This is a genomic window from Pseudoalteromonas sp. Of11M-6 (assembly GCF_022347905.1).
Lineage (GTDB): Bacteria > Pseudomonadota > Gammaproteobacteria > Enterobacterales > Alteromonadaceae > Pseudoalteromonas.
This window is the reverse complement of sequence record NZ_JAKRFW010000029.1, coordinates 1-57,671: the sequence shown is the minus strand read 5'-3', so window position 1 is coordinate 57,671 and position 57,671 is coordinate 1. Positions and strand designations below refer to the sequence as shown.

General features: G+C 42.4%; 41 protein-coding genes (1 of these 41 running past the window's edge). 15 read left to right on the top strand and 26 right to left on the bottom strand.

All coding sequences use genetic code 11. The annotated features are described in order from the left end of the window. From MHN32_RS14570 to MHN32_RS14560, 3 genes are all read right to left on the bottom strand, one after another. A protein-coding gene (locus MHN32_RS14570; RefSeq protein ID WP_239422200.1) for a LysE family translocator crosses the window boundary here: on the bottom strand, positions 1-543 show its 5' portion. 78 nt of this gene lie to the left of the window's left edge; 543 of the gene's 621 nt are visible here — the first part of the coding sequence; its start codon is at positions 541-543; its stop codon lies off the left edge, out of view. 104 nt (positions 544-647) lie between these two features. Continuing rightward, positions 648-2,261: a PepSY-associated TM helix domain-containing protein gene (locus tag MHN32_RS14565; RefSeq protein ID WP_010605266.1), complete on the bottom strand. Its 1,614-nt coding sequence runs from the start codon at positions 2,259-2,261 to the stop codon at positions 648-650. Beyond that, positions 2,258-2,578: a hypothetical protein gene (locus MHN32_RS14560; RefSeq protein ID WP_102057945.1), complete on the bottom strand. Its 321-nt coding sequence runs from the start codon at positions 2,576-2,578 to the stop codon at positions 2,258-2,260. Before MHN32_RS14560 ends, MHN32_RS14565 begins: the two co-directional genes overlap by 4 nt. 539 nt (positions 2,579-3,117) lie before the next feature. On the opposite strand from MHN32_RS14560, the gene MHN32_RS14555 reads away from it, so the two are divergent. From MHN32_RS14555 to MHN32_RS14545, 3 genes are all read left to right on the top strand, one after another. Continuing rightward, positions 3,118-3,867, top strand: coding sequence for a transporter substrate-binding domain-containing protein (locus MHN32_RS14555; RefSeq protein ID WP_102057944.1), 750 nt, complete (start codon positions 3,118-3,120; stop codon positions 3,865-3,867). A 115-nt stretch (positions 3,868-3,982) separates the two neighbouring features. Further along, complete coding sequence (locus MHN32_RS14550; protein ID WP_239422199.1) at positions 3,983-6,133, top strand: DUF6351 family protein; 2,151 nt, start codon at positions 3,983-3,985, stop codon at positions 6,131-6,133. A 62-nt stretch (positions 6,134-6,195) separates the two neighbouring features. After that, the gene (locus MHN32_RS14545; protein WP_239422198.1) at positions 6,196-6,555 is read left to right on the top strand and encodes a gamma-glutamylcyclotransferase family protein; all 360 of its coding nucleotides are present in this window, start codon (positions 6,196-6,198) and stop codon (positions 6,553-6,555) included. A 47-nt stretch (positions 6,556-6,602) separates the two neighbouring features. Here the strand turns inward: MHN32_RS14545 and MHN32_RS14540 are convergent, their stop codons facing one another. Then, positions 6,603-7,664 (bottom strand): hypothetical protein, encoded by a 1,062-nt coding sequence (locus MHN32_RS14540; protein WP_239422197.1) that lies wholly within the window; start codon positions 7,662-7,664, stop codon positions 6,603-6,605. Positions 7,665-8,037: 373 nt separating this feature from the next. On the opposite strand from MHN32_RS14540, the gene MHN32_RS14535 reads away from it, so the two are divergent. Further along, entirely contained in the window at positions 8,038-8,793 is a 756-nt protein-coding gene (locus tag MHN32_RS14535; RefSeq protein ID WP_239422196.1) for a hypothetical protein, read from the top strand. Positions 8,794-9,080: 287 nt separating this feature from the next. Here the strand turns inward: MHN32_RS14535 and MHN32_RS14530 are convergent, their stop codons facing one another. The 10 genes from MHN32_RS14530 to MHN32_RS14485 form a co-directional block, all read right to left on the bottom strand. Continuing rightward, complete coding sequence (locus tag MHN32_RS14530; RefSeq protein ID WP_239422195.1) at positions 9,081-21,065, bottom strand: Ig-like domain-containing protein; 11,985 nt, start codon at positions 21,063-21,065, stop codon at positions 9,081-9,083. A 93-nt stretch (positions 21,066-21,158) separates the two neighbouring features. Further along, on the bottom strand, positions 21,159-22,490 hold the full coding sequence (locus tag MHN32_RS14525) for a S8 family serine peptidase (RefSeq protein WP_239422194.1): 1,332 nt from the start codon (positions 22,488-22,490) through the stop codon (positions 21,159-21,161). 139 nt (positions 22,491-22,629) lie between these two features. Further along, a complete protein-coding gene (locus MHN32_RS14520; RefSeq protein WP_239422193.1) occupies positions 22,630-23,163 on the bottom strand; it encodes a tail fiber protein in 534 nt (177 codons plus the stop codon). Between the two features lie 11 nt (positions 23,164-23,174). After that, positions 23,175-23,699, bottom strand: coding sequence for a tail fiber protein (locus tag MHN32_RS14515; protein WP_239422192.1), 525 nt, complete (start codon positions 23,697-23,699; stop codon positions 23,175-23,177). An 11-nt stretch (positions 23,700-23,710) separates the two neighbouring features. Continuing rightward, on the bottom strand, positions 23,711-24,235 hold the full coding sequence (locus MHN32_RS14510) for a tail fiber protein (protein WP_239422191.1): 525 nt from the start codon (positions 24,233-24,235) through the stop codon (positions 23,711-23,713). Positions 24,236-24,244: 9 nt separating this feature from the next. After that, positions 24,245-24,538 (bottom strand): hypothetical protein, encoded by a 294-nt coding sequence (locus MHN32_RS14505; RefSeq protein WP_223192109.1) that lies wholly within the window; start codon positions 24,536-24,538, stop codon positions 24,245-24,247. Positions 24,539-24,657: 119 nt separating this feature from the next. Next, positions 24,658-25,167 (bottom strand): GNAT family N-acetyltransferase, encoded by a 510-nt coding sequence (locus MHN32_RS14500; RefSeq protein WP_010605252.1) that lies wholly within the window; start codon positions 25,165-25,167, stop codon positions 24,658-24,660. A gap of 18 nt (positions 25,168-25,185) precedes the next feature. After that, on the bottom strand, positions 25,186-26,493 hold the full coding sequence (locus tag MHN32_RS14495; RefSeq protein ID WP_239422190.1) for a class I SAM-dependent methyltransferase: 1,308 nt from the start codon (positions 26,491-26,493) through the stop codon (positions 25,186-25,188). A 59-nt stretch (positions 26,494-26,552) separates the two neighbouring features. Beyond that, the gene (locus MHN32_RS14490) at positions 26,553-27,170 is read right to left on the bottom strand and encodes an aspartyl/asparaginyl beta-hydroxylase domain-containing protein (protein ID WP_010377783.1); all 618 of its coding nucleotides are present in this window, start codon (positions 27,168-27,170) and stop codon (positions 26,553-26,555) included. Between the two features lie 98 nt (positions 27,171-27,268). Beyond that, the gene (locus MHN32_RS14485) at positions 27,269-28,000 is read right to left on the bottom strand and encodes a hypothetical protein (protein WP_211865754.1); all 732 of its coding nucleotides are present in this window, start codon (positions 27,998-28,000) and stop codon (positions 27,269-27,271) included. 256 nt (positions 28,001-28,256) lie between these two features. Between MHN32_RS14485 and MHN32_RS14480 the strand changes: the two genes are divergently transcribed. The 4 genes from MHN32_RS14480 to MHN32_RS14465 all read left to right on the top strand — a co-directional run bounded on the left by MHN32_RS14480 (position 28,257) and on the right by MHN32_RS14465 (position 35,068). Then, positions 28,257-32,093: a TOMM system kinase/cyclase fusion protein gene (locus MHN32_RS14480; RefSeq protein ID WP_239422189.1), complete on the top strand. Its 3,837-nt coding sequence runs from the start codon at positions 28,257-28,259 to the stop codon at positions 32,091-32,093. Positions 32,094-32,103: 10 nt separating this feature from the next. Then, positions 32,104-32,352 (top strand): hypothetical protein, encoded by a 249-nt coding sequence (locus tag MHN32_RS14475; protein ID WP_010605248.1) that lies wholly within the window; start codon positions 32,104-32,106, stop codon positions 32,350-32,352. Between the two features lie 185 nt (positions 32,353-32,537). After that, a complete protein-coding gene (locus MHN32_RS14470; RefSeq protein ID WP_239422188.1) occupies positions 32,538-33,476 on the top strand; it encodes a hypothetical protein in 939 nt (312 codons plus the stop codon). 2 nt (positions 33,477-33,478) lie between these two features. Then, complete coding sequence (locus MHN32_RS14465; RefSeq protein ID WP_239422187.1) at positions 33,479-35,068, top strand: hypothetical protein; 1,590 nt, start codon at positions 33,479-33,481, stop codon at positions 35,066-35,068. A gap of 131 nt (positions 35,069-35,199) precedes the next feature. On the opposite strand, the gene MHN32_RS14460 is transcribed toward MHN32_RS14465, so the two are convergent. Next, entirely contained in the window at positions 35,200-37,383 is a 2,184-nt protein-coding gene (locus MHN32_RS14460) for an OsmC domain/YcaO domain-containing protein (protein WP_239422186.1), read from the bottom strand. Between the two features lie 262 nt (positions 37,384-37,645). On the opposite strand from MHN32_RS14460, the gene MHN32_RS14455 reads away from it, so the two are divergent. Continuing rightward, positions 37,646-38,548 carry a phytanoyl-CoA dioxygenase family protein gene (locus MHN32_RS14455; RefSeq protein WP_211865762.1) on the top strand — a complete coding sequence of 301 codons (903 nt, stop codon included), beginning with the start codon at positions 37,646-37,648 and terminating at the stop codon, positions 38,546-38,548. A gap of 81 nt (positions 38,549-38,629) precedes the next feature. On the opposite strand, the gene MHN32_RS14450 is transcribed toward MHN32_RS14455, so the two are convergent. The 8 genes from MHN32_RS14450 to MHN32_RS14415 all read right to left on the bottom strand — a co-directional run bounded on the left by MHN32_RS14450 (position 38,630) and on the right by MHN32_RS14415 (position 48,244). Then, positions 38,630-39,238, bottom strand: a complete 609-nt coding sequence (locus MHN32_RS14450; RefSeq protein WP_239422185.1) for a GNAT family N-acetyltransferase — start codon at positions 39,236-39,238, stop codon at positions 38,630-38,632. Between the two features lie 128 nt (positions 39,239-39,366). Further along, positions 39,367-39,960, bottom strand: coding sequence for a sulfotransferase family 2 domain-containing protein (locus tag MHN32_RS14445; protein WP_102057926.1), 594 nt, complete (start codon positions 39,958-39,960; stop codon positions 39,367-39,369). 70 nt (positions 39,961-40,030) lie between these two features. Then, positions 40,031-40,693, bottom strand: a complete 663-nt coding sequence (locus tag MHN32_RS14440) for a hypothetical protein (RefSeq protein ID WP_102057925.1) — start codon at positions 40,691-40,693, stop codon at positions 40,031-40,033. Positions 40,694-41,091: 398 nt separating this feature from the next. Further along, positions 41,092-44,208: a CusA/CzcA family heavy metal efflux RND transporter gene (locus MHN32_RS14435; RefSeq protein WP_239422184.1), complete on the bottom strand. Its 3,117-nt coding sequence runs from the start codon at positions 44,206-44,208 to the stop codon at positions 41,092-41,094. Between the two features lie 12 nt (positions 44,209-44,220). Continuing rightward, on the bottom strand, positions 44,221-45,948 hold the full coding sequence (locus MHN32_RS14430) for an efflux RND transporter periplasmic adaptor subunit (RefSeq protein WP_239422183.1): 1,728 nt from the start codon (positions 45,946-45,948) through the stop codon (positions 44,221-44,223). Continuing rightward, positions 45,941-47,263 (bottom strand): TolC family protein, encoded by a 1,323-nt coding sequence (locus tag MHN32_RS14425; RefSeq protein WP_239422182.1) that lies wholly within the window; start codon positions 47,261-47,263, stop codon positions 45,941-45,943. Before MHN32_RS14425 ends, MHN32_RS14430 begins: the two co-directional genes overlap by 8 nt. After that, complete coding sequence (locus MHN32_RS14420) at positions 47,263-47,736, bottom strand: DUF411 domain-containing protein (RefSeq protein ID WP_239422181.1); 474 nt, start codon at positions 47,734-47,736, stop codon at positions 47,263-47,265. The genes MHN32_RS14425 and MHN32_RS14420 overlap by 1 nt, the downstream gene beginning before the upstream one ends. A gap of 124 nt (positions 47,737-47,860) precedes the next feature. Then, on the bottom strand, positions 47,861-48,244 hold the full coding sequence (locus MHN32_RS14415; RefSeq protein WP_010605236.1) for a hypothetical protein: 384 nt from the start codon (positions 48,242-48,244) through the stop codon (positions 47,861-47,863). Between the two features lie 151 nt (positions 48,245-48,395). Here MHN32_RS14415 and MHN32_RS14410 point away from each other — a divergent pair, with 151 nt between their 5' ends. Continuing rightward, entirely contained in the window at positions 48,396-49,004 is a 609-nt protein-coding gene (locus MHN32_RS14410; protein WP_239422180.1) for an outer membrane beta-barrel protein, read from the top strand. Positions 49,005-49,037: 33 nt separating this feature from the next. Here the strand turns inward: MHN32_RS14410 and MHN32_RS14405 are convergent, their stop codons facing one another. Beyond that, positions 49,038-49,955 carry a LysR family transcriptional regulator gene (locus MHN32_RS14405; protein WP_239422179.1) on the bottom strand — a complete coding sequence of 306 codons (918 nt, stop codon included), beginning with the start codon at positions 49,953-49,955 and terminating at the stop codon, positions 49,038-49,040. Positions 49,956-50,071: 116 nt separating this feature from the next. On the opposite strand from MHN32_RS14405, the gene MHN32_RS14400 reads away from it, so the two are divergent. Further along, positions 50,072-50,701: a LysE family translocator gene (locus tag MHN32_RS14400; RefSeq protein WP_010605233.1), complete on the top strand. Its 630-nt coding sequence runs from the start codon at positions 50,072-50,074 to the stop codon at positions 50,699-50,701. 68 nt (positions 50,702-50,769) lie between these two features. Here the strand turns inward: MHN32_RS14400 and MHN32_RS14395 are convergent, their stop codons facing one another. Further along, complete coding sequence (locus tag MHN32_RS14395; RefSeq protein ID WP_206471889.1) at positions 50,770-51,804, bottom strand: MBL fold metallo-hydrolase; 1,035 nt, start codon at positions 51,802-51,804, stop codon at positions 50,770-50,772. A 197-nt stretch (positions 51,805-52,001) separates the two neighbouring features. Here MHN32_RS14395 and MHN32_RS14390 point away from each other — a divergent pair, with 197 nt between their 5' ends. Then, positions 52,002-52,613, top strand: a complete 612-nt coding sequence (locus MHN32_RS14390; RefSeq protein ID WP_239422178.1) for a TetR/AcrR family transcriptional regulator — start codon at positions 52,002-52,004, stop codon at positions 52,611-52,613. A 120-nt stretch (positions 52,614-52,733) separates the two neighbouring features. Continuing rightward, positions 52,734-53,444 (top strand): DUF4336 domain-containing protein, encoded by a 711-nt coding sequence (locus tag MHN32_RS14385; RefSeq protein WP_239422177.1) that lies wholly within the window; start codon positions 52,734-52,736, stop codon positions 53,442-53,444. A gap of 74 nt (positions 53,445-53,518) precedes the next feature. Here the strand turns inward: MHN32_RS14385 and MHN32_RS14380 are convergent, their stop codons facing one another. Beyond that, entirely contained in the window at positions 53,519-55,075 is a 1,557-nt protein-coding gene (locus MHN32_RS14380; RefSeq protein ID WP_010605229.1) for an AbgT family transporter, read from the bottom strand. A gap of 186 nt (positions 55,076-55,261) precedes the next feature. Here MHN32_RS14380 and MHN32_RS14375 point away from each other — a divergent pair, with 186 nt between their 5' ends. Then, positions 55,262-56,125: an HDOD domain-containing protein gene (locus tag MHN32_RS14375; RefSeq protein ID WP_010605228.1), complete on the top strand. Its 864-nt coding sequence runs from the start codon at positions 55,262-55,264 to the stop codon at positions 56,123-56,125. A 115-nt stretch (positions 56,126-56,240) separates the two neighbouring features. Then, positions 56,241-57,473: a divalent metal cation transporter gene (locus MHN32_RS14370; RefSeq protein WP_010605227.1), complete on the top strand. Its 1,233-nt coding sequence runs from the start codon at positions 56,241-56,243 to the stop codon at positions 57,471-57,473. Positions 57,474-57,671 lie beyond the last annotated feature (198 nt).

Sequence of the window (57,671 nt, the reverse complement as noted above, 5' to 3'; positions counted from 1 at the left end):
AGCCGTTAAATCGAATTTATCTCTTGCTGAAGCACTCAAAATTGAGACAATAAAATACCACAACGCATCTATCGTTAGCACGGTGATACACATGATAAAACCTACCGTTAAAGTCATCTTTTCTGGGTCGATAAACTGCGAAAAGAGCGCAACGAAGAAAATAGCTAATTTCGGATTCAAAAATGCAATTGCAAAACCATCCTGTGCCGCTTTGCCATACGACGTTGCCACTTGAGACTGTGATACCGCTAACCCTTGGCTCTTACTCATTAGGATTTTTATCCCCATCCATGCCAAGTAGGCGGCACCACCGTAAACCAAAAATTGGTATACAATCGGAAATTGATGAATAAGCCCTGACAACCCTAAAATTGCTAGACTGGCATAAATTCCAACTCCCAAACCATGCGCAAGGCTTGCGACAATACCGTGTTTGGCACTATGAAATAGGCTATAACGCAAGACAACCGCTAAACTTGGGCCTGGTGACATCGCACCAAAAGCACAAATAGCAGCAAGGCTTAACCAGGCTGTAAGCTCCATAATTTTTCCGTAGAGAATTGCAAAACGAGTAGGATAACAGATTTGAAAAAATAGATGGCACTTTGTAAGTAAAAAGGAGCTACCAGCCCCTTTCTACGTGTTTTTTATACAGACTGCGTTTGTAATTCACATTCTGTTTTATGCTGACCAATAAACCAAATGCTGTTGGCTTCGCCATAGTAAGCTCTATGCTTTGTCTTATCTGCCATTCGCCAAAAAATAAAACCTAGGATCATAGCAGTTAACTCTAAACCAATAGAAGACCAAGCTGTCGCAGGCCAAATACCTAGACTTGGGATTGCAAACGCAATGACTGAAGTCAGTGGCAACGAGAAGCACAAAATGGCAATCGCCTTTTGTGACCAAATTGCCGTTTTACTCATACCGATAGCAAATGCTGCAATCAAGGTAAAACCAAAACACAGATAATAGACCCACATATACACAACATTGATGTTTATTGTGGTCAAGGCAGCCCATTTTGTTACGGCAAACGCCGCGGCTACACCTAATAATGAACCCATTGCCACGCCAACAGTCAATTTCCCCATCACTCGGGTTGATTTTGACTGCTCCGGCTGCTTTTGCTTACGGCGCTTCTCAAGCCACAATAAATTACCCGTATAAAACAGCACTGCGCCTAAAATACCCATAATAAAATAGGTCCAACGACCAAACTCACCACCGTAACTCCCAAAATGAAGACCGAATAACGTGGTCACTACCGCACCCCAAACCCCTTGCGCATCATCCGCGACGCTGCTTGCCGATACTTCAAATGTGTAAGGGTTCATAAACAAATAGTCAGTTTTAGGTCCACGCATCAAGTGTTTATCACTTAACAGTTGAATTGACGCAGAAGGCATGGCGCTATTTAATCGACTCAGGGTTATACCTTTGACTTGGTAGTCAGGTGCGTAGTCTTTCGCTTTTTTCAAAATTACGTCGAGACTTGGCAAGTTTTCAACCTTGTATTCAACAGCTGAGGGGGCTTGACGTGAAAAAAGAGGTTTATCTCCATATAATTTACCTAACCCATCGTACAAAATATCGTGGAATGCGAATACAATCACAGTGATGGCGATAATAATATGAAACGGTAAGCTAGTGATCCCAATTAGGTTATGAGTATCAAGCCAAAAACGGCTCGCGCCTTTTTTATCTCTTAGGGCAAAAAAGCTTTTTACTAAGCTCGGCAATAAGAAAATAACGCCCGAAACAAGCGCAATAAAATACAAAATTGCCGCAATACCGAGTACATAAACCCCTGCCTGATCATGGCCAATTTCCCCCGCAATGCCTGCACTGCGGTGAAGATAATCCACTAACGACGATAACTCATTAATATAGCTGGTATGCGCCTCAAGCTCCCCTGCTTCATTTAAAGTGCCGTGCCAGAGCGTTTTATCAAGGCTCAAGCCCCGAGCGCCACCTTGCTCATACCAATTAACTGGAGAATTGTCTGCTTCGAAACTAATATTGATACCACTTAGAGCTTCAGGATGTTGTTTAAATACACGGTGGATAAGCGCATCATATTGGCTGGCATCGACTTGTGGCAAATGGTGAGAAGGAGGCGTTGCCCACTTGTCGATGCTACCTGCAAACATGGTGATAGCGCCAGCAAAGAAACCGATAAACAGCAGTAGACCGGTCGTTACTCCCGTCCAAGTATGTACACTTTGATAAATCCTTAATATATCGGCGCGGATCTTCATGCCATCCCTCTTACAACAAATAAAATAACGTAAACAACTAAATTAGCGCCGCCAAGCCAAAGTACTGCTTGTTTTGAGTTTTTGAACATAAAAACAAAACTCAAAATGAGCAACCAGATAGGAGAAATCATCCACATACTAAATTGAGTCCGCCAACTTTGTCTCGCAGGAGTTAACGTCTCCATCAAACCATCACTGCCCACCCAAGCGAAAAGACCAACGATCCCAAAGCTTAGTGCCAAGCCAAGTATGACACCTGCAAGTGTCTTCCCCCACCAGTCAGGCTGGATTTTATCAGCATGTGACAACCTGCTCATTGTGATTTCCTAAAAAGTATTAAAATGGTGAAGGGAATAAGCGCGGTAAGTACCATGACACTGATAAGCCAACTAAATACGACCGCAGCACCAGTGAAAATTTGTATTGCAAAAATGAATGTAATTGCCAGAAGAATGTAGCCAGCAGTTCTAGCATTGTTTGGCAGTGGTCGCTTTAACAAGCGCTGATGCTTGTTTGTGCAGTAAATTAACGTAATTGCAAGGCTCAGAAGAGCGACAAAAAACACACTTAACAAGGTAAAACTCCGTTTTACAATTAGATTGAGGATTAAGGTGAGGTTAAGATTATAGCGAATGTTTTATTTTCAGCAACACAAAATACAATTGATATGATAATCATTTTTTTTACATACAAGATATAACGAATATCCAGATACTTCTGTGTGCAAAGGCCTGTTAATCGCAGCCACGTTGAATTGATTGTGTATAAACATGAAACGCTCATAATATGCTCTTTTGTTGCGCTTTTTCCAATCTATCATTACGCTTAGAGAAGGTAATTTAGGACAAACTTGCCGATGCGCATTTTTTTTATTTTGCTACTAACTCTCTCCAGTATTTGTACTCAGGCAAAAACGGATAGTCGTGCGGTACACATTTGCTTTGAACGGTGGTGGCCTTACAGCTTTGTTAACGAGCAAAAACAAGTTCGGGGCATAGAGGTTGATATAATTAAATCAGCACTTATAGGTACTCCCTATCGAGTGACATTTCATGAACTTCCTTATCGTCGCTGTTTAGCAGGCGTTGCCGATGGTACATTTGATTTTACCTTACATGTGGATGAGGCCGATGGCTTTCCAATTATCGATGTGTCATTCACCACCTGGCTGCTTTCTCTTGCGGTAAAACAAGGTCGCTTCAGCAACCCTGATGACTTTTATCAACTTGCCGCCCCAAGAGTCATGATCTCAGAGGATTACAGCTACCCGGAAGCGGCTGTACAAGGGCTGAAAAAAATCAACGCAGCCATTGTCAGACGTTCGTTTTATGAGCAAAACCATGACGACGGAAAAAAGTTTTTTAGCGTACTCAATAACAACAGAGTTGATGCAATTTTAGTCGATAAAGTGTGGGCTTTAGAGATGATCCGCCGCCATCAACTCGAGGTCACTTTTCTACCGCGTCCCTTTCATGCTGAGCAGCAATTTATGGGATACAACATCGCGAACCAAACTATGGCGAGGCGTATCGAGTCGCTCTTAGAAAGGGTTCCAGATAAAACAATTAAAGCTATTGAGATTAAATACCTAGGCGATGATTTTTAATTCTCAACGCAATAATTTCATGTTCAAATAACAAACAAATAACCACACTACGATGATCTAGTCCTACACTTATAATATCCGTTTATCCATTTGCCTAGCACTCGAAGGAGCTCATATGAAATCCTTATTTTCTTGGCTCATCACATTATTATCTTTGATTGTTCTTGGCGCTTGTGGCTATTGGTTTTGGCTAACGAGTGAGCAAGAAGAAATTTACAGTGTAGAAAGAATAGCAAGCAGCGAAAGTAATCCTATTCTTGAGTTTTATCCGCATATTTCAAAAGTTAACAGGCCCGTCGATACCTTCGTATTTCCGATTGCGCTAGGAGATATTGGTCCGAATACCAACCTATACTCTGGCCCTAACCAATATCCTTTTTACTGTATGACTCTGGACTCAGGCCTTGGTCAACCAGAAATAGATAACCACTCGGGACTCGGTGTGCCGGTGATGGATGAGCAATCAAATCAAGTACTTGGTTTTAGTAAAGATTGCATGGCAAAAACGCGTTTACGCTACTTTGCGATAACTTCTGACAACCAAATCAAGCCGCTAGACGAAAGAAATAAAGCGATAGACACAAACTTACTGTTACGCGTTGAGCAAGGCACCATCAATCGCTTCATTTACACTATCGTTATGCCAATTACAGTTGACGAAGTGGGTGATAGACAGGCTAAGTCTCAATGGAATAACCGGCTTATCTACCAATTTAATGGCGGTTCAGGGATTGGCTTTAGACAAGGTAGGCAAAAACCGGAGCGTGTAATAGATAGACAGCTAGAGCAGTTAAAGCTTGGCTACGCAGTTATAAGCTCTAGTGGCAATAAAACCAGCTACACCTACAATATGTTACTGGCCGAAGACACTGCAAGACGGGTGAAAAAGCAATTTACTAGTTTATACGGAGAGCCACTCTATACAGTTGGGATTGGCGGCTCTGGCGGTGGGCTCGCTCAATATTTGATTGCACAAAATAGCCAAGGGATCTTAGATGGCCTTATCCCACTTTATAGTTACCCTGATATGATCACCCAAACCACTTACGCGTTAGATTGTGATTTACTAAATAACTACTTCACCTTTAGAGCCAATGACAGAAAAGCATGGCGTGATTGGACCCGCCGCCGCCATATTGAAGGCATGAATGCAATCAACGACTTTCCGCAACGAGCTGGTTTTTTACAACCACTCAACCAATTAATGTCCGGGTTTGTGCCCTCCTTTCCTGACGGCAATAGTGAATGCATCAATGGTTACTTTGGATTATCTACTTTTATTAATAATCCGAGGCAAGGGTTTTTAAGGGCCTTTTTTGAGGATGAGGTAGTAGAGAGAACAAACTGGAGTTACTGGCAGGACATGGCCAACGTATTTGGCACGGATCAATCAGGCTTAGGATTAAGCACTTGGGATAACGAAGGCGTTCAATATGGACTAGAAGCATTAAAGGCTCAGCAGATCACGATGGCTGAATTTATTGATCTCAACAAAAAAATAGGCGGATGGAAGCCCCAAAACCAAATGCAACAAGAAGAAATTGTATTACCGTTTGGCCATAAAGTACCTATTTGGCTCACTCTTTGGGGCAATCATAATATCACCACGCCAGATGACAATGGTATAGCACCAAGGCACAGTGGCAGCCTTGCGGCGATGGAAAAAGCGTATCGCTCTGGACAGGTATTTATTGGCAAGGTTGATATCCCTATTATTGATGCCAGACATTATCTTGAGAATGAGTTAGATATGCATCATATGTCTGCTTCATTTTATACTCGATTGAGAATGTCCGCCGCTGATTCAACCCCAGAGAATCAAGTGATTTGGGTTGCACATCAAGCGTTTAACCCAACTCAACTCGCATTTGAAAAAATGGATGAATGGTTACTCAACCTCAAAGCGCAACCGAATTTATCCGTTACAGACGCAAAACCGAAGACACTTGCTGATACGTGTTTCGACGAACAAGGTAAAGTCATCGCCAGCGGCAACGCAGTGTTTAATGGTATCTGGAATAACCAGCCGCAAGGAACTTGTACCGCCAGATATCCAATGTTTTCTACCAGCAGAATTCAAGCTGGTGCAAACTGGGCTGGTGATATATTTAAGTGTCATAAAATTTCGATTGAAGCGGCGCTCGCGCAAGGGATCTACGGGGATGTAGATATCTCAACACAACTCACCACACTTAAACAAATTTACCCTAAGGGCGTATGCGATTATAGCCAGTCCGATATGGGTAGACCGCAAGATCTTGATTGACCATGAAAATGTCGCAGCTTAGACTTAAAACTTACAGGAGAGCAACGGATTAGAATTAAGTGATGCAAGCATTATTTTCGTACGGCACACTACAGCAGGACCAAGTGCAACTTGATACATTCGGCAGACGATTAGAAGGCGAAAAAGCGGTACTTTGTGGATTTAAAATTGGCCAAGTTAAAATAACAGATCCCGCTGTTATTGCCAGTAGCCAAAAGGACATTCATCCCATTTTAATCACGACAGGTGATGCAGAGGATAAGGTAGAGGGCACTGTATTTTTAATCACGGAAGCTGAATTAGCTCATGCAGATGGGTACGAAGTGGATGAATATCAGCGCATTTCGGCAACTGTTGTTTCTGGACAACAATGCTGGATTTATGTAGCAAACCAAAAAGCAATTCTCGTAGAAAGACTATAAAATGATAGAGCTTTCCTAGCTCTATCATTAGCTACTACATATATAAACTACTCACACGCCTTACCGCAGTTACTTATTGTGACTTGTTTCTGGCCCATATAGCTCGCAACGCCATATACTCGATTAAACGCAATCGCGCCGATAAACTGCCCATCATATAAAATACCTGGAGTCCAATCACTGCTATGCCAGCGACCGCTTGTTAACGCGTATTTATTTATACGATTCGCACCATTGGCAGCAACACTGAAGTTACCTCCCCAAGAAGAATTTATAGTCGGAGTACTCTGGTACACTCCAATTTGAGCAAAATGTTTGCCATAGCCATTTGCATCACGCTTTAAATCAATATAAATATTCATACCTGTAACCAAGTTAGCGATTGTCTCTTCAATATCGATATTTAACGCTCGTTCAGCACTGCTGATATCTGCAGATACGCGCCTATCCGCTAAAATTTTCTGCATTCCAAACAATGCCCCTGGCTGCTCTAGCTCACTGAACTTTCTTAAATTACTTTTGATCAAATCATCAACTTTCGCTTTTGCGTAATCACTTGCAAAGTAATCAACAAATATACTTACGCCCGGTATGGAAAATAATCCCGTTGAGCAACTTGCATCAACCTTTCGATTGTAGTTAATCGCAAGGTCTTCCAAAGCCCCTGTATAGTAGTTATATGTTGCGGTAGGAGCTAAGTTATTTAAACGTGCCGTCACAGTTACGCTGGGGCAAAGGATATCAATGCCGGAAAATTTGACCTTGGCATATAAGTTTATATTCTTGAGCGTCAACTTTACTTTGTAGTTAGTTGTTCCCGAAAAGGTTGCTGACACTCGCTTGGCATCAACGTCTATCGCATAAATACTTTTTACTTTACTCATGCCTGCAATATCACGACGCATACCCGATTCAGTTTCTACCTCAAAGCTCCTCAGATCAGAAAACAAATTGTCGGCTACTGAGCCAATATTTATCGGGCGAGCAGACTCCACCGGTGAGGGCAGGCCGCTTGGTTTTGATAACTTAAGTGTTGTCTCTCCGGCATTAACACTTAGTGTGGTAATACCAATCAAAATCAAACCAGCAAGTTTACAGATGTCTTTCACGTTCACTTTCCTTATTATGAGTTGAATGAACCCATAATATGTACAAATGATGTAACAGAAAAATGATGTGTTTATGTCGGTACTATTAACACAACTGAGCTGTTTTACATCCAGATACTGAATTAAGCCACCCCATTTGATTTAAGTCGTATCATTTACAGCCTCATCCTTTTTACATACACAATTGCGACATAGTATATCGGCGTTTTCTAGAGACATGGACGTCTCCTTTACATAATTTCTTTTAGATATCCACTTACTTAGTGCTTCATGCATTTAAAAAGCAAATTGTTATAAATTGTAAAACCCTGTTCTAGAAACATTAAAATAGCGCTACACTATTTTTGTACATATTGAAGAAAAGGAAAGATTCGTGAAGCGATTCAGCGTTATCGCAACTAGCATAATAATTGCCTCATTAGTTGGTTGCTCGACCGAGTCAACGCAGTCGGATATTGTAAAAACAGAAGGGATTTGGGCGGATATCCGCGTTACTTCAAATGGTGACACATCTCGTGTTGTTACAGAGTTCAATTTAAACAACAGTTCTGGCGCAAACATCATTCTTTCTGAAGGTGATAGCGTGGTCGCCAAACTAGGAAACGAAAAGAAGCAATTAGAAAAAGATGACGACTTATTTGATGTCGATTATCAAGGCTATTTTACAGCGACCGATAAAGATACTGAGTTAACTCTTGAGTTTCTTCGAGATAAAGAAGGTGAAACGCTTACCTCCAAAGTTAGACTTCCTACTCCAATTAAACTTTACTCTCCTGTTTCTGAACAGTTTAATCGTAATGATGATCTTTTAGTCGAGTGGAAACCGGAAAGTGACATAAATACCACGTTACTTATCAGCTTAAACTCAACTTGTATAGCGAATAATGGCGCTTCACATTTTGTTAATTTTGAGTCTGAAATCTCTGAGTCTAGCGGCCAATATAAAATCCTGTTGGGTGAATTAACTGGCTTTGATAACGAAGCACTGGATAAAACTAAACCGTGTGAGACAACAGTTAAGTTGTTCCGTATCCGAAAAGGTACTATTGATAGCAAGTTTAAACCCGGTAGTCGAATTAATGCGATTCAAGAAAAAGAATCTGAAGAATTCAAAATTACTTTAAATTAGTTTATTAGCGTAACTTACCCCTCTTCTAAAAGTTCGTTCGAATAACTAGTCTAAAGTAAACATAGCCCAAAAGCTCTCGCAAGAGAGCTTTTTCTTTAATGTGTATCCCACTTCTTACCCGCATTTTCCGATTCAAAGCAGCTGAAGATTTCCAAATAAGCTATTGAAGGGACTTACCTCGTATCAAAATGGCTCCATCATGAAACAAGCTGCACCGAGTGACAGCCAATATAAAAAGGCCTCAACATTTAGTTGAGGCCTTTTCAATGCTAAAACTGCAGTTAAGCTTAAAAACGATAGCTCAAATTAAGAGCTAGGTCATTTATATCATTTGCTGAAATGAAATAATGGCTATAATCGACTCCAAGTGATAATGATTCACTTAACTGATAGTGAACACCACCACCTATGTAACCGCTAGTACCGCTATCTTCATAACGAGTGGAAAATTGACCATCCCGAACGCTGTTAATCTTGTAATCCCAATTAAATGCGCCCAAGAACATCTTCCCTACAAATTTGTCTGCAAATGGTTTTGAATAATTGAACTGCAACGCAAGACCCTCAGGCAAGACAGGAGCAACTCGTGCCAAAGTCATTTGGCTTTGTTCAGGATCAGCACTTAAGCCCGAAAACTCAACGCTACCTTGGCCAAGATCGATATAACGAAGTCCAATATGCCAATTGGGTATTAATTCGTAAAATGCGCCTATCGACCAACTGCTACTTTTCTCATCTAAGCTGACAACGTTTAGCTCAGTAGAATTAATTTCACTGTCTGCATTTGACTGCCCAAATGTCGCCTCTAACTCCCAATTGCTCGCCTGTGCCTGTGTTGTTAATAAACAACTACTACTTACTAATGCAAAGGCAGGTAAGAGTGATTTTCTGCGGCGAATCACCACCGCGCTGATTAATAGTATCAACATTCCTCCCATAGTCCCTGAGGACTTGTTAGTTATTGATGTAACTTGTTTCACCGCTACAGTGACATTTACTTGGCCTTCAGCCGTCGCACCGAACTCATCTTTAACAACATAGTTAATTGTATCTGTACCTTCAAATCCCGTTTTTGGTGTGTAGCTCAACGTACCATCGATATTGACGGCCACAGAACCTTGGCCTGCTGTTGCAGAAACAATGCTTAGCACGCCACCTTCAGGGTCACTATCATTTGCAAGTACATCAATGATAATTTTTGAGCCATTTGACGTTGCCGTATCGTTCGCAACTTGTGGTGGTTGATTAGCAATAATAGAAACCGTTGCGGTACTATTACTCGATCCCCCCTGACCATCAGTGACACTATATTGGATAGTAGCATTACCCATAAATGCAGCTGGTGGTGTGTAATTCAATTGATTATTTTCTATACTAACCACACCAAAATCAACGCTTGCACCAGTTATGGTGAGTGCATCATTATCACTGTCCGTATCGTTTGCAAGTACGTCAATAACAACAGTTTGCCCCGAAGCAATTGTCACACTGTCGGCGTTAGCTATGGGTTGTGCGTTATCCGTAATTGGTACTGCAACTCCACCAGGATCAACAATGCTCCCATTGGCAATACCATCGTCATCGTTCGGACCACCATCAACTATACGTAGTTGCACACACCAGTCACCATCGCTAAGACCAGCAGTCCATTCGTTACTTCCAGGAGGTGGACAGAAGCCAGGTTCACCTTGAGTTGAAAGCAACTCGTTCCCCTCTCCAATCACAAAGTCTTGCCACTCACCACCAATTAGCTTGCGATACATCGCATTGAATGGAATTGGTTTACGCTGAGGTAAAACGATACTATACACATCACCAGGCTGTGGTAACCCCGTCGCAATAAAGTCGAACAAACCACCTGCATTATTTGCATCCGGATCTGAAGGTAACTCAGACTCTAACAGCTGTAAGCCACCCGTATTGTTCTGCGGTACAGTTGCACCTTTACGTAAGCAAACACCAGGGTCACCTTCCACCAAGAACTGATTTGATTCTAATGCTTGTTCTTGCACCACATTACAATCGGTGATCGCATCCATGAAGTCAGGAATACCATCACCATCCTGATCGACATAGCCTTCTTGATCATCAGGAATTAAATCCCCATCAGTATCTTCTCCGGACAATAACCCTAATGACGGAACAACCTCAATAAACACGGTTCGAGATGTCGACAAACTTGGGCTAGCATTATCTTCTGCCGTAACCCCTACTTTATAAATACCCGTAGGTACATTTTCAGGGTTAAACTCAAAGATAAATGGATCATCCGATGTATTGACTAACACTGCATCTGGCTGCCAACTGACACTCACTTGATCATTTGGATTAGGATCAGCAACCAAAGCTTCTATGGTAACCACATCATTAGAGGCGGTAATTAGGCTACGCTCTTCACCACTTTGCTGCACGACCGCCGTTAAGCTTGGTGCCACATTCTGCTCAACAATTGTTACTGTTGAAGTAGATTTAGCGCCTCTGTTAACTGAGTCACTCAAGGAAATCACAATGGTTTCGTTATCTTCGCTTATACCATCAGCAAAGATATTAAAGGTGATGGTAGCACTAGTACCTGCGTTTATTACCACTTCACCCGACTGCAAATCGTGATCACTACTATCGGCTGTACCAGTTACGGTATAAGGCACCGTTACTGGGTAACTTGGTGCTGTGCCATTTAGATACACCTTTACAGAATGACTACGATCTTCGGCAACTCGACTATCTTTTTGCAGCGAGATCAGAGGATTGACGTTTAGATTTTGACTCGCAGTGGCTTGTTGTCCTTGATTATCAGTTGTCTGCCAATAAACAATATGTTTACCAGGTGCAAAGATAGGTGTACCTCTAACCAATGATACTGGCAGTGGGTTTCCTGAGCTATCTGTAGCGACAGCAATACCAAGGTTCACTTTTGTGAATAACCCAGTTGCATCCACTGTTAAATCACTTGGCGTAGTGATTGAAGGAGCATTGCCGGTGCTTGTATTATTAATCGTAATACTTGCATTAGCCTTTGCTCTGGCTTTACCTTCATCTTCAATCATATAAGTGACAACAATTGGCCCTTGTGTATTTTGCACGGCTTGGTAAGTCAAGGTGTTATTTGAAATAAACGCAGAGCCTATCGATGCTTTTGCACCTATAATTCTTAGCGTTCCGCCATCTGGATCACTATCGTTGCTCAAGACTGGCAGTACATACTGATTAGAAGCCACAGCATCGAAGGTGAAACTGTCATCAACGGCAATAGGTGCATCATTTACGGAAGTTACTGTCATCGCGACTGAAGCCGTATTTGACTTAAATTCACCGTCTGACACTGTGTAAGTAAATACATCGGAACCATTAAAGTTTGGCAATGGTGTATAACTAAACACGGTGCCTTGAATTTGAACTGCACCATTTTGTGGCTGCGACACTAACTCCATTGTTAATGCATCACCATCTGGATCGCTAACATCTGCTGAGAAGCTTGTCGTTCCATCCTCAAGCACGCTTCTTTGCATATTGTTTGCAATCGGCGCTGCATTAACTGCCTCAACATTGATTTCAAATGCAGGTAAGCTTGCTTGCAGGGCACCATCGCTTACGCTAACGACAATATTGCTATAAGTACCTACATCTTCTCTAGTCGGCGTCCCCGCAATATTACCAGAGGACGTATCAAAGCTTGCCCAAGCTGGTAAGTTGGTCACAGCAAACGTCAATGTTTGAGAATCTACATCAGATGCCGTCGGCGTAAAGCTGTATGCTTCGTCTTGTTTAACACTTGTTGATGGCGTACCTGAGATAACTGGAGCGTCATTCACAGCGTTTACCACTATGCTGAACGCAGGCAACGATACATCAGCTTGGCCATCTGACACCGTAATAACAATACCGCTATATGTGCCATCTTGTCCTTCAGTAGGCGTACCTGTAATAGCCCCTGTTAAATCGTTGAAATTCGCCCAAACTGGAAGGTTTGTGACGCTAAACGTTAAACTATCACCATCTATATCCGTCGCCGTCGGTGTAAAGCTGTATGCATCATCTTCATTGACAGAAGTTGAAGGCGTTCCCGAAATAACAGGTGCATCATTTACTGATGTCACGGTGAGATTCACTGTAGCCGCGTTTGAAACTAGCCCTTCAGTATCCTGTACCGTATAAGTAAAGCTATCATTGCCGAAGAAATTAGCATTTGGTGTATAAACAATATTACCTGTTGTGAGTACTTGTAGTGAACCGCCTTGAGGCTGACTAACAATAGCAACACTTGCGACATTGAGCTGGCTATCTACATCCGTATCGTTACCCAATACGTTGATTTCAATGTTGCCATCTTCAAGTAATTGAGCCGTATTGTTAACAGCAACTGGCGCATCATTAACTGCTGTGATATTGACTGTAACCTTCGCCGGATCAGAACGCAGCCCTTCACTATCTTCTACGGTATAAGTGAAGGTCAATATACCATTTTGGTCTTGTTTTGGAGTGATCGCGAGCACACCATCCGAACCAACTGTAACGGTTGCAAGGTCGTAGTTACCTGCACCATCGCCTTTATCTTCAAGCGCAATATCCGAACCATCAAAACCTTGGTCTTCAACATCAGAGTCATTTGCAAGAATTGCCAATGTTGTCGCGGTATCTTCGTTTGTTGTTACCGTGTCATTACCCGCTATAGGTCGGTCGTTTACAGCGCCAATATTGACGGAAATAGTCGCAATATTTGACTTCCCACCCTCACTGTCAAGAATCGAGTAAGTAAAGCTATCACTCCCCGTCTCATTGGCATTTGGTGTATAGGTAATAGTGCCATTATTCAAGTCTATTGCCGCTTGACCTTTACTGGGCTGAGACTCAAGTGCAATAGTACCAGTTGGGTTGGTATCTTCGACATCCGTTGCATTTGCTCTCACGGGCAATGCTGAAGTTGACGTGTCTTCGTCTATATTCGGTGTAAAGTTAGCCGCGACTGGTAAATCATTTACAGGTGTAATGGTTATACTAACCGTTGCCTCATTAGATTCAGCCAGAGTCGAGTCTTTAACCGTATAAGTAAATGAATCCGAACCATTTTCATTCGCGGTTGGCGTAAAGGTCACTACCCCATTTGTAATGCTTAACTGTCCCTTAGTCGGTTGAGTTTTGATAGTAACCGATGAGGCAACCATGTTGTTTTCAGGGTCACTATCATTAGCAAGCACATTCACTGAGTTTGAGGCATCTTCAAGCGTAGTCAGCGTATCATTCACAGCCGTTGGTGCGTCTTCAATCGCGTTCATATTGATTGTTACGGTGTACACCGGTGAGCTGGCATTAGCACTGTCTTCAACATGATAAGTGAAGCTATCGGTATGATTCTCACTCCCCCCATGAACATAACTAAAACTACCATCGGCATTCAGGGTTAACGTACCGTATTGCGGATCTGTGTCTTTTACTATCGTTAGACTATCGTTGGAATCGAGATCATCGTCACTCGCAAGCGACAGTAAGCCATTGTTGAAGTCCCGCGTTAATGTTGCGCCTTCATCTATAGTGAAGCTAGTGCTTTGCCCCGTTGGCGCATCATTGGTATTAACTACTTCAATATTAAATGCTGTGAGTGTATCGCTATCCGTTCCGTCGCTCACCGAAATTTCAATATTAGAAGTCGTGCCAACATGAGAGTCATCCGGAGTACCTGAAAGTTTACCCGTTTGCGTATCAAATGTTGCCCAACTTGGTTTATTCGTAATACTAAAGGTATGAGTATCGGCTGTGTCAGAATCAGTCAAGGTCGGCGTAAAATCGTATTCACTGTCTTCATTGACGCTCGTTGCCGGTGTGCCTGTGAGCACAGGGGCAACATTATACTTTTTAGTGACGGTGTCAGTTACTGCACTCGATTCATTCCCAGCGTTATCAGTTACAGTAACAGATAACGTCAATGTTCCTTCGTTTAATGAGGTGACATTAATTCCAGTCTCTTGGTGGGTAGTACCCGTTATAGATATTGCACTTGAGCTAGTTACTGAACTGCTACCGTCTGAGATTTCATAAGTAAAACTACCCGCTGATTCCAAGCCCGTTAATGTGAAGCTAAATGCAGTTTCATTACCTGCATTGATTAAATCTTGGTCAATCGCAGCTGAAATCCCACTTGGTGCGGAGTTGTCTAGCGTGACTGTCGTGCTCGCTGCGCTTGAGGTATTGCCTGCAGCATCACTTTGCGATGCCGTTACCGTCAATGTGCCATTGTTAAACGTGCTAACATCAAATTCTGAGCCACTTATTGTCCATTCGCCGGAACTATCAGCAGTGACAGTACGATCCAAACTATTCGCACCGTCATTGATAGTGACAACTACGCTATTTCCAGCTTCCGCTCCCGTTCCTACTATCAAAACATCATCATCTTCTGATGCATTTATTAAATCATCGCCTTCTATAGGCGTTGTGATCGCAGGTGCTGAAGGTGCTGAGTTATCCAATGTGATCGTGGTGCTAGCTGCACTTGAGGTATTACCTGCTGCGTCACTTTGAGTAGCTGAGACCGTCAATGTGCCATTGTTAAACGTACTGACATCAAATTCCGAGCCACTTATAGTCCAGGCCCCTGAGCCGTCCGCAGTGACCGTTCGATTAAAACTATTTGCACCGTCATGAATAGTAACGGTTACACTATTACCCGCTTCAGCGCCCGTTCCTACAATCAATACATCATTATCTTCCGCCGCATTTACTCGGCCATCACCTTCAATTGGTGTCGTAATTGTCGGTGCAGAAGGTGCTGTATTATCGAGTGTAACAGTGGTACTTGCTGCACCAGAGATATTTCCTGCTGAATCTGTTTGCGTCGCCGATACAGTTAATTCGCCATTACTAAATCCGCTAACATTGAACTCACTGCCACTGATAGTCCAGTTCCCGCTACCATCGGAAGTTACATTTTGATTCAGCGTTGCTGAACCGTCAGTAATACTCACGCTAACAGTCACGTTAGCATCGGCACCAGAGCCAGCAATCAAGACATCATTGTCTTCAGCGGCATTAATTTGACCATCACCCTCAATTGGAGTCGTAATACTAGGCACTGAAACACTCGTATCAATGACCATTGATAAGCTATTGCTATTGGTAATATTACCGGCTGTGTCCGTTGATCGCGCTGTGATTGCGTGCGTACCACTGGTCATCGCCGAACTTGGAGTAATAGTCCATGCACCTCCCGCAGCTGTGGCTGAGCCAACAACGCCATCAAGATCAGAAATTAGTGTCACTGTGTCGCCGGTAGATGCACTTCCTGTGAATGTGGGCGTTGTATCATTAGTAATGTTATCTGCATTTGAGGAGCCGGTATCACTCCCAGCGGTCAGATCTGGCGTGCTTGGCGCGGTAGGGGCTGTATTATCGATCGTTACGCTTAAAGCACTAGAGCTACTACTTACGTTCGTGCTCGCATCCGTGGCGGTCGCAAAAATCGAATGTGATAACCCAGCAGTCAACGGATCCGTTGTAATTTGCCAATTACCACCAGTTGCTGTGCCAGTACCAATGACCGTGGTACCTCCGCCTACCTGATCACTATATAATTTAACCGTCGCCCCGCTCTCAGCAGTACCACTGAAGGTTGGTGTGGTGTCATTGGTAATGTTGTCTGAGCTTGAAGCCCCAGAGTCTGAAGCCGCATCCAAGTCTGGTGTCGATGGCGCATTTGGGGCCACGTCATCGTTGACTGTTATCGTGAATGACTCTTGATAACTTGCGGTTCCATCACTCGTTTGAATACAAATAACATAGTCACCCGGAGATGTTGATGCTTGCGTTTGTAACGTAGCTCCTGAAAATTGGAAACTGCCGTTACCCGTATTTGCGCTACATGTACCACCATCGCTACTGCCAGCCGTAACCAAGCTATAGGTATGACTGTCACCACTTTCCACATCTGTGGTGCTGGCTGTCGCCACGGTCGCAGCAGTTCCGGTATTCGATTGGTCTATGCTTGTTGCTGTCAATGCAATATCGGTAGGGGCATCATTTACAGGAGTAATAGTAACTGCGGCCTGATTTGTACCAGTACTGTCTGCCGTACCATCATTAAAGGTATAGTTAAGTGTTACAGATGAGCTTGGATCCTCAGAGCTGTTACCATAGCCAATTGATTGCAATACATTATCCACTAGAGCAGAAGTAGCACTGCTGTTGAAAGTGAGTACCAGTGTGCCTGCAGAGTTAGTTGTTACTGTACCGACCTCAGTGCTATCGTAACTTAACGTGCCTCCCTGAGTCAGCGTACCAAGCAATCCCGTGTTACTAAAGATATCTTGACTGTTAGCGCCACCTGAGCGTGAGATTGTTAGCGACGCACCATCATAGTTACCATTTCCGCTATTAAGTGCGTCAAGTTCAGTATCTGAAATGGTTACATCGCTGTCTATCGCAATCGAAGTGCCATTTTCAGTAAAGGTATTACCACCATTTAAATTACTAAAGATAGGCTCATCATTCGCAGCTTCAAAGGTGATCACTGTATCACTGCCAGAGTCAGCGACCGTAAACGCAAGATCGTTCCCTGCGGCATTCGTGAGCGAAATACTTATTTCTGGGTTAGCAAAAGTAGTAGCGTTGGTGTCCACCTCCAGCGTACTAGTACCATTAAAGCGAATATTGCTGGTTGATAATCCTGTTACGCCTGTAATTGTTATCTTATCTCCGATGCTAAGATCGGCTATTGTGTCACCATTTAAGTCACTTTGCGCTCCGACAAAATTATCGTTACCATCGTTACCTGTCATGGTATCTGTACCGCCGCCAGGACGTATAGTGTCTGCACCACTACCACCTGTGATCGTATCAGAACCATCCAAATCTGTTGCCGTTATTTCTAGCACATCACTAGAAAAGGCAGAAGCGTCTATGACTAAGTCTGACGTGATTGCACTGCCGCTGGCATTTGCAACCGATACAGTTTGACCGTCGGCATTAAAGTTATCAGTAAGGGTGATCGTTGCTGCGCTATTGGTGCCAATTGAAATGCCTTCAACAGCAGAAACCGAGGTGGTCGAGAAGTCAAATTCTCCACCATCCATAAGTTTTAATGTCTCACTGCCCGCCGCCCCTGAAATCGCTGTTGCAAAATCACTCAGATTGGCCGTATCAATCGCAACAGTTGCACCACTTGATAGACTAAGGTTTCCTATATTGAAGAATCCACCTCCAGTTACATCCGCACCATCTGACGCTAAAACAAGATCTGCTACGTTCGTGTCACCAGTTAAATCGCCAGTGTAGGTGCTACCACCGATATTAAACGTTACAGCATCATCGCTCGACGTTGCAGAAACATCAGTGGTACCGTTACTGATGGTAATAGTCCTAGTATTGCTAGAATCGTCACCAACACTATAAACTTCAACCGAAGAGAAAGTTGTGATATCCCCATCACCAGAAATATTGATAGTTTCTGATCCAGCTGCTGAAATATTACCAGTAAAACTTTCATGTTGAGCTACTGTCATGGAAACCGACGCGCCGGAGGCTATCGTTAAATTACTGACCGCGTTTATACTTGCTGCCGTAATATCAGCACCAGAACTTAAAGACAAAGTATCGGCAGTGGTATTTTCGCCAGTAATTGTTCCAGTATAGGTAAGCGAACCTAAATCGAAGGTAATTGCATCTGAAGTTGAAGTACCAGTAACAGAATGACCCGCACTGCTCACGGTCACCGTTCTTGAATTGGTTGAATCATCGGATAAAGTATAATTTTCAAGCGCTGAGACCGTTGTAATATCACCATTGCCAGAGACAGTTAGAGAATTAGTGCCGTCGCCAGAAACCGAACCAGTAAACGATGACAACTGAGATACTGAAACTGTTGCAGAGCCACCAGTTGCTACAGAAAGGTTTTCAAAACCGCTTACTGACGCGCCTGCGATATTTCCGCCATCACTAATTGAAAGCGTATCTGTACCACTGCCTCCTGCTAGAGTACCAGTAGCTGTGAATGTACCAACATTTACGGTGTCGTCACCACTGCTGCCTGTTACACTTTGCCCAGCAGCGCCAAGCGTAAAGGTATTAGCCGCTGAAAGTATGTAAGTTTCAATTGCACTGTTACCCGTTAAACCATCACTCACATCACTGATTGTAATCGTCTCGGTTGCCGCTGCTGTGATTGTTGAGAAGCTGTCATGCTGAGCTTCCGTCATAGTGACTGACGCATTATCACTTAAGGTCAGTGATTCGAAACCGCTGAGCGTAGCACCACTGATATTTGCACCATTATCTGCTTGTAGAGTATCTGTGCCTGCGCCAGCTGCGAGTATACCTGACGGCGTAAACCCGGTTACATTAACCGTGTCATCCCCGCTGCTACCCGTCACATTTTGTGCTGCTGCTCCCATGGTAAAGTTCATTGCAGCGCCTAACACATAGGTTTCAATATCGCTATCACCGGTTAGGGTTTGATCTCCATCAGCACTAGATATTGTAAATTGGTTTGTACCTGAACCGTTGATGGTAGTAAACGCATCATGCTGCGTTTCGGTCAGCGTTAAAGAACCGTCATTGTCTGGGGTTAATGTTTCGAAATTAGCTAGCGACGTAAAGTTAGCTAGATTAGAGCCAGTTACTACAAATAGCGTATCGGTACCAGCGCCCCCATCCGCAGTTGAACCGGCGATATGACTAGTATCAGCAATAGTCAGTGTTTCATCGTCACCAGTAAAGGTGATTGCTGGAGATAAGTTTGTGCCGTTTGTTGTATTAAAACCGGCTGCGGCACTGCTCGCTGCAGTAACATTACTTACGGAAATAGTAGCTGTACGAGAAGTGCTATTATCTGTGCCATCATTTATAACAACAGTTACGGTTCTTGCGGTTTCGTTGGGAGTACCGGAGGTATTGTTGTAAGTGATCGCCTGTAGGAACGTTTGCACTTCTGACGCTGAAGCAGTTGCACCAGTTATAGAAATTGTATCTTGTAGCGAAATATCAGAAGAACCCGAAATTCCCGTCAATGCATCTTGAGCGGATGCACTAACATTCAGGCCTTCAGATGCACCATCTTGATCGTTGGTAAGACTTACTGTTATGGTGGTAATTGTGTCGCCATCAGCTTCAGTCACAGCAGCATTTGCGGCGATATTTACCGCACCACCACCTTCAGAAAATGAAGCACTACTATTATCGCTGCCACTCGTTGAATCTAAATCAACTGCAGGAGCGGTGTTGGCCGTCGAGAAATTAAAGGTAGTATCGTCACTGATCCCAGCAAAACTGTTTCCCGCAGAGTCATCAACAGCAGTTGCATCAATACGAATGGCGTAGTCGCGATTACCTGTTAGGTCATTAGTAGGGTTTATATAAATTTTATCATTTGTAATGCCAATACGACCTGCACTTGGGCTAGTCGTCGTACCGTCGCTTTCTGTCGCGACATCAAACACTTCAAAATCACTACTACCACTGACGTCACGAATAGTAATGTTACCAGTTCCAAGGGCTATATTTTCGTTGAAGTCAATAGTAATATTACTACTTCCTGAGACCCCTGTCGCATTGTCATTCGGTGTTGAGTTTCCACCATCGAACGTAGGTGCAACTTCATCGATATCTGTAACCGTAATGGTAATATTTTGTGTAGCCGTGTTGTTGCTACTTCCACCGTCATTGGCAGTAACCGTAATATTGTAAATATTGTCGCCGCCATTGTCTCCCGGCGATTCATAGTCCGGTGCAGTCTTAAACGTGATGACACCAGAGCTTGAGTTAATATTGAACTGCGAAGCGTCTGTACCGGATAAGGAGTAAGTGATCCCTGAGTCATTGCTACCGCCATCACCATTGTCAGCATTAACATCAAGCACTGTGCCCGTGTCATTTTCTGCAAAGTTAGTCGATGCGCTGCTGTTAAAGGATGGAGGATTATTACTAGGCGGAGCCCCCCAAGTACATGTTCCAAACGGAAGGTTATACAAACACTCGAACTCGTTAGTAAAACTACTACACCGAGGATCAGAGCCTGTACATTGCGACAGAAATTCCAGCCGCCCCCAACTTGGATCGCGCGTGACCGTAACAGGTTTGGAAGTCAACTTTGACTGCACATAGTCAAGCGCTTGCTGATTGACCGTTGTATCAGCCGCTACGCCTTGTAGCGCCTCTGCATTTGCTAGCGTTGATGAAGCCACTGCCACAGGTAACTGAATAGCAGCACTGCATAGCAATGCGGCCTTAATATGGGTTTGTAGTTTACTGTGCGTAAATACCATTGCGCTGTTATATTCTGTATCCATAGTTTTATCCACATTTTATACCCAGAAGCTCACTTCCAAGGTAGGAACGACCTTTATCCAACTTGTTGTGTTATCAGTAGCTAACACAGCCGTTTAATTACTTTGCTTACTCTGGTTGTCCAGCTTTAAACCAGACACTTGAGCCAACTTTTGCTTGACTTTAGTTGCCGGTAATTCAGGTTCCGCGGCCAACAGCAGTGCAATCATGCCCGTGCAATATGCCGCTGCGTAAGAAGTACCACCAAAACCACTGTATGCATTATTTTTCGCAGTTACCTTGGCGCTGTAACCTGGCATCCAAGCACTTACCGATTTACCAAAGTTACTGAAGCTTGCCGGCATACCACCACTATTCATTGCGCCCACCACCACCGCAGACGCAATACTCGCCTCTGTGCTATTTGCTTTAATCATGTTTCCGCTGTTTCCGGCGGCTATAACTACCAGCGCACCTTTACCGCCTCGGCCGGTTTGTGCTAAGCCATCAATGGCATCTTTTATTGGTTCTAGTAGCAACTGCGTTTGCCAACTCATATTAACAACATCGGCTTGCGCCAGTTGCGCAATATGTAACGACTCCAATGTATGGCTTGTCCAGCTTTTTGTTTGCCTTATTGCAATAAGCCCTGCGTCGATTGCAAGGCCCGATATTTCAGCTGGCAAAGCGTCATTTGCTCTGGCAAAGATCACTCCGACTACCTTAGTACCATGTTTATCAAAGCGGCTTTGCGGCTGTACGTCCTTGACTCTTCTTTCAATATCGTAGGTGAGTAATACCTTAGTTTTACTTAAGGCCTCATGTTTTAAATCAAAGCCATCATCGATAACAACTATTTTTACTCCCTCACCTTGAGTCAATTGTTGTAGCTGTTTTTGCCATTTCTCTAACTGAAATAAACGAAAAGGTAAGCCTTTCATAGAACCTGATTTCGACAAGGTTTTTGTTAACCATTGAGACGCGTTATGATTTTCAACTTCGAGCTTACTTTTTATTTGTAAAATATCTGGTTGGGCATATATTACCCCCTCCAAACCACTGGCAATCGCTAGTGCAGCAGTTAAGCGCTTTGCGGACGCGTCCTTTAGCGATACCACCATAAACTCGTGCTCTGCAAATGGCCCAAAGGTGGCTAACTGACCCACCTCTATTTTTTGTTTTAAGGCGTTTGCAGCGTCACCGCCCATCCCAGCCTTTATTTTTATGATTATTCTGTTATTCAGCTCTACCAATTGTTCTGAATTAGCAAACTTATACACACTCTTAGGTTCAGCGCTTCTCTGTTCAAGCTTTATCTTGTTGCCAAAATTAACAAACTCAATTCCCTGTGCATTCGTCGTACCAATAGATAAAACAACAAATATAAAGCACAACACCAGCTTTAATCTTGTTAGATAAAAAAGCTGACAAACCTCTTTTTTACACATTGGTTACCACTCTTACAAACACCAAAGTAACTTACTAATTTAAAAGCTATAATAACACTCAATTACCGCCGTAAAATATAAGTATTAGTAAGGACCAGCACCAAACCAATCTCTTACCAATACTTTGCGCCTTACTAAGCTAGTTCCTTGGTGGAAATGTGCCATCTAGTGCCAATGCAAACTGAATCGCCAAAAATGGTTGGCGGTTTTCATGCCCAGCATTTGCCATGCCATTAGTACCAAGCGCAGCATAATCCATCTCTATCTGATTTTGCGCATTAGGTTCATTATCATAAGCAGTAAAGCCTGTAGACTGAGCGAGTAGATTCCCCTGCCCCGTATTAACCGTTCCGGCTAATGAAGTCGTACCATAAAAAGTATGGGTATGAGCAGGTAAGTTTGACTCATATAGCACAACTTCATTTTCGCCTTGCTTTTCGGTTAACCAATTTGGTGTCAAGCCAGGACCTGTCCCCGTCCCCATCGGAACTCTACATTGTAAATTTGGCACCCCCATCGTGGTGCGACAATCACCACCAAAGTTACAGCCTATTACCGCAAAAAGTGCTGAATTTTGCGATATAGGTAGTAGCTGTCCTCCACAACTGGTCCACCACTCAGGTGTAAAATTGCAGACAAACATTCGAACTTCACCTAAAAAACAATCAGCCATTATTCTTCTCCTTAATTTCTAGGTGGATATATGCCATTTAGGCATATGATAAAATTAACCCCAAGGCTAGGCATTTTGTTTTCATGAGCCTGATTGCTTCCCTTGGAGGCAATGATGCCGTCATACATAGCTGAAGGACCATCACCATGCTGGGCCGTTGCTGGTTCACAGTACATATCAGCTTTACCCAACACTTGCCCACCAGGGCTTGTACCCGTCGCGGTGTTGTTACTTACCTGAAAATTATGGCTATGCGATGGTATTTGACTGATATTTAAGGTGACCGTTTCTACCCCTTTCATTGTTCCTATCAGTGTTGGCGTTAATCCGGGACCACTGCCGAACCCCATAGGTAATCGACCTCGCATATCAGGAAACCCAAAACTACTTCTACCATCTCCACCATAAGTATTCCCAAGCAAAGAGAATAACGCTTCATTCCCTGTAATTGCAGTGATCTGCCCATAACAAAACGCCCATTTAAATGGCGAGTAATTGCCGGCAAACATCGTTATCTGTCCAATAAAACCTTCCATTTACGACCTCCTTAGTTTCGGCTCGGATAAATGCCAGTGAGTGCAATGGCAAAGTTAAGGGATAAGCTGGGCTGCATATTATAGTGGCTCTGACCGCTACCAATGCTTGATACCGTGGAGTCTGAGGTATTTACCAAGTTCGATGCTGCTGCATATATAGGCTGAGCCGTCTGCGTCGCCATTTGGTTTGGTCCCGGAACGTTAGCAAGCGTAAAGTTAGCCGTTTTCGTACTTGCTTGCACATCGTGGGTGTGTGCAATATTTGCTAAGGTTAACGTTACGTTTTCAGCGCCACCAGCATTGCCTCTATCGTAACTAGCGTTTCCTAAGTCACCAAGCCCCACCGGCACTCTGCCACGAAAGTCTGGTAAACCAAAGGTTGTTCTACCATCACCACCATACGCGGTGCCGGTGAGAGAATAAAGCGCTGGATTTTGGCTAATTTGAATTAGCTGACCATTACATAAAGACCAATTTTTAGGTGCCCAATTGTAGCCATAGAGGGTAACCTGTCCAATATAGGGTTCTGACATCATTAAACTCCTTTATGCTTCTTTTTTTATGCTGATAATTATTTGATACTTGTCTTTTTCGTATGCAGATAAAAACAGTGGCATTTCACCCAGCTTTTGATGCTTTAATGTATACGTATCATCAGTAAGCGGAAAATTTGATTTGGCGGTTAACGTTACAGAAAATCCTTCAAATTCATTACTGTTTAGCTTGCACTCATCAATAGCATCAACTTGCAACTCGTTTAGCTTATGCTTGCCATCGGCCGTAAATACTTCAACATCCTGACCGATTAAGTCTTCAAATAAACTACTAGTTAGTTTCACAACACTTGCTCCTTTGCTCATTAAGTTAGACTCGCTCTTGTTAACTAAAAAACAGTTATTAATACCAATGATCAAGCGAGGCGCTTTATTACCTTTCGTTTATTACCCCTCTTTTTAAATTAACCTAAAACTATATTCCTCAACGCTGGCGGATACCAAATTAGTAACTCATAAGGAGCCTTAACTGATTCAATTTTAAAGCCTAGCTTTTGATATAAACGCTTTGCATCGTAATTATTTTGCAATACCGACAGAGTCATCGGCACGCCGGATTGAGCAGCAGCTTGCTGGAAAGATTGAACAACTGCTGCACCGAGCCCTAATCCACGAGCTTGAGGTATTAAAGCAATTTCTATTAATCTCACTTCATTATTACCAAAGTCAATTGTCGCCTTGCCTATTCGCTCATGGTGTTTTTCAATAATGAAATACATAGCGTTTGGAAATTGATCTCCATAGCCATTACTTTGCGCTTTAAACTGCATTTCAATAATTGACTCTATAAAATCCTTATCTCCATCAATCAACTGCAAATCTTGCCGAGTGCTATGGTGTAAGCTTTCCAGAAAGCCTTTATCTTCTGGTTTTGACGGTCTAACATATAAACCATCTGGAGGCGTAAACTTCATCACTCTTACCTTTATATTTTAACTATAAAAACCAACTACTTTTCGATTAATAGCACCAACTAATTTATCATCAAGTCGATTACCAATTTTATCAAGCAGCCAAAACTCAAATTCCTCAAACAACCTAAACCGATACAAGGCTTCTAAAACCAATTCTAAACTTAACTCAAGTTCACCCCATATTTGTGTATCCAAAGACCACTCACATTCATGGTTGTTAATATCAAGCTTATTTACTTTATTTAATTGGCATTTAACGAAGATACGTTTAATTTGGAAAATTCCAGACTCACCCACCTCATGATAAGCGGGAAGATTTGGTAAACTTTCATCAGGGAAGCTAAAGATGAACTCAGGTATTGGATCGTTAATATACTCAAAAGTAATCCGATCACCGGCCTTTAGATTTTTATCTTGGTACTTAATTGGTAAATTCAAGCTGCATTGGTTTTCGGTGAGTCTATGCTCCCTATAGACTTTGATTTCCGTTTTCAATTCCAGTGTATGATAAACTTTCCCGCAATCCGGTACCTCAAACGAACCAGATAAAACATCTAGGTTATTCTCATTGAGTGCGCTTGCTGTGTTTTTATCGAGACGGAAAAACGAACCAAGCTCAGCTGGGTTGACTCTTTGCTCACTTTTCGTCAGAGAACTTGGATTGCATAGCCAAGCAGTAAGCTCAATTTCTTGAGGTATGAGCTCTCCATCTGGCTTTAAAAACTGTTGAAGGTGACTAAAAATCCATACTTGAGGCTCTCTGCGTAATAAGGTATTCATGGTCTCGGAAATAATGAGATCAAACTCTATTGGTTCTTCAGGTAGCCAAGTTGTTGCATCTGCGTGCACTATACGTTTCACCATATGAGCGATATCAAGTTTAGTTACCAGCTCATGTATTGCTTGCGTATTTTCTGGATGAATATCTAAAAGTGTTACTGAGACTGGACTCGTTTTGTGGAGCGCGAGAAAAGGTAATAGTAATACACCATATGGCCCGGTCCCTGCGTAGAGGATATTTATATTATCTTGCTGATTGATTTTGTCTCGTATCGCGCTCGCAACGCCCTGCATAAATATCTGACTACGTAGCGTTTCTAGTAAACATTTAGCTGCCTGAACAGGTGAAATCGCGACCCCTTTGTCAGTGTTTATATCAGACCAATCATTCATATCGAAGTCAGTGGATACGCCTGTTAGTTCAGCTAGAGCCTCAGACATAGATAATGCGTGAGGTCTATTTAACCCAGCATCAATATCATTTAGGAGCAAAGCTTGAGAGTGCTCTAGCAATTTTTTTACTTGGTACACGCTGCCAGACGTCATTACAGATCCTTCAACCTATTATTTTTAAATCGCTTGCTAACGAAACACACTGCATTTTTTTAGCTTGTATACTCTTCACAAGGAACGCCCATTGACCCTGACTGGCAATCTAATAACCAATCATTTACTTTGCAATCAATAACGATATTGACTCTATCAAGGTTTCCTCGGTTAGCGACACTGTGTATTTTGTCCGCATTTATGTACCACACCTCTCCTTCTTTCATTGGTACTTGCATACCATCAACGACAAACTCAAGAGCAGTGTCGATGACCAAAGGTATATGAAGTCTTGCTTCACCATTTTCGATACAAAGGCCGCCATCTCTGTGAGGTTTTATAAAAGCACCTGCTTTCAATCGCATGATTCTTACAGAGAGAACTTCACAGGGGAAATTATCAACGAATGATTTAAGTAGCGGCTTTTCTTCTAATATAGGTAAGTTTTGCCAGTGAGTGCCTGACTCAATCGCAAAGTTTTGTAAGATCGGGTGAGCAGATAAATGCTCTGACAAACAACGCAACGCAACTACGTCCCACCCGCCGTCGTAATTTGCTTTATTTACATGGTCAGTCCAGGCCAGCTCATTCAGCGTCCCAAGCTCGTCGAGTACTTGTTGATGTTCAAGAAAAATTGGAAGCTTAAAATAAGCTAACCGTTCCTTACTATATGGCATAACCATCCTTAAGTTCACAGATAACTAACCTAACGTAACTCAAGCTCCAAACTGCTTAAGTGGCAAAAAAGTAAAATCCGATCAAGCCCTTACTCAGCTTAGTCCACCTCGATAAAATTGCGAATATTTTGATCTAATTTCCATTGGCGATCTGAAAACTTCCCACCATTGATAATAATCTGATTAGCGCCATCGATACTTGTAACTGTGCGTTTTTGCTTTTGACTCAATGTATAGTTTTTTAAAAATACTCCATTGCTTTCAAAAACTTTGATACTAGAACTGCCAGAATTCAAAACAAATAACTGATTAGACTTACCAATGGTGATGCTCTTTGGACCATTAAGTTGATAGTCTTGCTCAATTCCGAACTCACCAAAAGTGCCCACTATTTCACCGCTAAAGTCGGCTAACACTATGTGGTGCTTTCCAGGTTGCAATAAATAAAGCTGTTGTTGTGTCGGATCTACAGCAAAATCTTTAAGATCGCTAATGTATTTAGGTAAAGGCAATTCATTGGAAGCAGGGTTACCCTGGGTATCAAAAACCCTGATCACCCTCTCATGTTCGAAGTAAACGTAGAGAGAATCTCCGTAACGCCTAATTATATTGGCTCTTTTTTTAAAAGAAACTCGTTCCCCTGAAGGGCTTAGAACATCCCTGATAGGTACTTGAATACCTAGTTCATTCAATAGATTTTCAGGAAGCCTTTCCGTTGTATCTTTTGATACTCCAGAAGCAGTGAAGCTTTGTCTAGCAAAACTAACAGGAGGCAAGACTGATGCAACCGTGAGTGCTGCACCAGCAAACATAAACGTTCGGCGTTTCATTCATTTTTCCTTTTTATTCTTATAGGTAAAGTATGCCAACTTTTTCGAGCAGAAGGAATTACACTCCATTACAAGCAATATTCCAAAAAACTCACCCAAATAAAAATAGAATATTTTCAAATACTTACAAAATCCCACAGTCAACCCAGACTGTTAATTATCCAATTTTAAAAAACAATTAAAATTCTCATGCTAGACAAGTATTTACATTCCAATTACCCTATACCATTAACAAAAAATAAGAATTAGTAATCATATGTCTCTGACACAGTTTTCGGATAGCCATATTGTCGATGTATTCCAGTCTGACAAATACCAACTACTTGAAAAAATTGGAGAAGGTGGATTCGGTAAAGTTTTTAAGGCGCGCCAAATAAACACAGGGCAAATCGTTGCACTAAAATTTTTGGCGTTAGAACCACAACTAGAAGCGACGAAAAAACAAAGATATGCAGAACGTTTCAATCGTGAAACCTTACTTTGTAGTCAATTAAACCACCCAAATATCGTACGATTATTAGATAAAGGACAATTAAATGAAAATTTAATGTTTGGAGTCTTCGAGTATGTGGAAGGACAAACATTAAGGGACTATCTAAGTCAAAATGGCGCGATTGATTCTGTGTATGCAACCGACATCATGTTGCAGGTGCTAGATGCACTTATTCATGCCCATCAACAAGGCATTATTCACAGAGACATAAAACCAACCAATATTATGCTAAGCCAATCTGGTGCTAAGACTTACGCCAAAATACTTGATTTTGGTATCGGTACACTTGCGCAAGAAAGCCGCCAACATGACTTTGAAACAATCACGCTTACGCAAGAAACATTGGGCACGCCTTCTTACAGCGCACCAGAACAATTACGTGGCGAGCCAGCTTCTGCCAAATCAGATCTTTATGTATGGGGTCTAGTATTCTTAGAATGTTTAACTGGCGTGCCTGCGGTAACGGGCACTAGCGTCGCATCGATTTATCACAAACAATTAAGCGATGTACACATTCCAATTCCAAGCGCCCTACTTGGCCACCCCCTTGCGGGACTGCTTAGGCGTGTACTCAATAAAAGTGCGTTGGAACGTGTGATCACTGCAACCGAGGCATTTTCTGAACTTGCTCGGATGAACGTATCGAACCTTGTTGGTGTGCTAAATGATGTTAAAGCCCAGCATGGTTACGACGAAACCACAGTAATGATCCGTGATGACGATCCTAATCATCGCGCCATTCAAGAATATACTGCGCTTACCGAACGCAAACAGCTAACCGTTCTTGCGGTAAGGTTAAGTGTCAAAGCACTCGACAACAATGAAAAAGACTTCGATGTCATAGACACGGTTTATAAATCTCAACGCAATCACTTTATTGATATCGCGACTCGTTACGGCGCTTATCATGTGGGTAATCTCGCCGATACCAGTTTGTTTTATTTTGGCTACCCCGTTAGCAGCGATAATGATGCGCGATTATCTGCCCGTACCGCACTTGAAATGATAAGCGAGCTTGCGAAGCGTAACGCGCTAATGCAAGAAGCTCACAGAGTCGCGCTTAACGCCCATATAGGCATTCACACTGGGATATTTATTACCTATGCTAATGCCGTACCTGAAGGACATCACGCGAATATTGCAGCAGCACTCTCCCGTGAAGCTGGCGAGCGCCAAGTCTTATGTAGTGCAGAGTCACGCTCACTCCTTGATGCTTTTTCTGAATTCAATCTGTACGGCCAAGTACAAATAGGCCCGTTATTTGAACTAACGCCGGTTTATAACTTGCAAGGAGAACGTCGCATCGAAGCATTTGGCTTTATGCGTGGTACAAAGAACCATCACGAACTTGTTGGTCGTCACCTTGAGCTTGAACAGACACTTTCACTCATTAATAACGAGGTCGAAGGTGCAACCCGCATCGCTCACATTCATGGTGAGGCTGGCATAGGTAAATCTCGGCTGCTGCAAGAAATTCGTGCTAATGCACCGCAATATCAACATTTAGTCGCCCAGTGTTTACCAGAGCATCAAAATAATGCTTTGTATCCAATTTTAACGCTGGTCAAGTATCTATTTAACACCGAGCAGCTAGATGCTCATTCAGCCAATACCGTTTTTAGTTATGTATTATCCAACATGGATAGTAAGCTCGATTTAGCACAAGCTATCCCTGTGTTGCTAGTTTGGCTCAATATCTCACTTGATGATGAAATCACGCCTTCTACACTTTCTCCCGATGAGCAAAAGCAAGTGTTGTTTAAAGGGCTTTGTGCATTGTTATTGTCAAATCGCCATGGACTCAGCAAGTTTAAGCTTTACATTATCGAGGACATTCACTGGGCAGATAGCACCACCTTAGAGTTTTTACATCACTTTGTCGGTGCGCTCGCTTCAGGTGATGTTTTACTAAGCACTTCAAGACAAGCGGTACCAACTCAGTTAAAAGACCTCACCTTAGTGGATGTTTGTCTGAAAAAACTAACCGAAAAAGCCACAGAAGATTTTATCATTAATTTGTTTGATGGCCGCCGAGTGTCAGAGCAAGTTCTCAAATTACTTACCAGCCGCACCGACGGGATCCCGCTATTTATTGAAGAACTCGTCAACATGCTTAAACAAAAGGCATTAGTTGGAGATAAAGGCGGAGAGATTGACTTCCTCGCACCAGATAAACTTGACCATGTACCTACGAGTTTAAGAGAGTCATTACAACAAAAACTAGATAGCCTCAGTCACGCCAAAGAAACAGCCCAACTAGCAGCCACAATTGGCCGAGAGTTTGAATATGATTTACTCGTTGCGGCATCTTCTTTAAGCGAAAACCAGATCCAAAACGACTTAAATGAGTTGATAGCAAACGACCTTATTGTGCAGCAACGTCGTGTTGATAACGATAGCTATATATTTAAACACGCTTTGGTACGTGATGCTGCCTATGAAAGTATGGGTAAGCATGAATCGCATGCACACCACATGAGTATAATTGAGGTACTCAACAATACAGGAATGAGCCAAAAGCAACCACTGCTTACAACCCACCATTTAGCAAAAGTGGGAGAGCATGATGCGGCTGTTGAATTATTACTAACATCAGCAAAAAGCGCCGCTGCGATTTATTCTGTCGCAGAGGCCAGTATTTACTATGCAGAGGCATTGAATTTCTTCCAAAATGGTTTAATCGATAATCAGCCTTTACTCCATAAGATTAAAAATGCACTTGCCTCATCTAGGATTGCATACAATGGTTGGCTAGATACGTTGGCAAAAAAGCACGTGCTTCAAAATATCAGTGAACTCGCCACAATTTTAGACCCTAAAGAGCGCTTCATTACGATGAGAGGCGAATGGCTGCACGCCTACGCTACCGGTGATATTTTAAAAGCTCATAATATAGGATTACAGCTGCACGAAAACAAAAGCGAATATCCACCTCACCAACACCCAGTGATCTTCGAGCTTTTATCGCAATCCTACTTTTCACTGGGGGAGTTTGACAAAGTAATAGCGCTTGTCGATACGTTACCAAAAGAAGGCTTTTTCGATAATAGCTCTCAAGCCATAACTGATAATTACGGCTTTTGTTCTGAACTCACTTGTATTGCTTTTAAAGCTCTATCACAGTTGCTCACTGGTAAGGTTGATTTGGCACAAAGCGCTATGAATAATTTAGCTGAACTTTCCAAAGATATAAATATAAATGATATTAGCTCAGCAACAAATGGAATATGGGCGTGGTTTAAGCTAATACATGCTTCAATACAAAACGATTCCATTAATTTTAAAAAATATCAAGATGAAGCAAAATATTACTCATCAACAGGGGTAAGCCTTGCAAAAAACTCTAATAACGCTGGTTGGTTGGGTTATAATAATATGCTCAACTACTTGGCAAATTTAGATGATATAGGTAGTTTACAAGAATTCGAAGAAAAAATATCAAGCTTTGCTGGGTATCGTTCACATCGAACTTTTTATTATTACTTTTTATATAAAGTATTACTATTTAATAAAAACACAATGAAAGATGATGCTTATAATGAATACTTAAATGATAAGGCTAGCACTAAAACCTTATACCTCCAAAACTATGAAAATTAGGAAATGAAAAATGAGTGATAATACAAAACTACCAACCGGTTTAATCTCTTACATCTATAATGTAACTAACGATGAAGCTTTGAAACAACGAGCGACCGATAACTTGGCTGAAGTGATGGCTGAGTTTGATTTAACAGCAGATCAAAAACGCATTATTACTGAAATTTCTTTAGAGACTGGATTGACAGATGATCTGTGGGATCAACTATCTGCAGAACTAAGACCTGAAGTTCAACACACTATCAAAACAATTTGGTAATACATAGGAGCAGCGGGTGATTTTTAGCTTAATCAAGCGTGTATTTTTTTGTAGTGAAATTCTGTCAACGGTACAGGAACGATTTGGTTGTTTTACTTTGTAAAATTCTAATGTTATTAACATCAGAAACAGAACAAAAAATAGACCAAAAATTAAGTTAAATTGGTATTTCACCCGCATTCATCATGAAATATAGTAAAAGTGAGCTTTATAGCATTGCACTTGATAGTGAGGTTCAACATCTCAATCGCACAATAACGGAAAAGCTTCAGCCAATTGTAAATAGCATTCCTGAAAATATACATGCAATATGTTTTGAAAAGAGAATTGATCAGTTTGAAGAAGCAGTTGATTTCCTAGTATGCTATTACTGCTCTCCTCATAATTTAGATAGCGTTTTATCTTATATAAACCAAAAACTTCCAAATGAATACGCCCACAGAATAAACAAGTTTATAAAGAGGAGGAAGCTTTCTTCTACTTACAAACCTGTAAACTTAATATGGTTTAGCTTTGACTGGGAAGATGGTCGTTATAGCACAGTTCCAACATTTTGTATAAGTACACAACATTGTCAGTTTTCTGACTTCAGCCTATTAAGCGCATTTATAATTAACGCATCTGAGTTTTTAGCTCCTGAATTTTTAAATAAAACAAAAGAGTTACTTCCTAGTTTAGAGAATACTAGGATAAACCACTTCAGCTTTACATTTGGACGAAAGGAATTTAGAGCTAAATTCGTTTTTAAATTAGAAACATTGAAACTTCCCGGTTTACTCAAAGATCTAGACTGGAAAGGAAACTTATATCTACTGGAACAATTATTAAATGCTATTGTTCATGTATCAGATGAAATACAAGTTGGGCTTTCCTATTCAACGGAGTTGTCAGAAAAAATTGAAATTGAACTGCCTTGGATCACAAACCTTGACGAAAATTACCTACATGACAGCTTTTTGAGCGCACTAAGAAAAATAACAGACAAAAAATTAAGCACTAACTTAACTCCTTGGCTCAACCTGAAAGTACAAACTGGTTACTATATAAAAATAACCCTCACATCAACATCTGAATTTAATATCAAATCATATTTATATTCTTCACCTTATAAGAAAAGGAAATAACCATGAAAAGTGTAATAGCGAAGCTCTCTTTACTATTAGTAAGTACTGGTACTTTTGCTACTGAATACAGCATTTTTCCAGATTGGCTAGTCAAAGACGAATGCACATTAACTGAGCCCTTTCCTTTTCCTAGCGACTTGACTCAGCTAAAACCTTACCCTCTTGACGCATACAATAAGTTAGTGAAGTCATGTGAAAAGTTAAAACCCGTAAAACCCTCTGAATCGAAGAAGCTTGACTATTTGGATCATCGTTACGCACTATTTTCATGGTTGAGCTTTATTGCACTAAACAGGCAATTGGACGAAAACTATAAGCTCACACAAAATAATCTAAAAGTGTGTACTGCCGACTCAGGCGCCAACTGCCCGCTTCCACTTTGGATAAACTGGCGTGAAACCGAGACCATTTTCACAGTAGATGCAACGCCTCCGGTAAACTGGGATATATCCAAAAACTTTGCCATGATGCAGCCTTTATCTGCTGTGGAACAAGTTGCGCCTAAAAATGAACCGAAAAAACATGCTATTTTAACCGATCAAAAAAACAATCCTGTTTATTATCAAAAGTTCGTCAGTCCATATGTTTTCAATTTTATTACTAAAAACAAACTATATAGCATAGATGGCCAAATTGAATTCGCGAATAACCCGACTTATAGTTGGGCGTGCAAAAGTCAGCAGGCAAGTAATATGTGTATCAACATGAATACTATTGGCTTTTTAGCTTGTTCCGACAAATCTTCACTACCAACTTGTAACTTGCCACAAAACTTGACAAGTTTTGACCCTAAGCCGCCAGGCCTTGCTATAGAGATAAAGGTAGCTTGGAAATTGCTAGATGAGTCAGATGACCCTAGTAAATATATTCGAGCCAAACTACCCGTAAAGCGCTACAACCAGATACAAAATGGCGAAGCTGATTCATTTAAAATCGAAGAAAAAGAAGTTGGCGTTGTTGGATTTCATATAATGCAGAAAACTGGCACGTCTAGTAACTGGATTTACGCAACCTTTTCACATCAGAATAATGTTTGGGGCAACTCACCAACATTTTTCAACAAGCAATGCCCAACATGCGCAATCAATCATCCAGTAGGAGGCACTAAGCCTACTCAGGTGGTGCGATTAGAGCAAATATCACCTGTTGTTGAGCAAGTGAACCAGCATATTTCTAAGTTGTTTAAACAAGAAAACGCTGTCCTTCAATATTACAAACTGATTGGTACCCAATACTCAACTAATAACCGAAGTAAGCCAATGACTGATATTAACGGCCAAGCAAGTGATACGATTGAAACCAAACTCATTAATTATTCGGGAGGAATGCCTCACCCAGTTTATTTGACCAATGAAGTGATTGAGACATTTTTACAACTAGGAAACCAACCTCAAGGTAAAGAAGAAGCGCTTTATTATAAAAGCTCCTCTTGTATGAATTGTCATGCGGCAGGCGGGATCGCAACTGAATGCGATAAGAGTACTGGCAAACCAATATTTACACCACGTACAGCAGATTTCTCTTTTATATATCACGATGCAAAGACACAGTTTAAAAACCAAAACTGTATCAAAGAGGAAAAATCAAATTAAGGTTTTTAACCTGAGGTTCGGGGCTTAGCTACTACAGTTAATGTGTAACCACTAAATACACACCAGTCTATCAAACAGTAAAAGCAAGATAAGCAGTCATGCTATCTTGCTTTTACTTAGAAACATAAAGCTTAGCGCTGCGCTAATTTCTCTCTTGCTGCATGAAGCTTCTTATAACTTTCAATAAGACGCAGGTGCTTATCCAAACCTTCCAGCTTCATGTTAGTTGGCGTTAAGCCATAGAATTTCACATCGCCATTAATTGAACCAATAACCGCATCCATCACGTCTTTAGAGAACATGCGAGTAAAGTTATGAATGTAATCTTCAATTTCTAGCTCTTCATCCAACGCGACTTCAAGTGTGGCATGCATTGCTTGGTAGAATAAGCCACGCTCAACGGTGTTGTCGTTAAACTGCAAAAAGGTTTCAACTAGTTCAATAGCCGTTTCGATATCGCCAAGCGCTAGATAGATTAAAATCTTAAGCTCAAGAATTGTAAGCTGACCCCACACCGTATTTTCGTCAAACTCAACACCAATTAGGGTGATAATATCGATATAGTTATCAAGCTGGCTGTCTTCTAAGCGCTCGACCAAGTTAGCTAATGCCTCGTCATCTAGAGAATGGATGTTGAGAATATCTTCACGATATTGCAGTGCTTTATTGGTGTTGTCCCAAATAAGATCTTCGGCAGGGTACACCTCAGAAAAGCCCGGAACCAAAATACGACAAGCGATCCCTAAGTCTGTGAACTCCGCAATATAGGCTTCTTTACCTAACCCTTCCAAGATGCCAAATAACTTATCGCATTCTTCTTCATTCGTGCCTGTAAAATCCCACTCAACAAAGTCGTAGTCATGCTTCGTACTAAAGAAGCGCCATGAGATCACCCCCGTAGAATCGATAAAGTGTTCAACAAAATTCTCCGGCTCAGATACCGCCATGCTGTTAAACGTAGGTTTTGGTACATCGTTTAAGCCTTCAAAACTACGGCCTTGTAACAACTCAGTTAAACTGCGCTCAAGTGCAACTTCCAAGCTCGGATGCGCACCAAAAGAGGCAAATACGCCGCCTGTTTTAGGGTTCATCAGGGTCACACACATCACAGGAAATTGACCGCCCAGAGACGCATCTTTCACCACCACAGGAAAGCCCTGCTCTTCAAGCCCTTTTATCCCTTCAACAATACCTGGATATTTAGCAAGTACAGACTCTGGCACGTCAGGCAACACAATTTCCTGTTCGATGATTTGCTTTTTCACCGCGCGTTCAAAGATCTCAGATAAACACTGCACTTTCGCTTCAAACAGGTTATTACCAGCACTCATACCGTTACTTAGGAATAAGTTTTCTATTAGATTTGACGGAAAATACACGGTTTCACCATCTGAATGGCGAGTGTACGGAATAGAACAAATACCGCGCGCTACATTACCTGAATTTGTGTCGATTAGATGCGAACCGCGTAGTTCACCTTCTGGGTCGTAAATTTCACGAGTGTAGTCGTCTAAAATTTCAGTAGGAAGCGCATCATCAGCTTCGGGTTTAAACCACTTTTCGTTCGGGTAGTGAACAAATTCAGCATTTGCGATTTCTTCACCAAAAAACTGATCATTATAAAAGAAGTTGCAATTTAAACGCTCAATAAACTCACCAAGTGCTGAGCATAGCGCGCTTTCTTTGGTTGCCCCTTTACCATTGGTGAAACACATTGGTGAAGCAGCATCACGAATATGCAAAGACCAGACGTGTGGCACGATATTACGCCATGATGCAACCTCAATCTTCATGCCTAAATCCGAGAGGATCTTGGTCATATTTGCGATAGTCTGTTCCAGCGGAAGATCTTTACCTAGGATAAAAGTGCTGTCGCTTTCGCTGGTATCAACCATCAGCATAGCCTGCGAGTCATCTTCAAGGCTTTCAACCGCTTCCACTTGGAATTCAGGTCCTGTTTGGATCACTTTTTTAACAGTACAGCGATCAATTGAGCGCAGGATACCTTGGCGGTCTTTTTCAGAAATGCTTTCCGGAAGCTCCACCTGAATTTTAAAAATTTGGTTATAACGATTTTCAGGATCAACGATGTTGTTTTGCGCCACACGAATTCCATCCGTTGGAATGTCACGCGCATTACAATACACCTTCACAAAGTAAGCTGCACAAAGCGCTGAAGAAGCTAAAAAGTAGTCAAAGGGACTTGGTGCTGAGCCATCGCCTTTATAGCGAATTGGCTGATCTGCAATGACAGAAAAGTCGTCAAATTTGGCATCAATTCTGAGATTGTCGAGGTAATTTACTTTGATTTCCATAGGAAGGTTCCGGTGTGTTGCAATCGAAAACGCCAATTGTACTTGAGGATGCAAAGTGGTGCCAATGGAAGTTTCTGTTTATTCGAGTTGAGTTAATATAAACAAAATCCACAATGTAACCCACCGTAATTGCGCTAACTGGCATTTTACGACACTATAGTCAGTGCTGTAGCTGAGACAGACTCTATTGGCAGGCGAGTGAATATACTCGACAAACAACACTTAAGTCTGACAAGCAACAAAATAACTAGGAAGTACACGCATGACGATTGTGAGCAAAAGCAAACTCGATTTTTACAAAAACAACGGCTTCGTTTTATTTGAACAAACTTTACCCGACACACTGCTGGAAAAACTGAAGCGACTATCTAATGCGCTCGAGAGTAAAGCAAAACAAGCACAGCAAGATGGAAAAATCGCGACTCAATACCATTTATCAAATGAATCAGGTGAGCCAAAACTCTTTCGTTATAATGATTTGCTTTTTGAAGCGCCCGAGTTAATTATCGAACTACTCGCAACACCAGCAATGTTAGCGATCAGTGAACACCTTTGTGGTGTAGGCAGCGTTCCATTGCAATGTGACTTAGTCTGCAAATATCCACATCCCCACCCTCACATAGCTTGGCATCAAGATGCTCCTCATTCTCGTCATTTTGCATATTTAAATGTCGGTATCTATCTTGATGATGCGAATATAGATGACGGGTGCTTACGCTATTTGCCAAATTCCCAACACCAAATTTTGGATATTTATTCTCTCTCGAGCGAATATGGCTGGAACATTCCAGGGGTTGTACAGCAACCAGCTAAAGCCGGAGATATCTTAGTTCAAGACATGATGGTTTTACATGGCTCTGAGCCGAAACGCAGTGAAGGTCCGAGAAGGACAATATATGTAGAGCTTCGACCACTTGCAGGTGTCAATGAGAATCAAAGTAGTGAATGGGCTGAGCTTAGAAAGCAGTGGATGGCGCACGTTATTCAGGCTGCAGACCCAGAAGACGTACCTGAGAATTGGCTAGCCGTTTATGGTGAACCCAATTATGATTTGAATACGCTAGTAGAGCGTATCAAACAGAAACGAGAGGCCGTGATCCCAGCAGTTTGGGCACCGAAAATTGTTGAGCACCCAGACTATCCTACACCCGCCGACCTACGTTAGTCTGCATGAAGTAATTGTCACCGCTTATCGATGACAATTACCTCTGACCATACGGTGTTTGAAATTTTCTCTCACTTCACCTTAGCTAAAATCAAAAACACGATTTACTTCAATGCCATAGCACACTTCTTCAAACCTAAATCGTTTCATTGTTATCCCTTGGGCTTGGTCGAGGTTTACCGCCCCATGCTTTTCGTAAAAGCGTCTTGCTTGTTGGTTTTGTTCATAGATCCAGGTGTAAGCGCTTTGACAACCCAGCTCGTAAAGCTTTAACAAGCGTGCTTTCAACAGCGCCCTACCGAGCCCGCGGTTTTGGTGACTTGGTAAAATGTAACCACGATAAAGCTCGCCAGCATTCGTTCTCGATACTTTTTGGCTAACTGGGTTATACATTCGGCGATAAATCCCAGCAGCGCCGCAGCCTAATATTTTCCTGCCATCAGTCACAAGCAATGCTGTTTGGGTTGTCGAATTTTTGATAATCTCAGACCAAATAGTTGCAAAAAATTCGACGTTTCCCCTTTTTAGCACGTGCTCTGGTAAAAACCCGCTAAAGGCCGCTTGCCAACTCACCTTGGTGACTAAAGCCATTTCCTCTATATCTGCGGTGTTAGCAGTCTTTATGGTGATTTTTTCTGGCAGGTTAAATACGTCAACAAATGCCTTTTCATCTAACTCAGTGATATCCATATAAACACTCAGAAGCTCTTTTAAGTAACAATTAACACATTATTGTTACAACTTGTGATTTATACAAATATTTATTCCAATTTCCTTCTTGCTTGGATATTTACCGTTTTTCACAAGGCCGACCACTATCAAAATTTATACCCAAATTGATAAATATCATCTAGGAAAAGCTCCTCAGCCAATTTTAATGCTAAATCAGAGTAGTAATGACGGTAGTGCCTACTTGATGCTTGATTATAATAAGGTAAATAATAATCTTTGCTCCCCAACTTCCTTAAAATTCGCTTACTGTCTTTTTGATAGTTTTCAAAGCGGCAAATTTCATTAACGAGTGAATTTCCCAAATGGTCAGATAACTGGGACCATTGACTCCACGCTATTCCGCCGTGCTGCTCTGCAACCATCTCTTGTACAAATAGTTCAAACCTCTCTTTCTCTGCATAATGATGCTTCTCAGATACCGCTTCTGAGTGTAGACTTTTACCTTTCTCTAATAGTGAATACCAAGAAACGAGTCTTTCCCATGGGTTACGTACAAAAGCAAATTTAAACGTACTCTCAAACGCTTCCGGCAATGCCGCTCTAGCCTCTAGAAGCGATGCATGCTGGCTGCATATCATCCTTAGGTCTGGCGCCGTTTGCCTGAGGACACTACATAACGACGTACCGCCAGTGCGGCTAATATGGCAGAACAAAAAATTGTACTTTTTAGAATAAAACATAAGCCTCAATCATTTCAGACTACAAAATGCATTTTCTTCACTTTGTTAAAGCATCCTTGGTCAAGAATAACTACAAAGTCGAAATCAGGTCTCGCTGACTCACCTTACCAAGTTTAAGCTGTTCGTAAGAATGATAGATAGCCTTTTTGCTATCTTGCAGTCGCTGGGTAATGTCTTCACCTTCAAGTAGCGCCGCTTGCGCGGCTTCTAGCCTATCTTGCGTATCAGTAATAATTGCTGTTAATTTTGCTTTATCTGATCTAATTAGCGTACTGTCCTGCTCGACTTTTTGCTCAAGCATAGTTAACAACTCTGAGCGTACAGTTACCGTTTTATACTCTTTAAAGTCCAATCCCAGATGATTAAATAACAGTGCTTGGTTCATCTCTTCTGGTGCAATTTCTACTTCAATTGGCATCTCTACAATGTTCGTCATCATTTCACGATACATCTCGATGTTATATTCGCGGCTGCCTATTTTGTGATTCGAACTCACCAGAGCTTCATGGGCTAGCTTTTCAGCTTGCTCAAAATGCTTGGTAAGGTAGGTCGATTGGGTGTTGTTCGGGGCTTTTTCTTGAACGGCCTTTGCGGCTTCCATAAACGAAGGTGTTCCTGAATTTTTTGCCACTGAATTAGAAATGTCTTGATCGCTCACAGCATTATTGTTCTTTCGACTATAAAGATCGTTCGAACCATACATTTGTGAATAAGGTGAATTTTGAATGTACATACTCGCTCCTTGGTGCATTGGCTGTTCTAGTACAGCAATAAGTGCGCCAAGGAAGCGTTATTAACCTGATCTCGGGTTAGTTAGAGTCTTGAGAGTCTTTTATCCAATTTTTCGATGTAATCGGGTTTTACCAAACCAAAGTTTGCCGTTCAAGCGCTTAATATTACTGCGCTTGAGGCAAACTTTTTCCGCTATCGATTAACTAACCTGAGCTTCGGATAATTAATGCCTTTCTAGCAGCCAATTTTAGCGCTAACTGCGTTGAATTCACTTCCAATAGCCAGCTATTGGTGCGTAAATTCGTCTAGTTATCCCTAAAACTCTCTGGCTAGATAAGGGAATAATTTAATGTGTGTTTAAAAACAATTAGTTAGTTCATTCCTTATCCAAACCTCAGGTTAATCATTAACTTTCTCACGCCAACGGATCATCAACATATACACTACAGGTAACACCACTAAGGTAAGTAATAGTGCGCTTGCCATGCCGCCTACCATAGGCGCGGCGATGCGGCTCATTACCTCAGAACCTGTGCCCGAACCGTAAAGGATTGGCAATAACCCGATAATAATTGTTGCCACCGTCATCATGACTGGACGAATGCGTTTGCCCGCACCTTCTAAAATGGCATTATTAATGGCTTCAAGGGTTATGATCGGTTGTTTCTCCTTAAGCTCGCTGATGGCTTGGTTGAGATACACGAGCATGATCACGCCTATTTCAACGGCAACACCTGCAAGCGCTATAAAACCAACGCCTACCGCGACCGAAAAGTTAAACCCCTCAAGGTATAGTAACCACAGTCCACCAATCATCGCCATAGGTAATGTCGCCATGATGATTGCCACTTCGCTAAAACTTCTAAAGTTCAAATAGAGTAAAACGATAATGATCCCAAGCGTGAGCGGCACCACATAAGTCAATTTAGCTTTAGCACGCTCCATATACTCGTATTGACCAGCCCAACTGATGGAATAACCTGCAGGTAACTCCAACTGCTCGCTCAGTACTTGTTTAGCGGCTGCCACATAGCTGCCAACATCGACACCATCTAAATCAATAAACGTCCAACCATTAATGCGAGCGTTCTCGCTTTTAATGCCCGGTGGCCCATTTTCAATATAGATAGTTGCCACATCACCTAGGGCAATATTTAATCCCTCGGCGGTGACTATAGGAAGCTTCCGCAGTGCTTCTGGAGAATCGCGTAAGTCTTGCGGGTAGCGCAAACTAACCGGATAGCGCTCTTGTCCTTCAATGGTTTGCGTGACATCCATTCCACCAATTGCAGTTGCGACCACTTGCTGTACATCAGCAATATTGAGCCCAAATCGCGCGGCTTTATCACGCAGAATATCAACCTTAATATAGCGTCCCCCAGCTACCCGCTCTGAATAGACCGAAGCGGTGCCCTCTACCTGACTCAAAATACGTTCAAGATCTTGACCAATCTTTTGGATAGTATCTAAATCTGGACCCGCGACTTTAATCCCGACAGGCGTTTTAATCCCCGTCGCGAGCATATCAATACGCGTTTTGATGGGCATCACCCAAGCATTGGTTAAGCCCGGAAACTGCACTAGCTTATCGAGTTCCGCTTTGAGCTTTTCAGTGGTCACTCCCTCACGCCACTGATCTTTAGGTTTTAATTGAATAAAGGTCTCAATCATCATCAACGGGGCAGGATCGGTTGCGGTTTCCGCGCGACCGATTTTACCAAAGACATTTTTTACCTCAGGCACCGTCGCTATCAACTTGTCGGTTTGCTGTAAGATCTCTCTGGCTTTACCAATCGAAATACTTGGATATGTAGTCGGCATGTACATTAAATCCCCTTCATCCAAAGGCGGAATAAACTCACTGCCGATTTTATCCATTGGATAAAAGCCAACGACAGTAATAGCTGCAGCGGCTAACAACGTCAGCTTAGGAAAGCGCAATACTTGTTTCAACAAGGGCATATAGGCGCCAACCAACATTCGATTGATTGGATTTTTATGCTCGGGCACAACTTTACCGCGAATAAAGTATCCCATCAGCACAGGAATAAGCGTAATGGCAAGCCCTGCCGATGCGGCCATCGCATACGTTTTAGTGTATGCCAGAGGGGCAAACATACGCCCTTCTTGCGCCTCAAGAATAAACACAGGTAAGAAGCTTACGGTAATAATCAGCAAACTAAAGAACAGCGCAGGACCAACCTCAGAAGCCGACTTTGCGACGATTTCCCAGCGATTTTCATCATTGAGTGGCGTTTTTTCCATGTGTTTATGCATGTTTTCAATCATCACGATTGCACCGTCGGTCATCGCCCCGATAGCAATGGCTATGCCACCAAGGGACATGATATTTGCGTTCACCCCTTGAAAATACATCACGATAAAAGCCACCAGAATGCCAAGTGGCAAAGTGATCACCGCAACCACGGAAGAGCGAATATGAAATAAGAACACCACACACACTAAGGCCACCACCACCAGCTCTTCGAGCAGTTTAGACCAAAGATTATCAATGGCTTTGGTGATAAGCTCGGAGCGATCGTAAACCGTCACCACTTCCACCCCTTCAGGTAAGCCTTGTTGTAGCTCAGCAAGTTTTTGCTTTACGCCGTCGATGGTCTTTTGCGCGTTTTCTCCAAAGCGCATGACTACAACACCGCCAACAACTTCTCCTTCGCCGTTAAGCTCAGCAATGCCACGACGCATTTGCGGTCCAATATTGACAGACGCAACATCTGTTATCGTTAATGGCGTGCCTTTGACAGCTTGCCCAAGTGGGATAGCTTCAATATCTTTAACGCTTTGAATATATCCCGTACTTGTCACCATATATTCGGCTTCAGCCATCTCAATCACGGAAGCGCCCGATTCTTGGTTACCGCGTTGCAGCGCCTGCTGTACATGCGTAAGCGGAATACCGTAAGCGCGCAATTTGTTGGGATCAACCTGTACTTGATACTGTTTCACCATACCGCCAATCGGCGCGACTTCTGACACGCCAGCAACCGATTGCAACTCAAACTTTAAAAACCAATCTTGTAGGCTGCGTAGTTGGCTAATATCGTGTTTACCGGTTTTATCAACTAAAGCATAAAGATATACCCAACCCACCCCAGTGGCATCTGGGCCCAACTGCGGTTTTGCCGCATCGGGTAATTGTGGTGCGACTTGACTTAGATATTCGAGCACCCGACTGCGCGCCCAGTAAAGATCCGTTTTATCGTCAAAAATAACGTAAACATAGGAATCCCCAAAGAAGGAATAACCACGTACGGTTTTTGCGCCCGGCACAGAGAGCATGGCAGTGGTCAGCGGAAATGTCACCTGATCTTGCACCACTTGTGGTGCCTGCCCTGGATAAGATGTTTTGACAATAACTTGTACATCAGATAAATCTGGAATGGCATCGACAGGCGTGTTTTTAAGGGTAAATAGCCCAGCCCCCACCAGCATAAGCGTCAGCAGTACCACAAAAAAGCGGTTGTATACTGACCAGCGAATTATTGCTTGGATCATTGTAAATGCTCCTTAGTGGCCAGAGTGCATATTCATCGACATCTCACCTGCAGGTTTGATATCAGTCACCACAAATTCGTCACCCACTTCAAAGGTGAAAGTCACCTTCATTCCTGTCATAAGCTGGCTTAAATCAATGTGCTCAGCTGCAACAAAGTCCATCGTTGTTGCGGGACGGTCCCATTTTTCAATGACATCGCGAGAAATATTAAGCACTCGGGTGTCAGGGGTGATGGTGTTTATCACGCCACCCACTGTTGCTGTAGGCAGTGTATTTTCGGTCATACTGCCTTCAGACATAATGTGAATACCTGTCAGTAATACGCTACCGTCATCCTGTTTCGTGGCTTCAAAATGCAAAGTCTGTCCAGCGTTTAATTCGTCAACATCGACACTTTCAGCCACGGTAAAATCCATCACCATTTCAGGCCATTCCCACTCGGGTACGGGTTGATGATCGATATTCACTACTCGACTTTGGTAGTTCACGCTTTGAATTTCTCCTTCAATCCAAACTGACTTAGTCTCAGCAACTGGCGCCATACGCATAAAATCAGAAGTAATGCTCGATTGAGAATCAATCAGGAATTGGGCTGACGTAACAATCTTGTCTCCTTCGTTAAGGCCTTTGAGGATTTCAATGTTTTCATCACCAATTTGACCCAGTTCAACGGCAACCGATTTAAAGCTACCGGGTGCAACTTCAACGACAACACGATTTTGTTTGGCAGTGCGGATCACAGCTTCACTCGGCACTTGCAATACATCGTCACGAGAATCGGCATGAATGTTCACTTGCGCAAACATATTTGGCTTTAATAGCGCATCACTGTTGTCAAACCTGAGCCTTACTCTAAGTGTCCGTGTTTTTTCATTGAGTGAGGGGTAGACGTAATCGACTTGTCCTCGCCACGTTCTGCCGGGTAAAAAGTCTAACCTCATGGAAACCGCTTGCCCCTGAGCGACCAACATAGCATCACGTTCAAATACATCAGCTTCGACCCAAATTTCGTCAAGTTTGGCGATACTCATGAGCGTTGTGCCAGGTTTTACGTAAAACCCTTCTCGGATCTGGAGTCCATCCAACACCCCAGATTGACGCGCATAAAAGGTAATGCTTTGATGCACTTCACCCGTTTTTTTAAGCGTATTGATAAAGTCATCACTCAGGTGCAATGCCTTGAGCCTTTCATGCGCTGCGTTTATCAGCGCCTGATTATTACGCTTTCTAGCAATAAGGTATTCTTCTTGCGCATTAACCAGTTGCGGCGAGTACAAGGTATACAGTGGTTCACCTTGCTTCACCGGATCTCCTGCTGCTTTCACGTAGAGCTTTTCAACCCAGCCCTCAACTCGAGGATGAATGTGAACTAAGCTATCTTCGTTGTACTGAACATACCCAACCGTACGGATTTGGTGAGACATCGCTTGACGCATGGCCACCGCAGTACGAATGCCCAAGTTGTTTTCAACGTGAGGCGCTATCTCCACAACCCCCTCACCAAATTTTGCATTCGCAGACTCTTCTTCGTACACAGGTACGAGATCCATTCCCATCGGAGACTTACCTGGCTTATCACGACGATAGTTCGGATCCATAGGCGCAACCCAATAAAGCGGCGCTTTCTCAGTGTCTTGCGCTACCGCAGACTCGTTACTTGAAGAGAGATTTATCCCAACTAGCACGCCTGCCGTTAATGTCGTGATGGCAACCAGCATCATTTTTAAGTTGTTATTCATGGCTTGCATCCTCTTCAATTTGAGCCAAATAGTAGTTACTGCGTACCACCGCTTTTAACAATGCAATATCAATGGAAAGTGCTGATAACTGCGCATTCAGTTTCGCGATACGCGCCCTCACTACCTCGGAAAAGTCGCCATCATCATTGGTATAAGCAGTCAATGCAGCTTCGGCCTGTTCAGCGCTTTGTGCCACAATTGATTTTGCGTATAGCGATTGCCTCTCTTGCAATCGTTGGATAGTTTGAATTTCTCCATTTAAGTTTGAAAACAGCTGCTTTAGCACCAGCAACCGGTCGGTTTTACTCGCCTCAACTTGTGCAGTCGCTGCCGCTTTTTGCTGATCTTGTTTTCCATCTGTGAATAACGGAACGTCGAATGACACACCAACGCTAAAAAAGTCGGTGCGAGACATCTGATCTGGTGCATCATCCCGATACGCGTAACTCGCATTGACTGAAAACTGTGGTTTATATGCCTGCTCAGCTAACTTTACCCCTTGATTAGCACGGAATGTATCAACGTCGGCTGCAACAACCAACGGGTGATGAGTCAAATGTTGTACTACAGCTTGGCTATCAACTGGGCGTTGCTGCATCAATTTTGGCGCAATTGAGCGGATCAACGGCAGTGTCACTTCGTTTTGGTCAAGGACTCTCAGCGCATTTGAATTAGTGAATGCATCATTTAACAGCCATTGCGAAAGCTTTGCCTTAGCAGTGTTAAGCTGCTGATAAGCCGCGGAACGCTTGTCATCTAATTGCATCACCTCAAGCTGAGCACGGATCACATCCTGCTGGCGTGTAGCACCAAGCGCATTGGAGTAGCTAGCATTGGCAATTTCTACCATTTGGTCAAACAACACACTATCGCGTTCAATCAATTCTAACGTCTTTTTGGCTTGTACAATATCAAGCCACACCTGAGAAACATCGCGGCGCACTTGCGCTTTTCTATCCGCTTGTAAAATCGGTTGCTTTTTAGCGTCAAGTGCCAATTGTTGGCTCTTAATTTCGAGGCTATCTCCTCGCGGCAACATCTGCATCACACCAACTTTAAGCTGGGTCATCCCCTCTTGATTAAACTCCCAACTATCAACAGGCAGGTTCATCATGCCTATGGACACCTGAGGATCAGGATAGCTTAGTGCTTCTCGGCTCATCGACTGCATCGCAGATCGCTTGTATTGGCTAGATTGAAGCCAAGGATCGTTGCTGATGGCTGCATCTATCGCTTGCTCTAACGTTGCAATATTGGCCTGTGCTATCTGTGGCAGTATCAGAGTTGCAATAAACAGGGAAACTTTGATTGTCATTAGAATTGCTCCTCATAGCTGTCGATTTTAGCAAAAATCTCATAGCTCCCATCTTTTTTGAGTAGCAATACATGATAAGGCATAAAACGCTCGCCAACTTCCATACCGGGCGAGCCAAGTGGCATCGCAGGCACACTCAAGCCGATGTTTTGTATGTCTTGAGTTAACGTTTCGTTTTGCAAAAACAGTTTAATAAACTTGGCAGGAACATGCCCTTCAAAAATAAAGCCACTTTTAGAAACCCCAGTGTGGCAAGATTGATAATTTTGCTTAATACCAAACTTACTCTTAAGTGAGCCAAGATAATTTAAATCGGTGGCTTTGTGCGCGATACCTTGTGCAGTTAAATGGTTTAACCACAGTTCACAACAGCCGCAGGTTGGGGACTTAAAGACTTCCAATTCTATATTAGATTTACTATATGCCATGGCGCTCATAAGCCATAGCGTCATCACTAAATAAAACTTTTTCATGCTAACCTCGCATGTAATACCAACTGAATTACTGCAACTGGTATCAATAAAATCGTTGAAAATTACGCCAAAAAAGACGATTAATCGTACAAAACTTTGAAATTAAGGCAGATCTGCCCTGAGGTTAGGCAAGTATTGGGGGTTTATAAAGAGAGCGAGGGTAGTCGCTAAGCTGACCAGTTGTGAAACTTAATTTATCGTTTTTCAGTACAATAGGCGCTATCCACTCTCTTGGCGAAAACGCTGCAAGATTTGTAGAGCACATATGTGTAGGGCAAGTACAATCGCTGCATTGTGCTGTGTTCTGAGGGTCACAGCAATCCATTTCAACCATCATTTCATGGTGATGAGGATCAGCCAATTGCACGTCACTTTGAAGCATTTGATGAGATGTTTTATGACTTGCAGTACCATGCATTTCACATGCAGCCATGGAGGCAGCCGCGTTTTGACCACTGAGTGTAGCCACCACGAGCAATGTGATAAGTAAACGTAAGAATACTCGCAAGGTACTTTTCCAAATCAAAAATCAGGTTAATAATAAAAACCTAACCAAAGAAATGCAAGTAAATCACCCAACCTCGTTATTATTTTCTTTCATCATTGATATACTAGCGCCCAAATCTAAAAAACTCCTCCAACTCAAGGAAATGAACTATATGAAATTAGTTACAGTAACAACTATTTTAGCTTTGGCAGCATCTTGCAACGTCAGTGCTACAGATCTCGGAGACTTTGGTATCTCTATATATGGTGGCAAAACTTATAGCAGTGATATCGAAACTTCTCGCCACCAAACATACGAATTAGAAGACGATTCGCATTTTGGAGTGAGCGTAGACAAATATGTGCCTGAAGGCCGTTATGGTTTCTACTACAGTAAAACCGAGACTCAGCTTACCGCATACCCTCTAAATAAAGTGGAAATGGAATACCTACTATTTCAAACTGCAGTACTACGCCCTATCAATGATGATTTAGATGTTTATCTAGGTTTACAAATTGGTGCTACCTTCATGGATCCAAACTTTATCGACTCTGACACTTTTTTTGCATCAGGGTTATACACGGGTTTTGAATACAACCTTGGTGCAGGTTTTCATCTCGGTGCTGAAGCACGATGGATTGCAACTATCCTTAACAACAACTCTAAAGTCAGTTGTGATGTCGACCCAGACACCAAAAATACTTGTAGCTGGCACTTCGACAGTGAGGTAATGAGCCAATATCAAGCGAGTGCAACATTAAGTTATCGCTTTTCACTGTAATTATTACGAGCGGGTTTTAATATACAGTAAAACTCAGCAACCCCTGGTGAGTCTTTGTACAATAAAGTCAGCAAAAACACTTACTTTTGCGGGAATATGGCGAGTAGCTGGGTATAGCATCCACAGCTCGCCAGAATAATTCGTTTCAAATTGCCATTCTGGTAATACCTGTATCAACTCCCCTGACGCTAACGCATCTTTAGCTACAAACATAGGTAAGCTTGTGATCCCAAGCCCTTGCAGCGCAGCATCTAACCTTACTCTAGTGTGATTTGCCTTATAGCGCCCGTTAACTGGGGTTGTGTGTTTTTGTGTGCCTTTTCTGAATCGCCACTTAGCATCGGCATCCGTTTCCCCCAAAGCAATGCAGCTGTGTTGTATTAGTTCTTTAGGGTGAGTAGGAATTGAGTGTGTTGCAAGATATTTTGGTGATGCCGCTACTATATGTTCTATCGTCATTACGCTTCTGCCTATTAAACCCTGCGGTGGTTCGTTAGTAATTTTAAATAGAATGTCTATTTCATCTCGGATCAGGTCCAGTGCGTTGTCATCCAACACCAAATGAACATCAATGTTTGGAAATTCGCCTAGAAACGCCATTACACTTGGATGAATTAGTGTATGTGCGACCGCTTTTGGCGCTGCAATTTTAACTGTTCCTTGTGCCGTTTGATGATGGCTTTCACAAAGCGAGATGACGTCTTTGGCGGCTTGTTCCAACTGAGTACAGCGCTCATACACAGCTCGTCCTGTTTCGCTCAATCTTAAGCTGCGGGTGGTACGCTGAAGTAAACACACCCCCAATTGCTGCTCAAGTTGTTTTATGGCACGACTCACTGATGACGGCGAGACACCTAATTGCCGAGCGCTTTCAGAAAAACTTCCAGTGTTGACAACAGAGACAAAAATCGACATTTCTTGCAGTAGCTCAATATGTTTACTGGTCGCCATAGCTCTCCCATTTGTGCGCTCTACGCAAAAGTTATTTCTATTTTTAGATTATTATCTTCTCAGGAGATTGAAAATACAATGTTCTCAATTATTCAATATTATATTGGGAGCTTATTATGGTGCAGTATTGGCCAGAGTTTTTGTCATTAGCCATCATTCATTTTGTTGCAGTGATCTTGCCGGGCCCCGACTTTGTTATTACAGTCAGACAGAGCTTAAAATACGGCAGACTACATGGCGCAATGACAGCCTTGGGGATTGGCGCTGGACTTAGTGTTCATATCTTATATACCTTACTTGGTGTCGGCGCACTGATGCAGGCCTCACCTTGGGTTTTACAAGTAGCTAAATTAATCGGCGCTACGTATCTTATCTACATCGCTATTCATCTGCTCAAAAGTGCAGGAACGATTCAACTGGATACAGAAAATGCCCAAGCTGATGTAAGCTCACAGTCGCTCAAAAAAGCCTTTAGTCTTGGTTTTTTAACTAATGCAACCAACCCAAAAGCAACTCTGTTTTTCTTAGCCGTGGTAACCAATGTCGTCAGCCAAGGAACTCCGTTACATATTCAACTTTTTTACGGCGCTTGGATGTGCAGTGTTAACGCTTTATGGTTTATCTGTGTCAGCTTATTATTCTCAGCTCCATCTTCTCGCGCTTGGTTCTTGAACAAGATGAACTTGGTTGAAAAGGCACTTGCTGTGTTGCTTATGGCCTTCTCATTAAGGCTGTTGATTGCTTAACACAAGAATGCTGAATAAGGGTTTCAGCCTCATGCGTTAGCCCTTATTCAATTACTAAAATACGGATATTAGGGCATCAACGCTTCCCACCAGCTGCTACTTGATAGCGTTTCTGATAGCGTCAAAACTTCACCTACAACAGGTGTTACCAGTGCTACTTGATTTTGCTCTGCTGCGATTTTCACTCTTGCGAGCGGATCAAACCAAGAGTGAAAGGCCAAGTCAAAAGTACCATTATGAATGGGGATCATATGCGTTCCTCGCAAATCTATATGAGCCTGTACGCTTTGCTCTGGCGTCATGTGAATATCAGACCAATCTTTATCATAGGCACCAGTCTCTACTAAGGTTAGATCAAACGGGCCAAGTCTTTCACCTATTTCCTTAAATCCAGCAAAATAACCAGAGTCTCCACTAAAAAAGATATTTTTGTCTGCTGTGCGAATAGCCCACGCTCCCCAAAGGGTTTTATTTGCATCTCCAAGTCCACGTCCAGAAAAATGCTGAGTAGGTGTAAAGGTGAGTGTTAACTCAGCGGTCTCTTCAAACTGCCACCAGTCAAACTGCTTTATTTTCTCGGCGGGAACTCCCCACTTTTGCAAATCACCTTCTACACCCAAAGGTACATAAAATACCCCCACTCTATCTGCTAATCGCTTTACGCTTTCTTTGTCTAGGTGGTCGTAATGGTTATGTGAAATCAGCACCTTATCAATTTGAGGCAATGATTCAATAGTAATAGGTGGTTGATGAAAACGCTTTGGACCAATAAATGAAAATGGTGATGCTCGTTCAGCAAAAACGGGATCAATCAGAAGATACTGCCCTTGCGCTTTAATAAGTACTGATGAATGTCCCAGTTTGATAACGTGAGTGTGCGTATCAGAAAGTGCCTTTAAATTCTCCTCAGTGAGCACTTTTACTGGCATATCAACCTTCGGCACCGCATTGACTTTTTGCTCGGTAAAAAAGCGCCAAAAAATTTCCAGCGTCTTACCTAGGCTCGTTTTATTCGTTTCATGAGTATTATGAAATTTACCATCACTATATTGAGTTGATGAATACCCACTTTGATTTACCGCAGCATTTAAATTAGAAGCCATAACTCCTCCTACTCCTATCAGCAAGACCACAATCAATCCAAACCATGTTCGCTTTTTCATATAACCACCAAAAGTAAACTACACTGTGTAGTTTACACATCAAGAATAGAAAGTAAACTAAGCAGTGTAATTTATTTTAGTTTTGCTAGAATGTGGAGTATCCATTTGTTGATATTCCCTTGCCTGTAATAGATAAAATGAAACAATCAGAAAGAAAGCGACTGCAAATTCTAGAAGCTGCCCAGCAATTATTTGCTCAGCACGGTGCTCAAAATACCAGTATGGATCTCATCGCAAAGCACGCTGAAGTGTCTAAACGAACGATCTATAATCACTTTGAGACCAAAGAGCTACTACTCTATAACGTACTTGAACACATGATGCTTCAAGTTGACCAAGGTGATATTTATCAATATCGACCCGATGTCTCGATTGCAAAACAACTTCAAGAAATCGCTTTACGAGAAGTCAATCTGCTCACCTCTGAATCATTTATCAAAGTGGCTCGCGTGACATTTATCGAGTTGTTGCAAGACTCTACATTGGCTGCGCATTTCAATAACAGTAAAGTAGGTTGTATGCGTTATTTAGAAACGTTTTTAGCCGATGCTGTCGCTAACAATGCACTGTATATCGAACATCAGGCATTCGCAGCACAACAGTTTTTATATCAACTCAAGTCTTTTATCTTTTACCCACGGCTTTATGGATTTGATCTCACAAATACGGAGGAAACGGACTTTATTGTAGAGCAAAGCGTTGCGCTTTTTATGGCGAGATATGGGACTGAACAACGCGCCCAAGATTAATGATAAGGTATGCAAATACAAGGATTTAGATAAATTTCATACAATCTTGCATAAGGCTATATTTCAAACAAAAAGCTTCCCTGATATAGTTATCCACGCTAGCAAGAGTAAGGAAATCAGATGAGCGAATTAATTGCAATTGGTAAAAACATTTGGATCCACAACGGCCCCGCGGTACCATTCTTTGGCATGCCATACACTACCAGAAGCACCATAGTAAAGCTTTCTTCTGGCGCATTATGGGTCCACTCTCCTGGAAAATTAACGGAAGGATTACTGAGTGAATTGACGCAGCTTGGGCAAGTGGCCTACCTAATTTCTCCAAATAAACTTCATCACCTATTTATGGGAGATTGGCAGGAAAAGTTCCCACATGCGATTATGTTTGCTTCTCCAGGTGTCGACAAAAAACGGCCTGATCTTACTTTTCAGCGCCAACTGGGCAACATGGCAGAACCCGAGTGGCAAGGAGATATTGAGCAACTCATTTTTAAAGGCAGCGCGGTGATGGAAGAAGTCGTATTCTTCCACAAAGAGAGCAGTACATTAATTTTGACAGATCTTATCGAGAACTTTCACCCTAATCACTTCTCCGGTTTTAAAAAAGTATTAGCGAAAATCACCGGGATTATTAGCCCTAACGGTAAAACCCCCATAGACTGGCGAACTTCGTTTATGTTTGGGAAGCAGCAAGCCCGAGCCTGTTTTTCAAAAATGGCCGCATGGCAACCCCAATATATTGTTATTGCCCATGGTGAATGCATTACAACAGGCGCTGGGGCATTTTTACATCGCTCATTTTCTTGGCTGGGTATCAATAAAGCCGCGTAAAGCGCAGAACAAATAGCAGTATATAAAAAGCGCTGTCACTTTACTGAACAGCGCTTTTTTTACTTAACCTAAAATTACATACCAGCAGGGTATGTATAACTTGCTTGTAGACCTAGCGGAATACCAAGCATCCAATAGATCAATAAGAAGATGCTCCAACCAATCAAAAAGGCAATTGAGTAAGGCAACATCATCGCTATCAAAGTACCTATCCCGGTCGACTTAACGTATTTCTGGCAGTAAACCACAACCAACGGGAAGTAAGGCATAAGCGGCGTGATTATATTTGAGCCGGAATCACCAACACGATAAGCCGCTTGTGTTAAATCTGGTGAAATACCCAATTGCATTAACATCGGAACAAAAATCGGCCCCAACAACGCCCACTTCGCAGAGCTTGACCCTACAAATAGGTTTACAAATGCGGTGAGGAAGATAATACCAACCACGGTAACATAGCTTGGAAGCGCCAATGCCTTTAATATTTGGGCCCCTTCAATAGCAAGCAGTGCGCCCAAATTTGAATGGCTGAAGGCACTGATAAAAAGTGCACAGAAAAACGCCATAACAATATAGTAAGACATGCTATTCATGGCTTTAGTCATGGCATCAATCATGTCTTTTGAAGTTTTGAACGTACCAACAACGAAACCGTATACCGCACCTGGGATCCAAAACAGCAGGAAAATAAGTGGCACAATTGATTGCATTAACGGTGCACTAAAATCAGTTAAAGCACCCGACGGACTGCGTAGTGCTGAATCTTCACCGCTTGATGCATAAACCAATAACGCGATACCTGCTAACATCACCATAGACGCCACCACAAAGCCCTTCTTTTCTTTGCTTGTGATCTCATCAAACGAAGGCAAACTATCAGTATCGCCGTCAATTTCTGTCGCTTTTAGTCTTGGCTCTATGATTTTATCGGTGATATACCAACCTAATAAAATAATGAATAAACTCGATGCTGAAGTGAAAAACCAGTTATTTAGCGGGTTAATCGCGATTTCTGGATCGATGATCTGCGCTGCACTTTGGGTAAAGCTTTGTAGCAACGGATCGATACCAGAAGGAATAAAGTTCGCGCTAAATCCGCCGCTTACACCAGCAAATGCCGCAGCAATACCCGCAAGAGGATGTCTTCCCATCGCATAGAAAATAACACCAGCAAGCGGAATAACTAACACGTATCCAGCGTCTGTCGCTGTGTGGCTTACAATTGCGATAAGAATAATAGAAGGAGTTAGTAGTGCTTGAGGCGTGCGTTTAAGCATGATTTTAAGGCCAGTATTAATATAGCCAGAATGTTCAGCAACACCCACACCTAGCATAGCAACTAACACCACGCCTAATGGTGCAAATCCCGTGAAGGTTTTTACCATCGTTGCCATAAATCCGGCAAGCGCATTTGGGTCTAATAAATTGTGAACGACAATCGCCTGATTGGTTCTTGGATCAATAGCGCTAAATTCTACGCCTGAAAATAACCAAGATAGCAGCCAAATCAGCAACATTGCTGATAAGAAAATGATTGCAGGATCAGGGAGTTTATTCCCCACCCGCTCAATCCCGTTTAAAAAACGGGTGATCGCAGAGTTTTGCGAGTTCGCTTGTTGTGTTTCGTGCATACCATTGCCCTAAGAAAAAAATTGCTTAACCATAACTTAATATTTACATGTTAAGCAAGAAAACGTGCCTATTGACGAGACACTTTGCCGAATTAGTAGCCGACTTGGTATTTTTTTGTCTCAAGTCAGTGTTCAATAAAGAATTTACGCTATGCTTTTTATATGTCTGAAATTAAGGATTTTTAGATGATAGATCTAGACGACAAAGTGTTAGCTGACGTCAAACATGGTTTCAATTTACCACCTAAACCTGCGCTGATAAGCGAATTGCAAGCAGCACTTGCTACAGCAGATCCAGATCTGAACGACATCGCTTCTATTATCGCTCATGATGTCAGCACCTCAGCCGCGGTGCTAAAAATCATCAACTCGCCCCTATACGGCTTGGCAAGAACGGTCACTGATGTAAAACAGGCTGTCGTCTTTTTAGGTCTAGACTCTATTAGTAAGCTGGTGACCGGCTTTTTGCTCAAACAAACCTTTGACCAACGTAAATGTTGTATCAGTTTGGAGCGGTTTTGGGATAACGCTTCAGACATCGCGGATAGCATCATGGTGATTGGGAATAAACTTAAATCGCGTGTTCCTATCGAAAACTTGCACTTACTAGGCTTATTTCACGACGCAGGGATTGCCGCTATGGCAGTAAATTACCCCGATTATATGGAAACGCTCATTGCCGCTAACAAAGATTACGACAAGCTGTTAGTCGAACACGAAGAAGAAAAGTACGAGACCAATCACGCTATTATCGGCTACTTCCTCGCGGCTTCCTGGAACTTGCCACAAAGTATTTGTCAGATGATTTTATGCCATCATGACCCCGAGTTTTTGGGAAACTGTAAAGATGAAGAACAGAAATTAGCTTTCTCTGCTCTAAAAATGGCGGAAAATTTTGTACATATCAATAAACGTTTTGTTGCAGCGCCTGATTGGCACTTAATGAAAGCGGATGTATTGAAGGTTTTAAATTTAGATGAAGATGATTATCAGGACATCAAAGAAGACCTAGATGAATACTTCTTAGAGCAGGATGGGGTAAGCAACTAGTTATCTCACACTCAACACCGCCTGTGAAATGCGACTCAACGACACTGTTGCGGCAATTCTTAAAACTTCGTAGACTGGCAGCAAAATTAAAATAAAAAAACTTAAGGAATTTACATTGCCAGCGCTGCTATCTCTTAAAGGCAAATTTGCCATCTTTGGGCCTGGAATATTAATGGCAACTGCTGCTATCGGTGGTTCACATCTCGTTTCATCAACTCAGGCTGGAGCACTATTTGGTAGTCAATTGATCTGGTTAATAGTTGTTGTTAATTTGCTCAAATATCCCTTTTTTAAATATGCAGTCGAGTACACAAGCCACTCTAAGCATAGTGTCGTCGAAGGTTATCACGCACATTACCGCTTCGGATTTAAGGTTTTTGTGCTACTCAATATTTTCGCAGCCATTGTAAATACCGCGGGTGTGCTATTACTTACCGCAAGTCTCTTGAGCTACTCGCTGCCATTTCCAATAAATATTGAATTGTTAAGCTTTATACTTTTGGCTAGTTGCTTGGCAATCTTACTGGTTGGGCACTACAAAATACTCGATGTAACAAGCAAATGGGTGATGATAATTTTGACCATTTCCACGGTTATGGCGCTTGCCATTGCGGCTAATAATGGACCGGCCCATCCAGCCCCCATTGATCCGATATCCCCGTACGACATCGCGTTACTGGGCTTTTTAGTTGCCTTAATGGGTTGGATGCCTGCACCAATCGAGATTTCAGCCATTAATTCCTCTTGGCTAAAGACGAAGATGGCTAAACAATCACTAACAAGTGGCCAGATCCTACTGGATTTCAAGGTGGGATATTTTGTTACGCTGGGTCTTGCGGTCGTGTTTTGTTTACTCGGTATGCTAATGCAATACGGTCAAGATAAGCCTGTGGAACTCGCTGGTGTTGCGTTCTCACAGCAGCTCATTGATATGTATGCCAATACAATCGGCGAATGGGCCAGATGGCTAATTGCTGGCGTCGCATTTTTGTGTATGTTTGGAACAACGATCACAGTGTTAGATGGCTACTCCCGAGTGCTTAGTGAATCACTTCAGCTGTTACGACCGAACACAACGAAAAAGAGTTACACGCTCATTCTATTGCTACAAGCAACGCTTGGTATGGCCGTAGTGCTGTTTTTTAAAGCCGACTTAAAGAGCATGCTAATGTTTGCCATGAGCTCAGCGTTTGTCACTACTCCTATCTTTGCTTGGATGAATTTAGGATTAGTGAAAGGTGAGATCTATCGCAGTCAACCAATGTACACCAAGATTTTGACGGGACTGGGGCTGATTTATTTAGTGGGCTTTGCACTGTTATTCATCTATTGGCGATTTTTGATGTAAAGCCAAGCGAGGCGGAGTAGCAGATGCAAATTAGACTTCTAGGGCCTGTTTATCTTTCAAGTTTGTTTTTGCAGCAGTTTGATTGGTATTTATACAAGGCAGAGCCTGCGTAGCATAGTTATTCTATGTGAGTCAGGCGATAAAGACTTTGTGCTCCTGCAAAGTCACCTTACCCCACATCCTTGTGGGGCAACACAG

Excerpts from the sequence above, each read along its gene's own strand:
- MHN32_RS14395 (WP_206471889.1), bottom strand. The coding sequence starts at position 51,804 with ATGGCTTCTAATTTAAATGCTGCGGTAAATCAAAGTGGGTATTCATCA.
- MHN32_RS14375 (WP_010605228.1), top strand. The coding sequence starts at position 55,262 with ATGATAGATCTAGACGACAAAGTGTTAGCTGACGTCAAACATGGTTTC.
- MHN32_RS14390 (WP_239422178.1), top strand. The coding sequence starts at position 52,002 with ATGAAACAATCAGAAAGAAAGCGACTGCAAATTCTAGAAGCTGCCCAG.
- MHN32_RS14500 (WP_010605252.1), bottom strand. The coding sequence starts at position 25,167 with ATGAAGTTTACGCCTCCAGATGGTTTATATGTTAGACCGTCAAAACCA.
- MHN32_RS14555 (WP_102057944.1), top strand. The coding sequence starts at position 3,118 with ATGCGCATTTTTTTTATTTTGCTACTAACTCTCTCCAGTATTTGTACT.
- MHN32_RS14515 (WP_239422192.1), bottom strand. The coding sequence starts at position 23,699 with ATGGAAGGTTTTATTGGACAGATAACGATGTTTGCCGGCAATTACTCG.
- MHN32_RS14450 (WP_239422185.1), bottom strand. The coding sequence starts at position 39,238 with ATGGATATCACTGAGTTAGATGAAAAGGCATTTGTTGACGTATTTAAC.
- MHN32_RS14475 (WP_010605248.1), top strand. The coding sequence starts at position 32,104 with ATGAGTGATAATACAAAACTACCAACCGGTTTAATCTCTTACATCTAT.
- MHN32_RS14420 (WP_239422181.1), bottom strand. The coding sequence starts at position 47,736 with ATGAAAAAGTTTTATTTAGTGATGACGCTATGGCTTATGAGCGCCATG.
- MHN32_RS14460 (WP_239422186.1), bottom strand. The coding sequence starts at position 37,383 with ATGGAAATCAAAGTAAATTACCTCGACAATCTCAGAATTGATGCCAAA.
- MHN32_RS14470 (WP_239422188.1), top strand. The coding sequence starts at position 32,538 with ATGAAATATAGTAAAAGTGAGCTTTATAGCATTGCACTTGATAGTGAG.
- MHN32_RS14545 (WP_239422198.1), top strand. The coding sequence starts at position 6,196 with ATGCAAGCATTATTTTCGTACGGCACACTACAGCAGGACCAAGTGCAA.
- MHN32_RS14435 (WP_239422184.1), bottom strand. The coding sequence starts at position 44,208 with ATGATCCAAGCAATAATTCGCTGGTCAGTATACAACCGCTTTTTTGTG.
- MHN32_RS14530 (WP_239422195.1), bottom strand. The coding sequence starts at position 21,065 with ATGGATACAGAATATAACAGCGCAATGGTATTTACGCACAGTAAACTA.
- MHN32_RS14410 (WP_239422180.1), top strand. The coding sequence starts at position 48,396 with ATGAAATTAGTTACAGTAACAACTATTTTAGCTTTGGCAGCATCTTGC.
- MHN32_RS14510 (WP_239422191.1), bottom strand. The coding sequence starts at position 24,235 with ATGATGTCAGAACCCTATATTGGACAGGTTACCCTCTATGGCTACAAT.
- MHN32_RS14405 (WP_239422179.1), bottom strand. The coding sequence starts at position 49,955 with ATGGCGACCAGTAAACATATTGAGCTACTGCAAGAAATGTCGATTTTT.
- MHN32_RS14445 (WP_102057926.1), bottom strand. The coding sequence starts at position 39,960 with ATGTTTTATTCTAAAAAGTACAATTTTTTGTTCTGCCATATTAGCCGC.
- MHN32_RS14480 (WP_239422189.1), top strand. The coding sequence starts at position 28,257 with ATGTCTCTGACACAGTTTTCGGATAGCCATATTGTCGATGTATTCCAG.
- MHN32_RS14465 (WP_239422187.1), top strand. The coding sequence starts at position 33,479 with ATGAAAAGTGTAATAGCGAAGCTCTCTTTACTATTAGTAAGTACTGGT.
- MHN32_RS14520 (WP_239422193.1), bottom strand. The coding sequence starts at position 23,163 with ATGGCTGATTGTTTTTTAGGTGAAGTTCGAATGTTTGTCTGCAATTTT.
- MHN32_RS14560 (WP_102057945.1), bottom strand. The coding sequence starts at position 2,578 with ATGAGCAGGTTGTCACATGCTGATAAAATCCAGCCTGACTGGTGGGGG.
- MHN32_RS14485 (WP_211865754.1), bottom strand. The coding sequence starts at position 28,000 with ATGAAACGCCGAACGTTTATGTTTGCTGGTGCAGCACTCACGGTTGCA.
- MHN32_RS14525 (WP_239422194.1), bottom strand. The coding sequence starts at position 22,490 with ATGTGTAAAAAAGAGGTTTGTCAGCTTTTTTATCTAACAAGATTAAAG.
- MHN32_RS14385 (WP_239422177.1), top strand. The coding sequence starts at position 52,734 with ATGAGCGAATTAATTGCAATTGGTAAAAACATTTGGATCCACAACGGC.
- MHN32_RS14495 (WP_239422190.1), bottom strand. The coding sequence starts at position 26,493 with ATGACGTCTGGCAGCGTGTACCAAGTAAAAAAATTGCTAGAGCACTCT.
- MHN32_RS14490 (WP_010377783.1), bottom strand. The coding sequence starts at position 27,170 with ATGCCATATAGTAAGGAACGGTTAGCTTATTTTAAGCTTCCAATTTTT.
- MHN32_RS14565 (WP_010605266.1), bottom strand. The coding sequence starts at position 2,261 with ATGAAGATCCGCGCCGATATATTAAGGATTTATCAAAGTGTACATACT.
- MHN32_RS14430 (WP_239422183.1), bottom strand. The coding sequence starts at position 45,948 with ATGAATAACAACTTAAAAATGATGCTGGTTGCCATCACGACATTAACG.
- MHN32_RS14455 (WP_211865762.1), top strand. The coding sequence starts at position 37,646 with ATGACGATTGTGAGCAAAAGCAAACTCGATTTTTACAAAAACAACGGC.
- MHN32_RS14550 (WP_239422199.1), top strand. The coding sequence starts at position 3,983 with ATGAAATCCTTATTTTCTTGGCTCATCACATTATTATCTTTGATTGTT.
- MHN32_RS14425 (WP_239422182.1), bottom strand. The coding sequence starts at position 47,263 with ATGACAATCAAAGTTTCCCTGTTTATTGCAACTCTGATACTGCCACAG.
- MHN32_RS14440 (WP_102057925.1), bottom strand. The coding sequence starts at position 40,693 with ATGTACATTCAAAATTCACCTTATTCACAAATGTATGGTTCGAACGAT.
- MHN32_RS14380 (WP_010605229.1), bottom strand. The coding sequence starts at position 55,075 with ATGCACGAAACACAACAAGCGAACTCGCAAAACTCTGCGATCACCCGT.
- MHN32_RS14400 (WP_010605233.1), top strand. The coding sequence starts at position 50,072 with ATGGTGCAGTATTGGCCAGAGTTTTTGTCATTAGCCATCATTCATTTT.